53 protein-coding genes (1 of these 53 only partly in view) are annotated in these 57671 nt (G+C 50.7%); 22 read left to right on the forward strand and 31 right to left on the reverse strand.

Features of this window, described 5'->3' with window-relative positions; translation table 11 throughout:
• Positions 1–42: 42 nt before the first annotated feature.
• From M4D81_RS11465 to M4D81_RS11495, 7 genes are all read right to left on the reverse strand, one after another.
• Positions 43–705 (reverse strand): class II aldolase/adducin family protein, encoded by a 663-nt coding sequence (locus tag M4D81_RS11465; protein WP_260066333.1) that lies wholly within the window; start codon positions 703–705, stop codon positions 43–45.
• A 77-nt stretch (positions 706–782) separates the two neighbouring features.
• Positions 783–2063, reverse strand: coding sequence for a TRAP transporter large permease (locus M4D81_RS11470; RefSeq protein ID WP_194543969.1), 1281 nt, complete (start codon positions 2061–2063; stop codon positions 783–785).
• Positions 2063–2563 (reverse strand): TRAP transporter small permease, encoded by a 501-nt coding sequence (locus M4D81_RS11475; RefSeq protein ID WP_260066334.1) that lies wholly within the window; start codon positions 2561–2563, stop codon positions 2063–2065. The genes M4D81_RS11470 and M4D81_RS11475 overlap by 1 nt, the downstream gene beginning before the upstream one ends.
• A gap of 30 nt (positions 2564–2593) precedes the next feature.
• A complete protein-coding gene (locus M4D81_RS11480) occupies positions 2594–3580 on the reverse strand; it encodes a TRAP transporter substrate-binding protein (RefSeq protein WP_260066335.1) in 987 nt (328 codons plus the stop codon).
• 78 nt (positions 3581–3658) lie between these two features.
• Positions 3659–4681, reverse strand: coding sequence for a zinc-dependent alcohol dehydrogenase (locus tag M4D81_RS11485; protein WP_071223210.1), 1023 nt, complete (start codon positions 4679–4681; stop codon positions 3659–3661).
• A 54-nt stretch (positions 4682–4735) separates the two neighbouring features.
• A complete protein-coding gene (locus tag M4D81_RS11490; protein ID WP_071223211.1) occupies positions 4736–5392 on the reverse strand; it encodes a GntR family transcriptional regulator in 657 nt (218 codons plus the stop codon).
• A 21-nt stretch (positions 5393–5413) separates the two neighbouring features.
• A complete protein-coding gene (locus tag M4D81_RS11495; RefSeq protein WP_260066337.1) occupies positions 5414–6802 on the reverse strand; it encodes a four-carbon acid sugar kinase family protein in 1389 nt (462 codons plus the stop codon).
• 242 nt (positions 6803–7044) lie between these two features.
• Here M4D81_RS11495 and M4D81_RS11500 point away from each other — a divergent pair, with 242 nt between their 5' ends.
• The 4 genes from M4D81_RS11500 (at position 7045) to M4D81_RS11515 (ending at position 15451) form a co-directional block, all read left to right on the forward strand.
• On the forward strand, positions 7045–8238 hold the full coding sequence (locus M4D81_RS11500; RefSeq protein WP_260066338.1) for an oxalate decarboxylase family bicupin: 1194 nt from the start codon (positions 7045–7047) through the stop codon (positions 8236–8238).
• 188 nt (positions 8239–8426) lie between these two features.
• A complete protein-coding gene (locus M4D81_RS11505) occupies positions 8427–8879 on the forward strand; it encodes a MarR family winged helix-turn-helix transcriptional regulator (protein WP_071223214.1) in 453 nt (150 codons plus the stop codon).
• Positions 8876–12043 carry an MMPL family transporter gene (locus M4D81_RS11510; protein WP_260066340.1) on the forward strand — a complete coding sequence of 1056 codons (3168 nt, stop codon included), beginning with the start codon at positions 8876–8878 and terminating at the stop codon, positions 12041–12043. The genes M4D81_RS11505 and M4D81_RS11510 overlap by 4 nt, the downstream gene beginning before the upstream one ends.
• 267 nt (positions 12044–12310) lie before the next feature.
• Entirely contained in the window at positions 12311–15451 is a 3141-nt protein-coding gene (locus M4D81_RS11515; RefSeq protein ID WP_260066341.1) for a hybrid sensor histidine kinase/response regulator, read from the forward strand.
• Positions 15452–15614: 163 nt separating this feature from the next.
• On the opposite strand, the gene M4D81_RS11520 is transcribed toward M4D81_RS11515, so the two are convergent.
• Positions 15615–16295 (reverse strand): O-methyltransferase, encoded by a 681-nt coding sequence (locus M4D81_RS11520; protein WP_260066343.1) that lies wholly within the window; start codon positions 16293–16295, stop codon positions 15615–15617.
• 130 nt (positions 16296–16425) lie between these two features.
• Here M4D81_RS11520 and M4D81_RS11525 point away from each other — a divergent pair, with 130 nt between their 5' ends.
• Positions 16426–17313, forward strand: a complete 888-nt coding sequence (locus M4D81_RS11525; RefSeq protein WP_260066345.1) for a LysR family transcriptional regulator — start codon at positions 16426–16428, stop codon at positions 17311–17313.
• A 55-nt stretch (positions 17314–17368) separates the two neighbouring features.
• Here M4D81_RS11525 and M4D81_RS11530 read toward each other — a convergent pair whose 3' ends face one another.
• Entirely contained in the window at positions 17369–17884 is a 516-nt protein-coding gene (locus M4D81_RS11530; RefSeq protein WP_260066347.1) for a TetR/AcrR family transcriptional regulator, read from the reverse strand.
• A gap of 192 nt (positions 17885–18076) precedes the next feature.
• Between M4D81_RS11530 and M4D81_RS11535 the strand changes: the two genes are divergently transcribed.
• Positions 18077–18433, forward strand: coding sequence for a VOC family protein (locus tag M4D81_RS11535; protein ID WP_260066349.1), 357 nt, complete (start codon positions 18077–18079; stop codon positions 18431–18433).
• Between the two features lie 194 nt (positions 18434–18627).
• Here M4D81_RS11535 and M4D81_RS11540 read toward each other — a convergent pair whose 3' ends face one another.
• The 5 genes from M4D81_RS11540 to M4D81_RS11560 all read right to left on the reverse strand — a co-directional run bounded on the left by M4D81_RS11540 (position 18628) and on the right by M4D81_RS11560 (position 25191).
• Positions 18628–19557, reverse strand: coding sequence for a carbohydrate ABC transporter permease (locus tag M4D81_RS11540; protein ID WP_071223221.1), 930 nt, complete (start codon positions 19555–19557; stop codon positions 18628–18630).
• The gene (locus M4D81_RS11545; protein ID WP_260066352.1) at positions 19557–20468 is read right to left on the reverse strand and encodes an ABC transporter permease; all 912 of its coding nucleotides are present in this window, start codon (positions 20466–20468) and stop codon (positions 19557–19559) included. The genes M4D81_RS11540 and M4D81_RS11545 overlap by 1 nt, the downstream gene beginning before the upstream one ends.
• A 10-nt stretch (positions 20469–20478) precedes the next feature.
• Complete coding sequence (locus M4D81_RS11550; RefSeq protein ID WP_260066354.1) at positions 20479–22095, reverse strand: ABC transporter substrate-binding protein; 1617 nt, start codon at positions 22093–22095, stop codon at positions 20479–20481.
• A gap of 331 nt (positions 22096–22426) precedes the next feature.
• Complete coding sequence (locus M4D81_RS11555; RefSeq protein ID WP_260066355.1) at positions 22427–24700, reverse strand: helix-turn-helix domain-containing protein; 2274 nt, start codon at positions 24698–24700, stop codon at positions 22427–22429.
• Positions 24701–24846: 146 nt separating this feature from the next.
• Positions 24847–25191, reverse strand: a complete 345-nt coding sequence (locus tag M4D81_RS11560; protein WP_071223225.1) for a winged helix-turn-helix transcriptional regulator — start codon at positions 25189–25191, stop codon at positions 24847–24849.
• 200 nt (positions 25192–25391) lie between these two features.
• On the opposite strand from M4D81_RS11560, the gene M4D81_RS11565 reads away from it, so the two are divergent.
• Both M4D81_RS11565 and M4D81_RS11570 read left to right on the forward strand, forming a co-directional pair.
• Positions 25392–26561, forward strand: coding sequence for an MFS transporter (locus M4D81_RS11565; RefSeq protein WP_071223379.1), 1170 nt, complete (start codon positions 25392–25394; stop codon positions 26559–26561).
• 157 nt (positions 26562–26718) lie between these two features.
• On the forward strand, positions 26719–27606 hold the full coding sequence (locus tag M4D81_RS11570; RefSeq protein WP_260066356.1) for a cupin domain-containing protein: 888 nt from the start codon (positions 26719–26721) through the stop codon (positions 27604–27606).
• A gap of 94 nt (positions 27607–27700) precedes the next feature.
• On the opposite strand, the gene M4D81_RS11575 is transcribed toward M4D81_RS11570, so the two are convergent.
• From M4D81_RS11575 to M4D81_RS11590, 4 genes are read right to left on the reverse strand one after another with little or no spacing between them, the layout of a single operon-like run.
• The gene (locus M4D81_RS11575; protein ID WP_071223227.1) at positions 27701–28354 is read right to left on the reverse strand and encodes a metallophosphoesterase; all 654 of its coding nucleotides are present in this window, start codon (positions 28352–28354) and stop codon (positions 27701–27703) included.
• Positions 28351–29433 carry an ABC transporter ATP-binding protein gene (locus M4D81_RS11580; RefSeq protein WP_071223228.1) on the reverse strand — a complete coding sequence of 361 codons (1083 nt, stop codon included), beginning with the start codon at positions 29431–29433 and terminating at the stop codon, positions 28351–28353. The genes M4D81_RS11575 and M4D81_RS11580 overlap by 4 nt, the downstream gene beginning before the upstream one ends.
• 27 nt (positions 29434–29460) lie before the next feature.
• Positions 29461–31170, reverse strand: coding sequence for an ABC transporter permease (locus M4D81_RS11585; RefSeq protein WP_071223229.1), 1710 nt, complete (start codon positions 31168–31170; stop codon positions 29461–29463).
• Positions 31171–31180: 10 nt separating this feature from the next.
• On the reverse strand, positions 31181–32305 hold the full coding sequence (locus M4D81_RS11590; protein WP_260066359.1) for an extracellular solute-binding protein: 1125 nt from the start codon (positions 32303–32305) through the stop codon (positions 31181–31183).
• A 162-nt stretch (positions 32306–32467) separates the two neighbouring features.
• On the opposite strand from M4D81_RS11590, the gene M4D81_RS11595 reads away from it, so the two are divergent.
• The 3 genes from M4D81_RS11595 to M4D81_RS11605 all read left to right on the forward strand — a co-directional run bounded on the left by M4D81_RS11595 (position 32468) and on the right by M4D81_RS11605 (position 37084).
• Positions 32468–33397: a LysR family transcriptional regulator gene (locus M4D81_RS11595; protein ID WP_260066360.1), complete on the forward strand. Its 930-nt coding sequence runs from the start codon at positions 32468–32470 to the stop codon at positions 33395–33397.
• A 95-nt stretch (positions 33398–33492) separates the two neighbouring features.
• The gene (locus M4D81_RS11600) at positions 33493–34854 is read left to right on the forward strand and encodes a dipeptidase (protein WP_260066361.1); all 1362 of its coding nucleotides are present in this window, start codon (positions 33493–33495) and stop codon (positions 34852–34854) included.
• 1090 nt (positions 34855–35944) lie between these two features.
• On the forward strand, positions 35945–37084 hold the full coding sequence (locus M4D81_RS11605) for a zinc-dependent alcohol dehydrogenase (RefSeq protein ID WP_194543994.1): 1140 nt from the start codon (positions 35945–35947) through the stop codon (positions 37082–37084).
• 206 nt (positions 37085–37290) lie between these two features.
• Here M4D81_RS11605 and M4D81_RS11610 read toward each other — a convergent pair whose 3' ends face one another.
• Together M4D81_RS11610 and M4D81_RS11615 are read right to left on the reverse strand one after the other, a co-directional pair.
• Positions 37291–37662: a hypothetical protein gene (locus M4D81_RS11610; protein WP_071223233.1), complete on the reverse strand. Its 372-nt coding sequence runs from the start codon at positions 37660–37662 to the stop codon at positions 37291–37293.
• A gap of 87 nt (positions 37663–37749) precedes the next feature.
• Positions 37750–38670, reverse strand: coding sequence for an aminoglycoside phosphotransferase family protein (locus M4D81_RS11615; RefSeq protein ID WP_260066363.1), 921 nt, complete (start codon positions 38668–38670; stop codon positions 37750–37752).
• Between the two features lie 209 nt (positions 38671–38879).
• Between M4D81_RS11615 and M4D81_RS11620 the strand changes: the two genes are divergently transcribed.
• From M4D81_RS11620 to M4D81_RS11630, 3 genes are all read left to right on the forward strand, one after another.
• On the forward strand, positions 38880–39377 hold the full coding sequence (locus M4D81_RS11620) for a DinB family protein (protein WP_260066364.1): 498 nt from the start codon (positions 38880–38882) through the stop codon (positions 39375–39377).
• A gap of 65 nt (positions 39378–39442) precedes the next feature.
• A complete protein-coding gene (locus tag M4D81_RS11625) occupies positions 39443–40435 on the forward strand; it encodes a helix-turn-helix transcriptional regulator (protein ID WP_260066365.1) in 993 nt (330 codons plus the stop codon).
• 5 nt (positions 40436–40440) lie between these two features.
• Positions 40441–40743: a putative quinol monooxygenase gene (locus M4D81_RS11630; RefSeq protein WP_071223237.1), complete on the forward strand. Its 303-nt coding sequence runs from the start codon at positions 40441–40443 to the stop codon at positions 40741–40743.
• Between the two features lie 63 nt (positions 40744–40806).
• Here M4D81_RS11630 and M4D81_RS11635 read toward each other — a convergent pair whose 3' ends face one another.
• Positions 40807–41634 carry an AraC family transcriptional regulator gene (locus M4D81_RS11635; RefSeq protein WP_216530313.1) on the reverse strand — a complete coding sequence of 276 codons (828 nt, stop codon included), beginning with the start codon at positions 41632–41634 and terminating at the stop codon, positions 40807–40809.
• 119 nt (positions 41635–41753) lie between these two features.
• Here M4D81_RS11635 and M4D81_RS11640 point away from each other — a divergent pair, with 119 nt between their 5' ends.
• From M4D81_RS11640 to M4D81_RS11650, 3 genes are all read left to right on the forward strand, one after another.
• Positions 41754–43103, forward strand: a complete 1350-nt coding sequence (locus M4D81_RS11640) for an alpha-L-fucosidase (RefSeq protein WP_260066366.1) — start codon at positions 41754–41756, stop codon at positions 43101–43103.
• Positions 43104–43333: 230 nt separating this feature from the next.
• Positions 43334–44218, forward strand: coding sequence for an ATP-binding cassette domain-containing protein (locus M4D81_RS11645; RefSeq protein ID WP_260066367.1), 885 nt, complete (start codon positions 43334–43336; stop codon positions 44216–44218).
• Entirely contained in the window at positions 44218–45006 is a 789-nt protein-coding gene (locus M4D81_RS11650) for an ABC transporter permease (protein ID WP_260066368.1), read from the forward strand. Before M4D81_RS11645 ends, M4D81_RS11650 begins: the two co-directional genes overlap by 1 nt.
• 385 nt (positions 45007–45391) lie before the next feature.
• Here the strand turns inward: M4D81_RS11650 and M4D81_RS11655 are convergent, their stop codons facing one another.
• The 4 genes from M4D81_RS11655 to M4D81_RS11670 all read right to left on the reverse strand — a co-directional run bounded on the left by M4D81_RS11655 (position 45392) and on the right by M4D81_RS11670 (position 48019).
• Positions 45392–46189, reverse strand: a complete 798-nt coding sequence (locus M4D81_RS11655) for a TetR/AcrR family transcriptional regulator (RefSeq protein WP_260066369.1) — start codon at positions 46187–46189, stop codon at positions 45392–45394.
• 145 nt (positions 46190–46334) lie between these two features.
• Positions 46335–46685, reverse strand: a complete 351-nt coding sequence (locus M4D81_RS11660) for a VOC family protein (RefSeq protein WP_071223243.1) — start codon at positions 46683–46685, stop codon at positions 46335–46337.
• A gap of 267 nt (positions 46686–46952) precedes the next feature.
• Positions 46953–47690, reverse strand: coding sequence for an SDR family oxidoreductase (locus M4D81_RS11665; protein ID WP_260066370.1), 738 nt, complete (start codon positions 47688–47690; stop codon positions 46953–46955).
• Positions 47691–47755: 65 nt separating this feature from the next.
• Positions 47756–48019: an Atu4866 domain-containing protein gene (locus M4D81_RS11670; protein ID WP_260066371.1), complete on the reverse strand. Its 264-nt coding sequence runs from the start codon at positions 48017–48019 to the stop codon at positions 47756–47758.
• Between the two features lie 199 nt (positions 48020–48218).
• On the opposite strand from M4D81_RS11670, the gene M4D81_RS11675 reads away from it, so the two are divergent.
• Positions 48219–49148, forward strand: a complete 930-nt coding sequence (locus M4D81_RS11675; RefSeq protein ID WP_260066372.1) for an AraC family transcriptional regulator — start codon at positions 48219–48221, stop codon at positions 49146–49148.
• Positions 49149–49253: 105 nt separating this feature from the next.
• Here M4D81_RS11675 and M4D81_RS11680 read toward each other — a convergent pair whose 3' ends face one another.
• The 3 genes from M4D81_RS11680 to M4D81_RS11690 form a co-directional block, all read right to left on the reverse strand.
• Complete coding sequence (locus M4D81_RS11680) at positions 49254–50087, reverse strand: carbohydrate ABC transporter permease (protein ID WP_071223247.1); 834 nt, start codon at positions 50085–50087, stop codon at positions 49254–49256.
• Positions 50088–50103: 16 nt separating this feature from the next.
• Positions 50104–50994 carry a carbohydrate ABC transporter permease gene (locus tag M4D81_RS11685; RefSeq protein ID WP_009591023.1) on the reverse strand — a complete coding sequence of 297 codons (891 nt, stop codon included), beginning with the start codon at positions 50992–50994 and terminating at the stop codon, positions 50104–50106.
• A 101-nt stretch (positions 50995–51095) separates the two neighbouring features.
• Entirely contained in the window at positions 51096–52496 is a 1401-nt protein-coding gene (locus M4D81_RS11690) for an ABC transporter substrate-binding protein (RefSeq protein WP_071223248.1), read from the reverse strand.
• A gap of 318 nt (positions 52497–52814) precedes the next feature.
• Here M4D81_RS11690 and M4D81_RS11695 point away from each other — a divergent pair, with 318 nt between their 5' ends.
• The gene (locus M4D81_RS11695) at positions 52815–53300 is read left to right on the forward strand and encodes an anthrone oxygenase family protein (protein ID WP_071223249.1); all 486 of its coding nucleotides are present in this window, start codon (positions 52815–52817) and stop codon (positions 53298–53300) included.
• 23 nt (positions 53301–53323) lie between these two features.
• Here M4D81_RS11695 and M4D81_RS11700 read toward each other — a convergent pair whose 3' ends face one another.
• Positions 53324–53473, reverse strand: a complete 150-nt coding sequence (locus M4D81_RS11700) for a hypothetical protein (protein ID WP_260066373.1) — start codon at positions 53471–53473, stop codon at positions 53324–53326.
• A 27-nt stretch (positions 53474–53500) separates the two neighbouring features.
• The gene (locus M4D81_RS11705; protein WP_260066374.1) at positions 53501–54256 is read right to left on the reverse strand and encodes a MerR family transcriptional regulator; all 756 of its coding nucleotides are present in this window, start codon (positions 54254–54256) and stop codon (positions 53501–53503) included.
• A gap of 146 nt (positions 54257–54402) precedes the next feature.
• On the opposite strand from M4D81_RS11705, the gene M4D81_RS11710 reads away from it, so the two are divergent.
• The 3 genes from M4D81_RS11710 (at position 54403) to M4D81_RS11720 (ending at position 57035) form a co-directional block, all read left to right on the forward strand.
• Positions 54403–55263, forward strand: a complete 861-nt coding sequence (locus tag M4D81_RS11710; protein ID WP_260066375.1) for an Hsp33 family molecular chaperone HslO — start codon at positions 54403–54405, stop codon at positions 55261–55263.
• Between the two features lie 111 nt (positions 55264–55374).
• Positions 55375–56061 (forward strand): G1 family glutamic endopeptidase, encoded by a 687-nt coding sequence (locus tag M4D81_RS11715; RefSeq protein WP_260066376.1) that lies wholly within the window; start codon positions 55375–55377, stop codon positions 56059–56061.
• Between the two features lie 86 nt (positions 56062–56147).
• Positions 56148–57035 carry a DUF2268 domain-containing putative Zn-dependent protease gene (locus tag M4D81_RS11720; RefSeq protein WP_260066377.1) on the forward strand — a complete coding sequence of 296 codons (888 nt, stop codon included), beginning with the start codon at positions 56148–56150 and terminating at the stop codon, positions 57033–57035.
• A 73-nt stretch (positions 57036–57108) separates the two neighbouring features.
• Here M4D81_RS11720 and M4D81_RS11725 read toward each other — a convergent pair whose 3' ends face one another.
• A protein-coding gene (locus M4D81_RS11725; RefSeq protein WP_260066378.1) for an amidohydrolase crosses the window boundary here: on the reverse strand, positions 57109–57671 show its end. It continues 664 nt past the right edge of the window; the window shows 563 of its 1227 coding nt (coding positions 665–1227); its start codon lies beyond the right edge, outside the window — the gene reads right to left on this strand; the stop codon is at positions 57109–57111.

Genomic DNA, 57671 nt, shown 5'->3' on the forward strand with positions numbered 1-57671 from the left:
CCGGATCATCCGGAAGCATTCTTCTCAACTCTTTTGCTAATCCTACAAACTCCAATTGCGTCTAGGCTTATAACCCGCCTTCTCCAGAAAATCCCGCTCCGTCTCCGGTCCAAGACCCTGAATCCCCACCTTGGCGCTCATCGAAGTAATCAGCATGCGGCTGGCCATCTCCAGCGTTTGCAAGGCCATCCGCGCTTCGCGAATGGATGTGTCATAAATAACCACACCGTGGTTCTCGAGGAGCAGCACATTGGCGAGTTTTGCCTTTTCCCGGACGCCCTGGCCCAGCGCGTCACTGCCCGGGTGATAGTAAGGCACACGTTCGATTCGCTCAAGATAATACATCGTCTCGACGAACATATTGGACGGAAGCTCCAGGTCGGAGCAGGCAATCAGCGTAGTATAGAACGGAGAAGCATGGAGCACCGCACCGATCTCCGGACGGCTTTCGTAAATCGCCCGATGCATGGGCGTTTCTTTGGACGGTTTGCGCCCTTCTGCCCCATACACGTTCCCGGACAGATCACATTCGATCAAGTCTGCTTCCTCCAGTTCGCCAAGAAAAGTCCCGCTGGCCGTCACCACATAACGGTCCCCTTCCGTTCTGGCGGAGATATTCCCCGCATTGCCCCACGCGAGGTCGTATTGCATCATATATTTACCGGTGTGCTGCAGTTCTTTTCTAATCGTTTCTACACTAGCCATGACATCTACCTCCTGTAATAAAGTTTAGATACTTCTCCATAAATCGCTTGCTAGATGAACATCAACTGACGTACTTCTTATTTACCGCCTAACAGATTCGGCAGGAACATCGACAATTGCGGAAGATACGTGATCAGCATCAGGTCAATGATCAACACAATATAGAACGGCACCATGCCTTTTGCGATCTGATCCAGCCGGATCTTTGCGATCTGGGCCGATATGAACAGATTAATGCCGAGCGGCGGCGTGCACATCCCGATCGCCAGGTTGACGATCATAATAATCCCGAAATGCGTCGGGTCGATCCCGAATTCGGCCGCTACCGGCGCCAGCAGCGGTGCCAGAATAATGATCGACGCATTGGATTCCATAAACATGCCCACGATCAGCAGGAATACGTTGACCAGTAACAGGAACACGATCGGGTTATCGGATATGTTCACGAAGAAACCTGCAACCGCCTGGGGAATTCCTTCACGCGTCATGATCCAGCTAAACAACCCCGCGCTTGCAATGATAAACATAATCACGGATGTCGTAATCGTGGATTGCGTTAGAATATTTATCAGCTTGGAGAATTTAATCTCCTTATACACAAATACGCCGACAATGAATGCATACGCAACGGCAACGCCCGCGGCTTCGGTCGGCGTAAAGATTCCGCCGTAAATTCCGCCGAGAATGATGATCGGCATAAGGACGGCCCAGAAGGACTCCTTGAAGGCCTGCCATACTTCTGCCGGCGTCTTTCTCTTCTCGCGCGCATAACCTTTTCTTTTCGCAATAATATAAACGGCAATCATCAGCGATAAACCAATCATGATTCCCGGAATGAGACCCGCCATAAACAGATCGCCGATGGAAGTTTCGGCAGCTACTCCGTATAGAATCAACGGAATGCTTGGCGGAATGATAACCCCCAACTCACCGGACGTCGCTTGAAGAGCCCCCGTAAAGTTCTTATGATAACCCCGGGAGATCATGGCCGGAATCAGGATGCTGCCCAGCGCCGCGGTTGCCGCGGCGGAGGAACCGGATATGGCGGCAAAGAACATCGAGGTTACAATTGTGACGAGTCCAAGTCCGCCCGGCAAATGGCCTGTAAGTGCATTCGCCAGATTCACCAATCGTCTGGAAATCCCGCCAAATTCCATCAAGGTACCCGCAAACACAAAGAAGGGAATCGCCATCAGCGGGAATGAATCCGTAGACGTGAACGAACGCTGGACCAGTACAAGCAGCGGCGTACCGCCTTCCCACCAGATTGCTACAGCCGATGCCATCCCCATCGAAACGGCAATCGGAACACTGATGGCGAAGAACAGGATCAGACATCCAAACAGTACGATAGGCATTATAATCCTTCCTCCTTCGCTTGCGGTACGGTATCGCACGTGATCGTTTCCAGAATGACCGCTACCGCATTCATGATGAGCAGCACCGCTCCAATCGGAATGGCTGCATAAGGAACCGACATGCTAAGCCCCATCGCTGCCGACGATTGCACGGAGACCCGGCCCAGAATGTCGATGCCCTGGACCAGCAATAGAATGAAAAACACGATGCATATCGCCATGACGGTGATACGAATCACCTTTCGGTTGACTTCACTCACCAGCTCCGGCAGCAGCTCGATCGCTACCAGCCGATGATGGCGCAGCGCCAGCGAGGAACCCAGGAATACAAGGTATACCATCAAGTATCTGGCCAGCTCCTCGGACCAGTGAAGCGGATACCCGACAATCCGGTATATAATCTGCATGATAATCAGGATGGACATGACACCCAGGATCATGGCCACTGCGATGCCCACGAGTTTGTTCAGCGTATCGATCGCTTTTAATGTCTGCCGCATGGCTTATCCCCCCTCTAGAAGAAAAAATGGTTATGGCGTGTTGATGATTTTGTCGTACAGCTCTCTTCCGTACATGTTGGCAAAGCGTTCATGTACCGATTTAGCTGCAGCCTCGAACGGCCCCTTATCCACTTCCACGAACTCCGTACCGAATTCTTTAAGCTCATTGATAATCTGCTCTTCTTGTTCAAAGACCAGCTGATTCTCGTATTCCGTCGCTTCTTCGGCCGCTTCTTCAATAGCTTGACGCTGAGACTCATTCAAGCGTTGATACGTCACTTCACTCATCGCGAGCATCACGTAACCGTATACATGATCGGTCATCATCATATACTTCTGGACTTCCTGAATCTTGGAGCTGGCTGTAAAAGCAACCGGATTCTCCTGTGCGTCAATAACCCCGGTTTGCAGCGATGAATAAACTTCGCCAAAGGCCATTGGCGTCGGTGTCGCCCCCATTGCTTCCCAAGCCGCAATGGAAGCCGGAATCTCCGGCACGCGGATTTTCAAGCCGCGCAGATCGTTTGGCGTTTCAATCTTTTTGTTGGCAGTCAACTCGCGCGGGGTTCTCATCCAGAACTCCAGACCGCGGACCTCGGCATTATCCAGCAAGCTCTGCTTCAGTTCATTACCGACATCCCCATAGAGCACGTTCTCCAAATGCTGCTTGTCCCGGAACAAATACGGCAGCTCCAAAATGGCATAAGGGCTGTAGAAATTCGATAATACGCCCGCCGGCAGGGCAAAATCCACCGATCCGATCTGCATCCCTTCGATCAGGTCTCGGTCATTCCCGAGCATCGAGCTGGCATACACCTCTACCTCGATCTCACCGCCCGTTTTCTCCTTCACCAATTCCGCAAATTTAAGCGCGCCCAGATGCCACGGATCGGATTCGCCCGTTATGTGACCGAGCCTCAGCTTGATCGGGCCCTCATCCGTATTCGGCTTCGTTATAAATAAAGCGCTTACAATGAGTAGTGCACCCACCATGACAACTGCGAGTCTTTTCCACATTTGTCGTTCCCCCAATCTGATATGAAGTTCCTGCAGCCTCCGCTACCAGAAGCAGAAGCTGCGGGGAAATGTTGATAATTAAAAGGTGACGATGACCTTCAAGGAAGCGTCTTCCTTCTTGTCTACCAGGCGGAATCCTTCCGCGGCATCTTCATAAGACAGTCGATGGGATATGACGGCTTTGACGTCCACCGCTCCGCTTGCTAACAAATCGATGGCGGAAATGGTATCCTCACGCGTGTACGTCATGCAGCCGACAATTTCCTTCTCGGTCTGCTGCAGATTCACGATATCGAAGGTTTGCGTGCCATGGAACATGGCTATCGTTACGCAGCGGCCGCCTTTGCGAAGCAAGGCAAGGGCATCATCCACGATCCCGGGAACCCCGGCTGCAATCAGTACCTTATCGAATTCGCCGGCAATTTCCACCTTCGCTTCCTCAGTCCAGCGTCCCTTGCCGCGAATGTTCAAAGTGTGGGTAGCCCCCATCTCTTTGGCGGATTCAAGCGCATAATCCATGACGTCCGTCACCATGAGCGTTGTAGCGCCGGCAGCCTTCGCAGCCGTCATGGCGAGCAGACCGATCGGTCCGGCACCGAGAATAGCGACCTTGTCTCCGACTTCGATCCCGGCCTTGCGTACCGCATGGACCCCTACCGCGAAGGGCTCTACCAGCACACCCAGCTCATGATCCAGCTGATCCGGCAGTTTGAATACGCATGCTTCCGGCGCAGCAAAGTACTCGGCCATCGAGCCATACCAGCCCTTCAAGCCCGGCGCTCCCCGCTCGGCGCAATAATTCGTTCTGCCCGTCAAGCAGTAATCGCATTTGCCGCAGCCGACCTGAGGCTCCACGGTTACCCGATCACCAATCTGAAAGGATGTGACGTCCTTACCCACCTTCACGATTTCGCCAGACACTTCGTGGCCGATAATGACGGGCGGCTTCCGGAACAAGTGCAGTCCCTTGTAGGTATGAATATCCGATCCGCAAATGCCGGCGGCTTTGACCCGGATCAGAACCTCCCCTGCCCCGATCTCCGGTACGTCCACGTCTTTAACGACAACTTTGTACGCATCCTCCACATATACAGCCTTCATTGTCTCTCCCCCTTGTAGTCATTCAAGATGGCGGTCTGATCCCGTATCTCTCTGTTATATAAAAAGCGCTTGCTTCGATTCCTGCAAATGCTTGCGCATCACCTCGGCGCTGCTCTCCTTGCCGGTCTTGAGCGCCTCATAGATCTTCCAGTGATCCTCCAGGAACTTCTCCATCCGGTGCGGATCCTTCCGCAAATGCCGGCGGGTGATTCGCTGCAGATGATCATGGTAGTTCAGCAGCACCCGGTGTATTTCCTGGTTGCCCGTACATTCGCAAATGATCAAGTGAAAATCATGGTCGGCTTGAGCGAAATTTTTGACATCAAGCCGGCTGACGATGTCGGCAGTTTCGGCAAGATTGCCCTCCAGCTCCTTCTCCTGCTCAGGCGTGAGTCTGGATTCGATCTGCTGGCAGTTGAACGTCTCCAGCGCAATCCGCAGATCGTATATGTCTACAATCCGGTTCACGGATAGATCATTGATGATGATGCCCTGCTTCGAAGAAACGGTGACAAAGCCCTCTGTCTCCAGCCGTGTCAACGCCGCTTTGATCGGCGTCTTGCTCATTCCCAGCAGCTCAATCAATTCTCGCTCGGACAAGAATCGACCCGGCTCGAATTTCTCGTTCAGAATGCTTTCCTTAATCTCGTTATAGGCCACATCTTTTAACAGAAGAGAAGAAGCTGCCCCTTTGCTTTTATCCATCGTCATTCGTGTATTCTCCTATCTTGGCTATTGATCCGGTTCAGGAAAACCGGCATCCCGCACTTTGATAAAATAATCCGGCGATCCCAGCTGTCCGCCCTTAAGAGCCAATTCCAGGCCGTCCAGGCTTGCGTCGTCCGAATATACCTTGCACAGCGGTGCTCCCGGGGATACGTCCCATATCATCTCCAACCCGTAAGCACCCATCTCGCTGGTGACAAAACCGGAGGTGTCTCCCCCAGCAATGACAATTCGGCGCAGCCCGGCTTGATCCATGACATGCTTGGTTAATTTCCCGAGGCTTCTGCCGATGTACTCGCCCGCTTCCGCTCCGGATAGTCCCATAGTCTTCAACCGTGTTCGTGTCTCACCGATCGCTTCATCCTCTGGGCCCAGCGCCGTGTAGAGCACCACGCTTTGTCCTTCTTGGAGCTTATCCACCGCTTGCTGGACAAGCCCCAGCCGGGCAGCATCATCTGTACCCCCGATCATGGCCGGCGTAATACGCATGCCGTGATACCCTTCGGCTATCGCACGCTCAATCTGAAGCTGACTGACCGGTGAAGCACTCCCGGACACTACCAGAATGGCATCGGTTGGCCGAATGGTCGCACCAGGTTTGTTATTCTCCGACGAAGGAGAAGCAAGTCCGAGCTCATCCCAATGGGCAGCCAAAGCGTATTCGACGCCGGACGACCCGACAACAAATGCCCCCGCCCCTTCGGGTTTGTCCTGAATCAGCTGGCCGCACCGCTTGAGCCTGTCCTCATCCAAGGCATCAAACAGCAGAATTCCCGGCTTCTCCCCCAGTTTATCACGATATCGGTGAAGAACCGTATCCTTGTCTCCATCCAGTTCTACAATATCCATTAAAGTTATGGAATCCTCCGTCTGCTGCGCAAGATGAAGACGCAGATCCGCCTCATGCATCGGCGTGGAAGGGTGCTTTGACATGACGGGATGCCGATCCAGACGGTACACCGTATCATGCATTTTCGCAAAATGCTGGCCGAACAGCGTATAACGTCCAAGGCGGGGGGCGCCGACCAGCAGCGGAACCGTCACCTGATCTGGAAAATAGTCTCTTGCCACCCCAATCGCGTGGCCGACACTGCCAACCTCAGGCGAAGAGTCGAAGGTGGAACATGTCTTATAGTGGACGAGCGGCGCGCCGCTCATGGACAGCTTCTCAAATACCGGCCGGAGCTCGGCCTCCATATCCTCCGGAGATTTGGCTCGGCTTGTACCTGCCACCCCGATGCAACGGATGCCTTCAAACTTCTTCAGCCGATCAAGCGAAGGAGCTTCCAGAAACAATACCGTGCGGTAACCACTTCGGGCCAGCGCCTCCATCGCATCCGTTGAACCTGTAAAGTCATCGCCATAGAAAGCAAGCAGCAGCTCATTGTGGTTCATGGTTGTCCCTCCCGAATCTATGATAGATCTATCATAGATCTATTTGAAACCTATTGTATTTGCAGCGCTTTCAAATGTCAACCACCTTTTCGTTTTGACGTGAGAAACATCATTGCGAAAACCGTCTTTGACTGACCTCGCATTCCTCAACATATTAGCCAAGCGATGGCTCATAACCATTATGGATAGCCGTTTAACCGGATATGTTACGCAAAAAAACCTAGTGAGGGAGATATCGATTCATGGAGGATCAGAACCGGAACAGAGGAAATCATGGGCGCGTACCCCAGCCGATACGCAGCGACGGAGCAGGCGGGCCGGACTATGGCCCGCGGGATGTGATGAGGGATATCGAGAATCCCGACATGCTTGTGCCCCCGGCCACAGATTCAGGCTTGATGCCCAATCTGAAAATGTCGTTCTCCGACACGCATATGCAGCTAAATCATGGCGGCTGGTCGCGGGAAATTACGGTACGGGACCTCCCGATTGCAACCACGCTGGCTGGCGTGAATATGAGCCTTACGCCCGGCGGCGTCCGGGAGCTTCATTGGCATCAGCAGGCGGAGTGGGCCTATATGATCTGGGGCAGCGCCAGAATTACGGCCATGGATGCAAGCGGCAGAAATTTCATCGCAGATGTGGGGCCTGGCGATCTGTGGTATTTTCCGGCCGGTCTCCCCCACTCGATCCAGGGACTCGAGGAAGGCTGTGAATTCCTGCTGGTTTTCGATGACGGCCACTTCTCAGACCTGAATACCCTATCGATCTCTGACTGGTTTGCCCACACGCCAAAGGATGTGCTGTCCGCCAACTTCGGCGTTCCGGAGAACGCGTTTAGCCATATCCCGAAGGAACAGGTTTATATTTTTCAGGATCAGGTGCCAGGTTCGCTCAAAAGCCAAGAGGTCCAGTCTCCTTACGGGAAGGTGCCTCTGAGTTTCAAGCATCGGCTGCTGGCGCAAGAACCGTTCATAACCCCCGGCGGGAGCGTAAGAATCGTGGATTCCAGCAATTTTCCGATCTCCAAAACGGTAGCGGCCGCGCTTGTCGAGATCAGACCGGGCGCCATGCGGGAGCTTCACTGGCATCCGAATCAGGACGAGTGGCAGTATTACATGACCGGACAAGGACGAATGACCGTATTCGCCGGCAATGGAGCGGCGCGGACCTTCGATTACAGAGCCGGCGATGTCGGTTATGTACCATTTGCCTTCGGCCACTACATACAGAACACGGGTACGGAAACCTTGTGGTTTCTGGAGATGTTCAGAAGCGACCGGTTCGAGGATATCTCCTTGAATCAGTGGATGGCCTTGACCCCTCGGAATCTGACCCAGGATAACCTGAAAATCGGAAACGAAGTCACCGATGCTTTGCGCAAAGAAAAGTGGCCCGTCGTGAAATACCCGGGATATTCGTATTACTCGAGGTAAGTTCCCGCCTCCCCGCTTGGTCGAGGACATTGATCTGTAGAATTAACTCCATACAACCACCTGCCCGAGGATTTTATTCCAAGGCTTGTTATGTGCCGTCATGCGGATATTGACTTTTCTTTCCTCCTGCCATATAGTTCATTAATGAAACTATTTCATACGTGAACTATTTGAGAGGAGAACTATCATTGAACGACAAGGCAAAGCAGTGGATCGACCGGTATGTCGATGTCTATCTGCTTGTATCGAGGCGGATCAACGCCCAGATTCGAGAGCAGCTCGGCGAGGATCTGACCAGTGACCAGTTTCAAGTGGTACGCTTGATCAACGGCACGGATCACTGTACTTCATCCTATCTGGCAGAAGCTCTCGCGGTTGGCAAAAGCTCGGTTACGGCTATCGTCAACCGTCTCGTGGATGCCGGCATTATCGACAGGACCCGGGACGAAGCAGATCGCAGGCTGGTGTATCTGACATTGACGGAATACGGACATACGATTTTTGAATCTGCCCAGGAACAGATGAGGGAGATCGTCTCCCCTTACCTGCAGCATTTTGAAGAAAAAGATATCGAAATGTTTATCTCGATGTTCGAGAAACTGGGGCAATTGATGTTTGAATCAGGGGGGAGAAAGAATTGAAAGCTATACTGAAAGCAAGATGGGCCATTATCGTGCTGTGGCTGGCTGCCGCAGTTGTGCTGTTTCTGTTCGCGCCGTCCATGTCGGATCTGGTGCGGGAGAAAGGGCAATTATCCGTACCGGACGGTTATACCTCTTCGCGCGCGGCGGAAATACTCAAGGAAGCCTCCGGCGGCGAGGGCGGGGAAACCCTGCACCAGGTTGCACTCGTCTTCAATAAACCCGATGGGTTAAGCGAATCGGATAAGGAGAGCATCCGGGAGGGCGTTCAAGCTTTAAACGATAACAAAGAAAGTCTCCATATCGATTCTATCAATGAACCGTTCACACAAACGGAGCTGGAAGACACGCTCATCGCCAAAGACGGCAAGACCATCATGGTCGCGCTTCAGGTCAGCGGCGGCCAGGAAGCCGTCAAAGAGCTGCCACAGAAGGTCGATCAGGTGCTGGAAGGCGTTCAAGCCGATCATTACCTGACAAGCGAAGGCCTCATTAATGAAGATACCATCGTCAGCTCCGAGGAAGGCCTGAAGAAAACGGAATATATTACAGTTGTCTTTATTCTGCTCATTCTGTTCGTTGTATTCCGTTCCTTCGTGGCACCGTTCGTCCCGCTGTTGACCGTGGGGCTCAGTTATATCGTGTCACAGTCGGTCGTTTCTTTTCTCGTGGACCAGTTCAACTTCCCGATATCGACCTTCACTCAGATCTTTATGGTGGCCGTCATGTTCGGGATCGGGACCGACTACTGCATCCTGCTGATCAGCCGGTTTAAGGAAGAACTTACCACGTCGGAGGATACCAAGACGGCGATCATCGAGACTTACCGAAAAGCCGGCGGCACCGTGATTTATTCCGGGCTTGCCGTATTTGTCGGCTTTGCAGCCATCGGGTTATCCAAATTCATTCTGTACAAATCCGCGGTTGCGGTTGCCATCGGCATCGCCGTTATGCTTCTGGCATTGGTTACCGTCGTTCCGTTCTTCATGGCGGTGCTGGGCAAGAAGCTCTTCTGGCCGTCACGCGGCAAGCTGGAGCATAGCGAAAACAAGCTTTGGGGAGCGGCAGGTTCCTTCTCCCTTAAGCGTCCTTGGGCTGCATTGCTTGTCGTAGCCGTCATCGTGGCCCCTTTCCTGGCTACGTACAGCGGCAAGCTGTCGTTTAACAGCCTGGAGGAGATCGGGCCAAGTTACGCTTCGGTCAAGGGCTTTAACATTATTTCGGACAGCTTCGGCCCCGGACAATCGCTGCCATCCACCATCGTGATCAAGAACGATGACCGCATGGATACGGCGGAATACATGGGACTCGCGGAAAAAATCAGCCGGGAAGTGGAAAAGGTTGATGGCGTGTCCAGCGTACGCGGGCTCTCCCGGCCAACCGGCGAGCAAATCAACGATTTCCTCATTCCGACTCAAGTGAAAACGTTAAATGAAGGATTGGGAGAGTCCAAAGACGGACTGACCCAGATTCAGAATGGACTATCCGAAGCAGGCAAGCAGCTCAGCGAGAATACGCCGAAGCTGAATGAAGCCGCAGCGGGAGCCAAGGAGCTGACCAAGGGAACCGCCGACCTCAAGGACGGCATCACGGAGCTTGGCCAAGGCCTCAGCGCTATCCAAAAAGGAATCCAGAGCGGCAGCGCAGGCGCAGGCGAACTCAAAGCAGGGCTTGCCCAGGCTGCGAAAAGCGCGAAAGAGTTAGCTGCAGCTCATGCCCAGCTGCTCCAAGGTTATAAACAGCTTGATACCGGATTAGCAGCTCTTGAAGGCGGCGTTGCCGGACTTAAAGAACAGCTGGACGGCGTTGCGGCTGCCCTGAGTGGACTTGAAGGCTCCTTCACGGGACTGGAGAGCAACCACCCGGAACTCATTCAGGATGCCGACTATCAAACCATCAAAGGTACCGTTACACAAACAGCCGCAGGCACAGCCGAGCTGGCAGCAGGGTTAGGACAAATCGCCGAGCAGCTTAAAGGCGCGTCAGCCGGCTTATCGGAAGCCAATGCCGGCTACGCTAAGGCAGCCGCCGGGCAAACGGCGCTTGCCAACGGTCTTCAGCAGCTTGTTTCCGGTATCGCCGAGCTTCAATCCGGCCTTTCGCAGGCAGCTAACGGGCAAGGACAGATCGTGAGCCAAATCCCTTCCATTACAGGCGGTCTGGACCAGCTGCAGGGCGGCCAGAAGCAGCTTGCCGACGGCTTTGGCGATCTAACCGGCCAGATCGGCGAACTAACGGAAGGACTGAACGCCAGCGCGGACGGGTTGAAGCAAATTTCGGACGGACTGCATTCCGCACAGGATTATCTGCAGCAGATCCAGGACGTTCAGGATGAAGAGCTCAGCGGGTTCTTCATTCCGCAGGAAGCCCTTGAGAATGAAGAGTTCCAGACGGTATTCGATACCTATCTCAGCGATGACCGCAAAGTAATGACGCTGGATGTGGTTCTGGCAACCAATCCGTACAGCGAAGAGGCGCTGGGCAGCGTCGAACAGATTCAATCCGCTGTAGATCGCGCAGTAAAAGATACGAAATTGGAGAATGCCGAGGTTGCCATCAGCGGCATTACAAGCACGAACAACGATTTGCAGAACATATCGAATGAAGACTACACGCGAACCGTGATTCTCATGCTGAGCGGAATCTTCATTATCCTGGTCGTGCTGCTGCGCTCCATCGTGATGCCGATCTATCTGATTGTTTCACTAGTTATCACTTACTTTACGGCTGTCGGCGTTACAGAGATGATTTTCGTTCACGGCTTCGGGTATTCCGGCATTACTTGGGCCACGCCGTTCTTCAGCTTTGTCATGCTGATCGCGCTTGGGGTGGATTACAGCATCTTCCTAATGGCGCGTTTCAACGAGAACAAGTCCTGGAATGTTCAGGATGCCATTCTGCATGCCATGCGCAACATGGGTACAGTGATTCTGTCCGCGGTAGTCATTCTTGGCGGTACATTTGCGGCAATGTATCCGTCCGGCGTACTGTCCATGATGCAGATCGCAACGGTTGTCCTGGTTGGACTTGTGCTCTACGCACTCCTGTTCCTGCCATTCTTCGTACCGGTGATGGTCCGTATCTTCGGCCGGGCTAATTGGTGGCCGTTTACCCCGAAGGAGCAAGATGCAAAGAGCCCTTCCGGACATGACGTAGGAATGTAGCCCCTTACAAGGATGACCCCAATCTAACAATGATCAACATAACCGTCTTTTTCCTGATTCATGACAGGTAAAAAGGCGGTTATTTTCTATGCCATTTCAATAAAAGTGAGTGGAAACCTTATCCGTGAGTACTTAGGACGATTACCAAAGAACCGAGCGAATGCTTTTTGATGGGGAATAGCTATACGATCGTCACATTTTCTCGTATATTAAGAAGAAGAATTCTCGGATTTTAAACCATACCAAACCTAAAAGGGAACGTGAACCGTGCCAACACGACCTGCAAACCATACCTATCGCATTCAAACCAAAAAGATTCTTCAGTATATATTGGCAGTTGCTGTTTTTCTGTCCGTGCTCCTCAGCCTTCGGTGGTATTGGATCGAGGCCTTCGTTCCTCCCCACCATCCGAAAGCTTCCCAAGGGGTGCTCGATTTACGCGACTGGGACCTCATTCATTCCAAATCCATAACATTGGATGGAGAATGGGAGTTCTATCCTGACATGCTTGCCACAAAACAAGAGCTGGAGCAAACCAATCCGCAGCATCGCTATGTGCAGGTTCCGGGAAATTGGCGGGGGAGCCAAACGAAGGAAACCGGATCTGGATCTGCCTATGGTACCGGAACTTATCGGCTTCGTATTCTGGTCGATCCATCCTTAACCGCTCCCCTTTCGTTCTGGATCCAGCAGATTCAGGCTTCGGCGAGTGTCGAGATAAACGGCCTTAAGATGGGAGAGATGGGCAACACCGGAGAGGACGGCAAAGACAACTATTCACCGGCTCGAAGTCCCTTCGTTGTCGATTACGCTCCCGCTAAACACACACAAGACATCGATTTGATTATACGCGTGGCCAACCATGAGCATCCACACCAAGGCGGAATTGTAAATTCCATCAAGCTGGGATCCAGCCAAGCCATCCATGATGAACGCGGACTTTCCATCGATCTTCAGCTCATTACATTCGTTGTGCTCATCCTTCACAGTCTGTATTCCTGCATCCTGTTCTTATTCAATCCGCGGGAATGGACGCTTCTTGATTTTTTTCTGCTGCTTCTCACCGCATCTGTGACGATTGTAGTGTCAGATGACGATTTACTGCTGAAATGGCTGTCCATCAATTACGATTGGGATCTTAAAATCTCCATATTGTCTTATTCCTGGCTATCTTTTTTCATATTGAAGATGACCAGAAGTTTCACCATAAAGACCCGCAGCCGAGGGTTTACCGCATATGGCGTTTCCCTGCTTCTATATTCCGGATTTATTGCAATCGCGCCTGCTTCTCTTATTTTCTGGACGGTGGAATACAAAGTTTTTGCCATTCATTATTTATTGCCAATTATCTTCTCTATATATATGTTCGGGAGAATGGTGGCTGCAAGCCGGGATGACGCGATCTTTCTGCTCTTGGCAGCCAGCGGCGTTTTCTCCAGTGTTATTTGGGGAGCACTCCATAAATATCAGGAACTTCCAAAAGTGTATTACCCCGTTGATGTCATCGCGGCCATCATCGGTTTCTCTGCCTATTGGTTTAAGCGTTATTTCCGCAACGTCGATAAAATCAGCAAGCTCAACCGCGAATTGCAGAAAGCGGACAAAATGAAAGACCGGTTTTTGGCCCAGACGTCACATGAGCTGCGAACGCCGCTGCACGGGATCATGAATATCGCCCAGAGCGTCTCAGACAGGGAGCAGCATAATATGGACAATCGAAGTGCGGAGGATATGAAGCTCCTTGTTAAGGTTGGACGCCAGATGTCGCATTTGCTGAATGATCTACTGGACGCCGTAAGGCTGAGGGAAAAGCGAATCGTACTGCATGCCGAGCCGCTATCCCTTCCCTCTATCGTAAATGGCGTTATCGATATCCTGAAGTATTTGCTCGAAGGAAAAACTGTGCAGTTAAAAATGAATATAGACACATCCGAAGCCCTCCCTCTCGTTATGGCGGATGAAAAGAGGCTTGTGCAAATCCTCATGAATTTATTGCATAATGCCATCAAACATACCGAGGAAGGAATCATTGCCGTAACGGCCAACGCCAAGAAAGGGCATATGTTCATCAAGGTAATGGATACGGGAACGGGAATGGATCAGGAAACACAGCAGCGGGTATTTCTGCCATACGAACAAGGCAATCCCGGATACGGCGACACCAACGGCATAGGGTTGGGCCTTAGCATCAGCAGAGAATTGGTAGAGCTTCATGGCGGCTGGATGACGGTTCACTCCGAAATCGGAAAGGGTTCGACGTTTACATTCACGCTTCCTTTGGCTGATTTGACTGACGTAGAGATGTCCCCCGATATATCGGCCGTTCGGTTCGAGGCCTATGAAGAAATGGCGGCAAGCCGGAACGACCTGAATGACCAGCCGCTCCAAACCGCAGAAATCCCGTCAGCGGAAGAGCAGATGAACATCCTAGCCGTTGACGATAACCTTGTAAATTTGCGAGTGCTTGCGAGTATATTGATGTCTGAACCTTACCACCTGCAATTAACAACTTCGGCCGGAGAAGCGCTGGAATTGCTCGGAACGAGGCCATGGGATTTGGTAATCGCTGATGTCATGATGCCGCAGATTTCCGGTTACGAGCTGACACGGAAGATAAGAGAACGGTATTCCCCTTCCGAGCTCCCTGTGCTTCTGCTGACGGCGCGTAGCGAGCCCTCCGACATGTATGCGGGGTTTCGGGCGGGTGCCAACGATTATGTCACGAAACCAGTGGATCCGATGGAGCTTAAATACCGTATTCAGTCATTGATTACATTAAAGCAGTCCGTGAACGAGCGTCTGCGTATGGAAGCCGCCTATCTGCAAGCTCAAATCCACCCGCATTTTTTGTTCAACACTTTGAATTCAATCCACGCATTGAGTGAAATTGATGTGGAAAGAATGCGGAAACTTAACGAGGCCTTTAGTTCATACCTGCAAATCAGTTTTCAATATCAAAACTCCGGCAAATTTGTCTCACTATCGGAAGAACTCGAACTTGTACGCGCATATTTGTACGTTGAGCAGGAGCGACATGGCAACAGGCTCCATGTCATATGGAACGTGGATCAGGACATTCACCTCCTGCTTCCTCCATTAACAATTCAGCCTCTGGTTGAGAATGCCGTACAGCACGGTATTATGCAAATCGCTAAGGGCGGAACCGTACACATTCGTATTGAACGTCAGGAGCTTTCCACGCTGATTCAGGTCAAGGATAACGGCATGGGAATGAGCAGAGAAAAGGTACAGGGTTTGCTGGATGCTCCGCGAGAGGACAAAAGAGGAATTGGCCTGTACAATACGAATCGCAGATTGATTCAGACGTATGGAGGCGGTCTTTCCATTCAAAGCGAGGTCCATGAAGGGACAAGCGTATCTTTTGTCATTCCCGATTCGGAGCAATAGCGTCTCTTAACAGCAATAGGAGGGTATCCCGCCAGATCTAAGATCTTGGGACACCCTCCTTTTTTTCAAATACAGACGGATCCGATTGCTGCGTGTTCTCTTTCCTTCTGCCATTAACCCGATACAGATCACCGCAAATGGAACGATGCTCCAGTCTAGCAGCTTACGATACAACTCCGATATAAAACCCGTCATACCCCTTACTCCCCACCGTTTGAATCGCCGTGCCGGAAATCGCGGAGTGGGCGGACAGCATATCCATGAATTTGCGGATACCGTGCACCCGAGGGTCTGTGCTGTGATGATCGATCACTTCTCCATTCCGGATCACATTATCGCTAATCATGACGGTGCCCGGACGTGAGAACTGTAACGCCCACTTCAAATAATTCGGATTGTTGGGTTTATCGGCATCAATGAAGATCAGATCGAACGGCTCCACCTTCTCCTTGGCCAGCTGCTCCAGCTGCAGCACAGCATCGCCTACCCGGATTTCCACCCGATCCTCCAGTCCGGCCAACGCAATATTGGATGTGGCAATGTCGGCATGATGCGGATCGAGCTCCAGTGAAATCAGCCGACCCCCATCCCCAATCGCTCTGGCCATCCAGATCGTACTGTAACCTCCCAGCGTACCAATCTCCAAAATTCGTTTCGCACCCTTGATCTGGACGATGAGGTTCAGCAGCTTCCCTTGAGCCCTGGATACATCAATCTCCGGCAATCCGGCCTCCCGATTTGCAGCTAAGACCCTCTCCAGAACCTCATCATAAGGAATCAAATGTTCTGTGACGTAATCGTCTACTTTATCCCAAGTCGCAGCTGCATCATCCTTCTTTTGCATGCCCGCTTCCTCCCTTATTCTCCATATGGATCTTACAAAATCATTGTATGTGATTTATTGTTATAGATATAATATATATTTAAAGGACTTATATAACTTAAATATATGAATGGATAGGAGTGCGGCACTCATGAATTTACACGCATTACGGCTCTTTCACGTTATCGCCACAACGGGCAGTGTTACCCGTGCTGCTGAATTGTTGAATATAAGCCAACCCGCCATAACAGCCCAGATTAAAAAATTCGAGAAGGAGCTCTCCCTTACTTTGTTCAAGCCGCAGGGCAGGGGCATCGGATTGACGGCGGCCGGAGCCGAGCTCGTTCCGCTTGCCAAAAGACTCTTCTCCGTCGAGCAGCAGATTGAACAATTCTGCCTGGATTACCGCAGCGGCTCAAGGGGACAGATCCGCATGGCGGCTACCTATCTTCCTTCCCATTTTCTTCTGCCTGCCTGGCTTGCGAAATACAAGCAGCGATACGAAGAAGTAGAAATGAGCATAACCACCACGAATTCAAGCGATGCACTTAAGCAGCTGTTACATATGAATGTCGACCTTGCGATCTACGGCGGTCTGCCAGAGGAATCTCCGAATACGATACAGATTGAGGAGCTGTTCCGGGATGAGTTATGGTTCGTCGTATCCCCCGATCACCGATATGCCAATCAGCGTATCTCCCTGGAAGAGATGATGAGAGAGCCTTTTGTTATGCGGGAGGAAGGCAGTTCAACGCGAGAACGTTTATTTGCCTTATGCCGTACCCATAGCGCGCCTTCCCCGCGGATCACGCTGCAATTCAATGGTCTGCACGAAGCGATTATGGCCGTCATTGCCGGATACGGTGCAAACTTTGTGTCCTCACTCGTCGTACGAGAGTATGTGGAGCGCGGCGAACTGAGCCGGGTCTTTGTTGATGGAATCGAGCTTCAAAATATCATAGCGGTCTGCACCCGCAAGCATGAAACGTTATCCGCTGCCGCCATGAACTTCGTCGATATGATCCGGGATCAGTCATAAGTTACCGTTACATTTCATTACCATATTAATGTGAAGGATAACCAAAACATCCCATTCATGACGTTAACAATCTGTTTAGTACCGACCTCATGGCAGCCTCACTGCCGTCATGTTCCACGACTTGCGCAAACGCGGCACGCAGTGCCTCCGCCAGAATGATGCCCAATTCTTCGCCAGCCTCTTCTCCTGATGCTGCGGCCAGTTGACCGAGATAACAGGCAACGGGATTGTCTCCTTTACGGGGATCTGGCTCAGACAGCAATCGCCCCGTTTTAAGGCGAATCATGCTGTCGTAAGCGGTCAATAGAGCCGATTTCAGGCGCTGATCGGGAGGGGCTGCATCGGCAACAGCCTCCATTCGATCCAATATTCGAAGTGTTACGTCATCCCGAAGCAAGCCGTAAAATTTCTTTTTGGATTTGTAATGGTGATAAAGAGCTCCCACGGTCACTCCGGCATCGGCAGCAATGTCGTCAACTTCCGCTTTGTGGTATCCCATCTCGGCAAAACGCTTCAATCCTGCCTGTATGAGTTTGTGCTGCGTGGTACCCGGTATAGGTATATGACTCATGTAACTCCCTCCGAAACGTTCATGTAAAGATATCTAAATTCTAACATAGCAGCACTTTAAGAGATATAATCTTGATAGCTGTGAATAAGCCATTTCTAAAAAACAGCTTGATTACACAACATAACTCGGTTATGGTTAATATAACCCAATTATCTTACATCACGAAACTATACTTTATTTCGAGGTGAGAACATGGAAGGAAACGTTATTTTTTATTTTGTTCCGGTCAAAGATATCAAGACAGGCAAGGCCCTCTATCGCGACACGCTCGGTTTGGAAGAATCATGGCGCGAAGGAGACTACACGGTCGCCTTCAAGCTTCCCGGTACCGACGTTGAATTGATGGTTGAACAAGTCTCGGAAGGAGGCCCGGATGCCGCCGGACCTGTTTTTCTCGTGCCATCTGTTCGGGAAATATACGAGAACAATCCCGGCAAGCTGCAATTTATCGGCGAACCGGGTGAAACTCCGGACGGCCTCTGGTTGAGTGCCAAGGATGATTCCGGCAACGGAATCTACTTTACGGATGAAAGCCTCCATGAATCCTGATCCCATTTGCGCCGCTGGCACCCCTGCCCTCTTGCGTGTGACGGCGGCAAACGCCAATATCCATCGGCTTCATATCCTGCAGTAACAACAAGAACATACAAATAGGGACGTCCCGCCAGATCCTGGATCTTTCGGGACTGTCCCTATTCTTTGTCTACTCCTCTGAAGCTTGATGAGTAAATTTACCGAACGTGTTAACCTTTAATGGAGCCGATCATGACGCCTTTCTCGAAATATTTTTGCATAAACGGATAAATGAGCAGAATCGGAAGCGTCGATACAATAATGACCCCGTACTTGATCTGGTCGGCATATCGCTGCGCATACCCCCCTGCATCCCCTCCTGTTCCGGCACCACTCGAGAACACCTGGTTTGACAGCAGAATATCCCGCAGAACAATTTGCAGCGGCTGGAGCTTCGTGTCCCGGATATAGATCAGCGCGGTGAAGAAATCATTCCAGTGCCCCACCAAATAATAGAGTCCGATGACGGATACCAACGCTTTGGACAGCGGCAAGGCCACTTTAAAGAAAAAGGTAAAATGGGAGCAGCCGTCCATGACAGCCGCCTCATGCAGCTCCTGCGGCAGCGAGTTCTCAAAAAAGGTCCGAGCAATGATCAAATAAAACACATTCACGGAGAAGGGGAGAATAAACACCCAGATGGTGTTCGTCAGACTAAGTCCCTTCATCAGCAAATAGGTGGGAATCAGCCCGCCGTTGAAAAACATCGTGATCACGAAAACAAACATAATGAGCCGTCTGGCGCGGAATTCCTTTCTGGATAGCACATAAGCTGCCGGAAGCGTGAACAGCATGTTAACCAAGGTCCCGAACACCGTATAAAACAGCGTATTCCGATATCCGGTCCAAATCCGCATATCTTTGAAAATCTCCTGGTAACCGAAAAAACTGATATTTTTGGGGATAAACAGGACCTTCCCCGTCGATACGAGCGTTGAGTCGCTGAACGATGCAATGATGATAAAGTACAGCGGATAGGCGATCAGCAGAAAAATGATACTGCACAGAAAACCCAATGTGATCTTAAACGCTAACTCCTTGCCGTTTAAACGCGTTCTCGTATGTTCATGTTCCACAACCGTTTCTCCTTCCCCGATCATTAGAATAGGCTCGTTTCCGACATTCTCTTCGAGATCGTGTTCATCGCATACAAGAATACGAAATTGATGAGCGTGTTAAACAAACCGATGGCCGAAGCCAAGCTGAATTGATTGGAGATGATCCCGATTTTATAGACGTAGGTGGCAATGACCTCCGAGACGGGAAGGTTCAGCGAATTCTGCATCAGAAATATTTTCTCGAAGCCGGTCCCGAGGATATTCCCCATGCTGAGGATAAACAGGATGATGATGGTCGGAATGAGGGCAGGAATGTCGACATACCGGATCGTCTGCCATCGGCTGGCCCCATCGATTTTGGCGGCATCATACAGCTGGGGATCCACGGTGGACAAGGCTGCAAGATAGATAATGCTGTTCCAGCCGCAGTGCTGCCAGATGTCGGAGAGCACATAAACCGGAATAAAGGTCGAGGTGGAGGCCAATAGATTGATATGTCCCAGCCCCACCGACTTCATGAAGTGACCGACAACTCCGGTTTCGGAAGATAGCAGAACATTCAGCATGCCGACCAGCACGATAATGGATATGAAATGGGGCAGGTATACGGTAGTCTGCATCAGCTGCTTCATTCTTTTTCTGCGGATCTGGTTAAGGATGAGGGCCAATATGATCGGAGCCGGAAAGCCAAGCACAATCGTGGCCAGACTGATCAGAAACGTGTTTCGCATCAAATCCGTGAACAGGTAACTGTCGATGAATTGCTGAAAGTAAGCAAGCCCTCGCCACTCGCCGCCGGTCAAGCCTTTGCTGAAATCGTAGTCCCGAAAAGCAAGCTGGATGCCGTACATCGGGATATAGTTAAACAACAGGATGACGATAATAGCCGGAAAAATCATAATCCACAGCTGATAATCTCGTCTGAAGGTGTTCTGTCTTTTACGGGATTCCATATCCTCCCTCCTAGTTTTGATTCATGTACTCGTCGTAATATTTTTGCATAATCTCTAGATTCTGCTTCAGGCCTGCCTTCTCGCTTTCCTTGATGTACGTGTCCCATTCAGCTTCCACGCCGCCCTTGGTCACCCATTTGGCAAAGCTGGATTCCGCCAGATTCATCACATTCGTGTTGTTCAGGCTCATGGCGTTATTGTCCATGGTGGAATACTTGATGAACATGCCGGGGAACACGTCCTTATCGGGATCCACGTCCAAGGCCGCCTCCAGCGGCTCCGATTGACCCAGCACCTCCTGCATATCGGTGCCAAGCGTCAGCTCTAAGGTATCGGGGATATAAAATGCGCCGTGGTCCGCCATCGTCGAGGTCCATTTCCATGTGCCCGGATCCATCTTGGCATCGGCCGGAGGCAGAACGGCATATGTACCGTCTCCGTTATCTTTAATATTCGGTCCGAGGGATCCGAACAGCACCTGCATGCCCACCTCGGGCGCATAAAGTTCGTTGATGAATTTCATGGCCGCTTCCTTGTTCTTGGTCTTGGCGGACATGACGATATGGTTGGTGCCATAATTCAGGGAGTAATGATCGTAGCTCCAGGACAGCTTCCCTGCATAATCTGCCGACACCTTCATCGGCGGCATAGAAGCATACTGCGGTGCCAGCTGCTCGCCGAACCGGTCGGACGCCACCCATCCCCAGGTAAAGCCGACCTTGGCCGTATCCCCTTCCCCGCGGGCGATGGATTGAAATTTCGTATAATCATGCGTGAACACTTCCGGGTTAATCAACCCCGCCTTGTACAATTTGTTCAGAAACACAACCATCGTTTTGTACCGTTCATCCGTCAGGAAGTTCTTCACTTGACCGTCTTCCACAAAATAGCCCTGTCCGCTGCCGTCCGTCAGCGTAATGCCCATGCTGCCCAGGAGCACCGCCGGGTTAAAATATCCGCCGATGCCTCCCGGCCAATCCATCGGAATCTCGTCATTCGGATCGCCGTTCCCGTTGGCGTCCTTCTCTTTGAAGGCCACCAGGACTTCATACAGCTCATCCCATGTGGTCGGCATGCTCAGGCCCAGTTGATCCAGCCACTGCTGGTTAATGAACTGCCTGCTGGCGGTAGCGGGCCAGAACCGCTGATATTTCGGAAGACCGTAGATTTTGCCGTCCGACTGCGTTGCAATCACTTTCGTATCCGGCTTTTCATTAAACATGTTCTGTACGTTGGGTGCCTGTTCCAGCATGCCGGACAGATCCTGGAATAAGCCCTGGAATTGCGCAAAGTCCGCATCCGTAATGACGTTCGGCCCGATGAACAGATCCGGAATATCGCCGCTGGCCAGCATCGTCCCTTTCTTCTGTCCCCAATCCGCGGTAATCTCCTGCCATTCGATGTCTACGCCCGCCGTCTCCTCGACCTTTTGCAGCCATTCCATTTCAGCCAGCGGCTTCGTGAGCGGATGCTTGGTAATGATGGCGGTGAGCTTTACTTTTTTGCCTGTTTGATCCCCGGGTGTTTCGGCTGACTCGTTCGTGTCACCTCCGGCCCCGCTGCATCCTGTTAACAACATGGCTGTGATGGCGACGAGCGAGATGAAAACGTTTACCCTTTTCTTCATTCCACTACCTCCTGGTTTCGTTTGTTGGTCTGGTCCATGGGGGTATGCGGCCATGTATTGGCCTTGCCTTGGGACACATTTCACTCTAAACGGAGGGGAAGAGCCCCGTAAACGGACAGTTTTTAAAGCATCTTCATTTTTTGAAAGCGCTTATAACAAAGCAGTTAAAAGCGCAACCAGTCCGGATCGCTACAGGGAATTCAAATATTGTATATGTTCAAAAAATGAAGCTGCTCAGCCTCACGAATGCGCCTGCACAAGAAGCTTACAACGAAAAAGTTTGACAAAAGACCGCTGTAAGCTGCCTTGTCCAGCATCAGCGGTCTTCGTTTTATGCTTTATGCGTATTTCGATATTGTCCGGGGGTCGTACCCACCATCTTTTTGAAGGAACGGATAAAACTCGAGGTGTTGGTGTATCCGACCTGTTGGGAAATGGATTCGAGGGTCTCCTCGCTGTCCCGTAGAAGCTGAATGGATTTTTGGATGCGAAGCTGATCGATATACTCTTTGAAATTTTGCCCCATCGTTTTCTTAAAGTGATGGCTGAAGTTGGAGACCGACATATCAAAATAATCGGCCATCATCTGCAGCGAGCAGTTTGGATCCATTCCTTTCTCCGCTATAAGGGACAGAATCTCTTCCTGCGTTGCCGTACGGGACACGGGGAGCGTTTCGCTGATCATCTCGCACAGCTTGGCATAACTCTCCCTGATAATCCCGATCATCTGCTCCAGCGTATAACGGTGGTTAAATGCCGCCTCGGTGAGCCGAAGCAGGCTCTGGTCGTCATGACGGAACCGCTGGAGGCCGTTGAAGATGACGGTAACCGTATTGAGATACACGCTCCGTATCATATGCGGCGGCAGGCTGTCACTGCTTAAGTAACCGATCATTCGCTCCGCCAAAGAGGCCAGCATGGCCGCGTCATTCTTAAGGATCGCAAGCTCGAGGGATTGCAGGATTTCGGCAAAATAGGAGACGGCTCCGGTTTGGGGGATCTCGAGGTTATCAAAGATCAGCACGGTCCCGTTCTTCCGGATGCGAAGAAACTCCGCTGTGCGGAGCGCCTGCAGGTAGGAGAGATGGAGGTCCACCGGCGATTGGGCTGCGCTAGACTTGCCGATGCCAATCGCAGTCTGTTGGTCAGTACACTCCAATATTTCATCCTGAAGCCGCTCTACGCAGGATTTGATAGGGAAATCGGCTGTATGGGAGCACACCAGGATCAATTCCTGCTGATAGATGCTCTTGAAGAAGTAGCCTTGGGCATCATCAGGCAGCAGCCCCTCATAATTCCGGCAGCAAGCCAATATCTTGTCCAGCCCTGCTCCATCCGCTTCGCAGCACAACACGGCAACCGTGTAGTTATCGTGATGAAACCGGATGCCGACTCTGCGGGCTTCCTGTTCAAAGTTCTCCCAGTCAGGAATATGCCCACTCACCAGCTCAAACAGCAGGTTGTCCCGGATAATCGGCAAAGATCCCCTCACATGCTCGTCCAGCTTGCTGTTAACCTGCGAAAGCTCCTCCAACGTATACTTAATCGTATCAATCTCGTTCATCGGTTTTCGCTCCAGTGGTTCAAACACATGTACGGCGAGATCAACCAGACGGCGGATCGGCTGGTAGTTCTTCCGGATGGATACATAGATGATGAACACTTCAAGCAGCAGAATCAGCCCGACCAGGATAGCCGTATTCAGCTGAATCGTCCGAATGCCCTGCAGGGACTTAGATACCGGCAGCAAACTTACGTATTTCCAGCCATTCTTATCCGATACCGAGGACGATACCAGATAGTCCGATCCGCTGATGGTATGAATACCCGAAGAGGAAACTGACTCTTCCCCTAAGCGATGCACAAGCTTCTTGAAATCATCGGAAGATTGGTATGACGTATCATTGGAGGATACCAATCGCCTTCCCTGGCCGTCTAACACAAAAAAATCGCCGCTGTAGGTTTCCGAAACGGATTTCATCATCCGGACAATCGTATCCTCCCTGACCATGATCATGACGGCCCCGGGGGAATTCGAGCCCCCTACCGGCAGCGGCTGCACGAAGGTCAGCATTCGGACCCGGTTATTGCCGGGCACGACCACATTCTCCACAGGCCTCACGACAGGAGATTGAAGATCATTCAGAGTCTGGATCATATCTTCGTGGGCCCAATTTTCATAATAGTAACCCACACCCGGAATGGAGAGGTCGTCCAGACTGTATGCGCTTCCAGTTTTGGAAAACAAATAACCGATGTTCTTCACATACAGCAAGGTGTTGTAAATAAACGCATCGGTTGCATTGTATTTTTTCATCTCATTGGCAATAAGCACCCGCTGGTAGTCGCTTTCCTCCGCCTTATACATCTTGAACTCCCGGTTCTGCACCAGCTCAAACGGTAAATTGTACACATATCTTGTAAACGTATCCATCGATGTCATGAACTGCTCCGTAATATGCGCATTCCAGTCCATTTCCTTCTCTTTCACCACTTCTGCCGAATAAGGATAGTAATAGAACAGGATGACGATCACGGGAAACATCAGCACAAGCAAATAGGAAATCAACAATTTTGTCAGCAGGTTAATCTTATGGATTCGCAAGCGGTGACCACCTCCCTATCCTTCGAACCAAATCTGAAAATGTTATCTATAAGAATACGTAATTTTCAAAAAAAAGAAAACTCATTTCCTGTTATACATCATCGGAAATGAGTTTTTTGATATGTGTACTATAGTTGTTGCAGCAGTCATGAGGATTGTTCCACTCCCCATTTTTCGGCCCACTTCTCCATCTCCTTCAAAGAATCCAGGAAGTCCAATCCCTTGTCGGTCAATGAATATTCCACGGAGACCGGAACGGTAGGAAATACCTCGCGTCTTACGATCCCGCTGCCTTCCAAATGCCGCAGCACATCCGTTAAGGATTGCGTCTTGATGATGGCTGCATCCCGGTGAAGCTGATTAAACCGTTTCGGTCCTTGGGCTAATTGCGCAATGACTAGAAACGCCCATTTGGCTCCGAGAATTTGCAGCACTGAACAGATATGATTGAACGCCGGCGTTTCCTGCAGCTCTTCTCTAACAGGTTCCACGATCTCACCCCATCGCTAACTAATCGTAAGTTAGTCAAAATGATTGGATAATATCCAAATACTTTGCCTTCTTACATAATATATGCGTCTTACTTATAATACAAACACAAAGAGATTTCAAGTTATACCAACCCGATTGCGGCATGTGCTAGCCATGATCGCAGAGGGTATTGATCTTCTAACGAAGGGATGAAATGGATATGAATCGATTTACGATATATTTATTGGCGCTTGGGGTTTTTCTTACTGCCACCTCGGAACTGGTCGTCTCGGGTATTCTGTATGCGATCGCAGACGATCTTCATATTTCTTTGGCCTTTGCCGGCCAGCTGATTACCGCGTATTCGCTTGCTTTTGCGATCGGAACCCCGTTTCTGGTCTCGCTCACCGCTCGATTCAACCGTAAAAGAGTGCTGCTCGGCTCTCTTCTGCTGTTCATTGCCGGCAGTCTCGTTTCCTATTTCAGCACCGAAGTCTGGATGCTCATGGGCTCCCGGGTCATCCTGGGGGTAAGCTCAGGGGTGTATCTCGTAGCCGCAATGGGCACAGCAGCCAAGCTGGTACCCCCGGATAAGTTAGGCCGTGCCATCGGTACCATCGTGCTTGGTTTTAGCAGCGCTATGGTGCTGGGCGTTCCGATCGGAATATGGATCACGAATCTGCTGAACTGGCAATCGATCTTTCTGCTGTTGGCTCTGCTCAGTCTGTTGGTCACTTTTGTCCTTACTAGACTCCTGCCGGACGTTGAAGGAGACGCTCCTGTTCCCTTTTACCAGCAATTCAAAGTGCTGGGAAGTGTCTTAATCGTGAGCGCGCTGCTGCTTACGTTCTTCCGGGAATCCGGCAACTCGGTACTGTTTACGTATGTTACGCCATTTATCCAGGATATTTTCCATATCGCGCCATCAGGAATCAGTATCATAATGCTTGGCTTTGGACTTTTTGGAGCGATCGGCTCGAGGCTCGGCGGATATGGGGTCGACCGGTTTGGCCCTGCGAAAGTGATTACGCTCAGCACGCTCATTCATATCGCGGTATTCGCGCTTCTTCCACTGCTCGCCGGTCAATCGTTCATAGGACTCGTGCTGATGGGAATCATGGTGCTGTCCATGTTTGCGGCGGGTCCGGCCGTTCAGAGTTATTTTATCCAGCAAGCACCGGGCTCTTCCAATCTGATCCTCAGCTTAAACACCTCCATTGTCCATCTCGGGTTAGCCGCAGGCGCGGGTGCAGGAGGCTTCATGGTCAATACGACATCCACGCTTCAGTATCACCCATGGCTCGGTGGATTCGTGCTCGCGCTTGGCCTGGCCGCAGGACTGGTCAGCTTCTCAGCAGGGCGGAAGACGCTGGTTCTGAAGTCGGTCTGACCTCACCTGCTCCACCATATGAAATTTGCCCAAGCCACCCTGCCAAGGGTGGCTTGCATGCTGCTGGTTCCAAAAATGGGCTCACGTATGCTTACCTACGGGAATACCGTATTTTATGGGTCAAACGCCTATTACATTATGAAGGGCAGGAATCACAGTGGCAGTCTCTTATATGGATTTCACCTCTCCATCTGTTCGCTATACTTATGATCTGAGAAACAATCAAACATTCAAGAAAGACAATCAGATTTTCATCTATTCACTCTCCGTAAAAGAATTGAACACGCTTGGGAACGCCTCCCTGCTGGATATTCACCTCAGCACAGGCAATGTGGTGGAGCCGCATATCCACCAGAATGCATCCGAGCTGGTGTATGTCATCTCAGGCGCAGCCATCGTCTCCATGGTCAATCCGTTCACGAAGGAGCTGCTGAACTTCAAGGTAACGCCCGGTCAAGTAGCCTTAGTCCCGCAAGGCTGGTGGCATTATGAAATGGCGACGGTTGACAACACGCACCTGATCGCGGTCTTTGACGCACCGGTGCCTGAATTCATTGCAGGCTCCGATCTCTTGCGATTGACGCCAGCCAGCGTGCTCGCGCACACGTACTGCCTGGATGAAGACAAAGTCAAAGACACCCTGGCACCGATTACCGATACGGTTGTCATCGGTCCGCCCAAAAACTGCCCGCAGCAGGGGCAAGTGCAAGGGCAGATGAAGCATCAACAGCCTGCGTCACATCATAATCAGCACTATTACCATCAAGAAAACTCTGGTAATCGGGACTATGAGCTTCTTCAACAGCAGCAACAGCAATTCCAGCAACAGCAGCTGCAAATTCAGCGGCAACAACAGCAACAGTTGTTCCAGCAGCAATTTGAGGCTCAGGATCAACCCCAGCATGGAGCATATGCTGCTGAACCGCCGTTGTCACCACCTCATTTACAAGAGCAATTCCGTTCGCAAAAGCAATTACAAGAACAGCAGCGTCAGCTGCCATTTTTGCAGCGCCAGTTAATTGGAAATGGCTGGGACCAATTCTAATCAATCCTCTGGTGATAATAGGTCTTTCGAGTGAAATAGGCAGCATCACTATTGGCCAGTGATGCTGCCTATTTCTTTTTTATATGGAAATATATTATTTAGGAAGAACCGGTCCTCCCGTTATTTTCAGCTTCCGGTACGTAATCTTCTCTGGTCTTGTAACCGACATGTACCATTGAATGCCCGCTGTCAAATTTACCAGGCTTAAATAATATCCGTGCCCGGCGCCTGTATCGATCCCCAGCTTGCCATCGCCATACCAGAGCTGGTCTGGCGGTACACCTAGACGAAAAGTGGACGTATGCCCGAAAACAATCGTTTTATCCATATAACGAGGCGATTGATGAAACGGTTCACGAATCTCGGTCAATTCTTCCGGTTTCTGCGCATGAAGCGGAATATCAGGCCGAATGCCTGCATGCACAAACAAGTATTCGTTGTATTCGGTCCATAACGGCATGGCTGCTATGAATTGTTGATATTGTAACCATTGGGGAGCTGCGAAACCTGCGTGTGCCGGCAATTGATGCAACCATTTGCGTTCGTTATTTCCCTGAAGCGCAACGGCACCCGAATCACACAGCTCCTTCACATAGTCAAGAGTCCCGGCTGAATCGGGTCCCTTATTCACATAATCCCCCAGCAAAAATAGACGATCCACCTCTGGCTGATAATGGACGTGCTTCAATAGAGTTTCCAGCAGGGAACCGTAACCGTGAATGTCCGATATCGCATACACTTGACTCATGTAGCCAGCATGCTGCTTTCTGCATAAATCATCGTTTGTTCCGGTAACAACCGTATCCTCCATTCGCTTCCCGCATCTACGCTGCAATGATGAAATAGATGAATCGGCTGCTGATCTGCCGTTTCTGCGATGACTCTCCATCTGTTCCCTTCATAGATTGTCTGCATCACGGTCACCTTCAGCAAGTTCCCTTCTTGCAGAGCTTCGTCACTGCTGCAAATCTCGATCGATTCCGGATGAATCATGATGATAGCCCGACCGTCTCCATGATCCGCACCCATCAGATTTCCCGCAATCGGACTCCCGGAAATGATAGCAGCAGGACGTCCATTCTCGCTCAGTCTGGCATCCAATCGGTTATGGTATCCCATAAGCTGTGCAACCCAAGGGCTTGCAGGCCGCTCAAACAACTCCCTCGGTGCTCCCAATTGATCTATCGTTCCGTCCCTTAAAATCAAAATCCGATCCGCCACCGTAAATGCCTCCATGCGATCATGCGTCACATACAGAGTAGCAATGGATAATTCGCCGAGCAATCTGGCCAACTCACCGCGCATATCCGTTCTAAGCTTAACATCCAGATTAGACAACGGTTCATCCATTAATAACAGCTTCGGTTCTGTTGCCAACGCTCTCGCTATGCCTACTCGCTGCTGCTGACCGCCAGACAGCTGGGCCGGCAGACGGTCCAGTAAGCCCCCCAGCTTCAGAAGCGATTGGAGTCGATCCAATGTATTCGATCTGTCATGCCCATTTACCTTCCGGCGTCTCATCCCGTACTCCATGTTCTGTTTAACGGTCATATGCGGCCAGAGGGCATAATCTTGAAACACCATATTAACAGGCCGGTTTTCCGGTGGAACATAATGTTTCCCCCGTTCAACGACGGCTCCAGCCATCTCCACCTCGCCGGTATCAATACGCTGAAGTCCGGCAATCATCTGCAGCAGCGTAGATTTCCCACAGCCCGATGGGCCGAGTATGCATATGCGTTCTCCCTCCCCGACCTCAAACGTGATCGGCTTCAAGACTTGCTGCGAGCCGAATGATTTCGATACACCCTTTACCTTTAAGATCATTCCACGCTCAATCCCTTCCAAATTTGATCACGATTTATTGCGATCCAGCCATCTGAAACCCAGACGCCCTGCTGCTTGCAGCAAAATGATCATCAGTACAACTGCTCCGCAGCTAACGACAGTAGCTGCCGTTGCATAACCATAGCGCGAGAATTCAAAGGCCCGGTCGATGACCAGCGGCATCAACGAATAATTAGCCGGTTTCAGCATGGAAGCCAGGGCCAAATCGAACACGCTGGTTCCAAACGAGGCCAAGGTTGCAATCAAAAGTGACTGGCGTGCCAAGGGCAATACGATATCCCGCATCCGTTCGAACACGCTTGCCCCTTGAATGGCTGCCGCCTTCAGCATCGTGCCGGACAAATTGCCGAATGCCCCCAGCTGGACCCTGACTGCGTAGGGGATGGCACCGGCTATCCCTGCAATCACAAGCAACGAGGGGGTTCCGTATAAATGGAGTCCTAAAGGCTCCAGCCATTTCTGGTTCCATATGAAAATATAGCCAATCCCGAGCACAACGCCGGGGACCGCCAGGGATATGATGGAGAACAACTGAAGCAAGGGTTTTAGCCGAGACTCCGTAAATGTCAGCATATAAGCAACAACAAACCCGATCAGCATGCTGAATAAAGCGGCTGCGGCAGCAATGATAAGAGAATGATACATTCCTTCAAGATAACCGAGCAGCCTGTGATCCCCGGCTTGTCCCGAGAATAATTCACGGTAATGGTCGAGGGTGAAATTACCCGAAGATAGGCCTCCGCCCGCTTGTTTCAGGAGAGATACCGCCGCGCTGGTTCCAATCGGAATCCCGAGGCTCAAGAAAAGAAAGATCGTAATCAGCAAATTGTACAACCAGGCTTTGCGCGGTCTAACCTTTTCGATCTGGACGGCTCTTGCATTCAGAAAGTCGAATCTGGATCTGCCCAGGGTCACCATGAGCAAGGTCATCGCAAGGACCAGAATCAAGACGAGGTAGAATGCCAGCACCCCGGCCATATCAAAGCGTACCGGAGACTGATAGATCGCCGAGTATATCGAGTATGTCAACGTCGGAAATTTATATACGGTCGCCAAGGCGGCGGGCAGTCCGAAATCTCCGATAGTATCCATAAACACCAGGGTCCAGCCAGCCACATAGGAAGGCAGAGCCAATGGCATTTCGACGGTTCTCCACACGGTGAATGGCCTCGCGCCGTTCAGCCTGGCTGCATAACCGAACTGCCTTATATTCCACTCCGATGCTGCCGTAATAGCCAAATAAGCTAACGGGAATTTGCTTAGGGACATGACAAACACAAGTCCGGCAGGTTGAAAAATAAACGAGGTAACCCACGTCAGCCCCAGCCACTGATGAGCCAGTCCATCCGAGCCGGCAAACAAAACCCAGCCCTGCGCTATCATGAAGGATGGGGCTATTAACAATACCCAAGCCGTCATATCCAGCAATTTAGCCGCTGTAAAGTCCCACCTTGCCCGAATGGTAGCAAGCACGCCGCCAATGATCGTACCGATCGTTGCCGTACCCAGCGCCAATGTGACCGAATTCAAGAGAGACTGTTTCCACAACGGCCGATTCCATATTTCTCCGATCAAGCCCAAGCTGCTGGACTTGACCTGTCCGAAGAATAACCCGGGAAAGATGACGTTGATGAGGACGGCGAGCAGCGGCAAAAAAATCAAAATGAACAGGAGGAGGGTTACCCCGCCTCCATAGCGAGCTTCAGAAGTATTCATGTGGCCCTACCTACCTTACATTTTGGTCCGCAAACCAGGTTTTGATCTCAACTTCATGTTCCGACGCCCACTTAGCAGAAGGCAGCATAAAGGCCCCATTCGGTTCACGCTCACTTCGTGCCATCACACCTTCAGCAAGTGGCGTAAAGAAACTGTCGGTTGAATTCAGATTCGTTAACATCTGCTGTGTCTCGGGTTTTAGCATATATTCCACAAATGCCTTGGCTGCTGCCGGGTTCTTGGTATGTTTGCTGATCGCTACAACCCGCAAGCTGCCTGGCGCACCCTCGCTCGGCCAAATCACCTCAATTGGCTCACCGGCAAGCTTCAGTTCATAAGCATTGTGTTCTTGAAGGGCCGCAACCTCGATTTCTCCGCTTAACAACGCCTTCCCGACAGGACCATTCTTGGGGTACACATGAAGTCCCGCTTTGAAGCGCTGCTCGTATTTCTGCTCTGCTGTCTCGACACCCCATTGCTCAAAAAATGCGGATACGAGCGGATAGGCAGGCGCTGCGACAGCCGGATCTGCATGACCCACAGGGCCGTCATAAGCAAAAAATTGCTCCCATGTCGTCGGTGCCTTCTCCGGCGTTACCAGCGTTGTGTTATAAGCGATGACGCCAGCCGCATGTATGCCGACTGGGAAGTATGATAAATCTTCGGGCACATAACTCCTTCCGCTTTCGGACAGATTCCCCAGATTCTCAGGCTCCCAGTCTGTCAGCAGGAAATCGCGATCTGCCAAGTTGCGGACCGAACCGTGCCCATCCATCATTAGAACGTCCCATTGCGGATTTCCTTGTTCAGCCTCTATTTTGGCTAATGCCTCCCCTCCTCCGTAATGCACGGCTTCCAATTTGAAACCCGTCTCTTCTGTAAACTTCGGAGCGATGTAATCCACAAAATCATTTCCGTATAAGTAGATGGTTTCCCCGGTATCCTCTGCGTCGTCTCTGGTCAAGGACAAGTCCGACTGACCGGCAGCACTTCCACTTCCGCCAGTAATCGGTCCGGTCGTTTCCTTGGATCTTACCGTTTGCTGTCCATCCGATTGCGCGCAAGCCGACAATAAGCACATGAGCACAGTTAAAGCAATGAATATCCTATGTTGAAAGCCTATTTTTTTGTTCATGTCACCCTCCTGTTTCTGATTTTCTTCTTGGTTCCATTTCAGCATAACGCCATTGATTCATATAAAAATTATCCCTGCGTTAACAAAGAGTTAAATAATATCTATCAAATATTAGATAAGATTAATATGATCTATGATGATATGGAAAGAGAGGAGAGCAACATGAACTTACAGCAATTAAAAGTATTTGTGCTTACCGTGGAGCTGAGGAAGCTGTACCTTGTGGCTCAGAAGCTGGGCATCACCCAGCCAACCGTGACCTTCCATTTAAACAAGCTGCAGGAAGAGCTTGGCCTTGCCCTGTTTCACACCAAGTCCTATCATGTCATCAAGCTTACGGAAGCCGGTCAAGCCTTTTATCATTACGCATCGCAGATTCATTCCCTGTCTGAGGAAGCCTCATCGACCATGGATATCTTCCGCGGAACCGCTGCAGGAGTACTCGCCATCGGCAGTACCCATACTCCCGCTACCTACCTGTTGCCGCCGCTGCTGCAACAGTTGAAACTCAATTATCCGGGGTTGTCCATCCTGTTGGATGTCCGACCGGCTGCCTATATTCTCGAGAAAGTCAAAAAATACGAACTCGATGTAGGCATCATATCGAACACGCAAGTGGATGAGCCGGAATTCATCGTACAGCCGCTGATCCATGATGATCTGGTGCTTATATTCGCTCCGGATCATCCCTTTGCAAGCGTAAGAGATTTAATCCCGGGCGATCTGGTCGAACATCCCTTCGTTTCACATGAACCTGGCTCCATCAGCAGACAGCTTATTGACCGCTGGGCAGACAAACAGTGTATCCAACTTCAAATTTCCTTGGAAATTTCGGGGACCGAAGCACTGAAAGCAGCCGTTCGGCACCGTCTGGGGTATGGCATGATCGCAGAAGCTGCCATACAAGAAGAACTGGCAGAGGGGAAACTCCTATCACGACCTATTCCGTCCTGGCCGCCCGAACGTCAGATTTATGCCGTTCGCCACCGCAATAAGCTGATCAGTCCGGCGCTGCGGATGTTCTGGAGAAACCTTTTGGACAATTTTGCATTTCAACGACCGGATGAGAGTCATGACAAATTTCAAGATTAATCCCGTTATATTTCGTATTCTTCAAAAAACGGTTAGAATAGTAAGGTACGGCATGTATCGAATGCCAATGTATATTGAAGGAGGATCCCTATAACATGAGCGTTGATTATAAAGCGTATTTTGCCGAACACCGCGAAACCCATCTGAATGAGTTGAAGGAATGGTTGTCCATTCCGAGTATTTCGGCTTTGTCCGAGCACAAAGGCGATGTGGCAAAGGCTGCCGAGTGGCTCGCAGGCAAGCTGACCGAGGCAGGCCTTGAGCATGTGGAAGTTCATCAAACGGCTGGACATCCTATTATTACGGCAGACTATCTGCATGCCGAAGGCAAACCGACCGTGCTCGTTTACGGTCACTATGACGTACAGCCCGTAGACCCGCTTCATCTGTGGGAAACCCCGCCCTTTGAGCCGGCTATCCGCAACGGCAAATTGTATGCACGCGGAGCAACGGACGACAAAGGCCAACTCTTCCTGCATGTCAAAGCCGTCGAAGCTATTTTGAAGCAAGAGAAGGAGCTTCCGGTCAACATCAAGTTCTGCATTGAAGGCGAAGAAGAGGTGTCCAGCCCGAACCTCCCGCTCTATCTTGACAACAACAAGGACAAGCTGGCTGCGGACGCCATCGTGATCTCGGATACATCACTGCTCGCACCTGGCAAACCGGCCATCTCCACGGGCCTTCGCGGATTGTGCTCCCTGGAGTTGTCGCTGGAAACGGCCAATACCGACCTTCATTCCGGTACATATGGCGGCGGCGTACCTAACGCCCTGCATGCGATGGTGTCCTTGCTCTCTTCGCTTCATGACGAGCAAGGCCGCGTCGCCGTAAAAGGCTTCTATGACGGGGTGCTGGAGTTATCCCCGGAAATGCGCGAAGAATTTGCCAAGCAGGAATTCGACGAGGAGAAGCTGAAGCAGGATCTCGGCCTCGATTCCCTGTATGGTGAGGAAGGGTTCTCCTTCGTTGAACGCGTAGGAGCGCGTCCGACCCTTGAGCTGAACGGCGTATACGGCGGATTCCAGGGTGAAGGCAGCAAGACGGTCATTCCGAAGGAAGCCCATGCCAAAATTACATGCCGCCTGGTGGCAGACCAGGATCCGCAAGCGGTCCTCGACGCGATTGAAGCACACTTGCATGCCCACGCTCCGGTCGGTTCGAAGATTACGTTTAAACCGAAGGAAAAAGCATTCGCTTTCAACATCGATCCGTCCCATCCGATGCTGCAAAAAGCCGCGGACGCGTTCGAGCATGTCTACGGCACGCGTGCCCTCTTTACGAAGGATGGCGGGTCCATCCCGATCGTGGAGAAGCTGTCCAGCACACTGAACGCTCCTGCCGTCATGATGGGCTTTGGCTTGCCGGACGAGAATCTGCATGCCCCGAACGAGCATTTTAATTTGGAGAATTTCGATAAAGGCTTGCTGACGATCGTTGAGTATTTGAAGTTCGTGTAAACTTTTGACGCCAACAGTTCGAAGAGTAAAATAACAATCTAAAAAAAGAACGCGTATGGCGGGATCATCGAACCCCTGCCAATACGCGTTCTTTTGTTTTTTGAAAAGCTTTTACGCCATCTATATACCCGATCATTGACCTGCGGCTTCGTTTTATCGAAGAAATCGACCATGGGATGTCTCACAATACTGTTGGGATGCCGGACCAAGTGGCTGCTATCACCAACAGACGGTTGCTATCACCAAAACGGATTTCATCCCTAACAGCCGGCTTCTATCACTAACAGCGGCTACGATCACGTAAACATGCAGATCCAATTACTAATTTACTGCTTCTATCACCAATGTGAGCTGCTATCCCAAACAAGTGAATTCCATCACACAACTTGCTGCTGCCATCTCCAAACAAGCTAATCCATCCCTAACATTCAGCTGATATCACCAAACAAACAGGTTTCATCAGCTACATACGGCTGCTCTCCCCAAAACATGCGGATCCATCACTAACAGTCGGCGGCTATCACCAAACAAGCAGATATTATCACCATGACGGCGGCTATCACCAAACAGGTGAACCCATCACCAACAGACGGCTTCCAACGGACTACAGATCCGTTATTGGCCATATTTCAGGCGATTCTCTTATCCTAACGGACACCAAGTCCGTTATTTAACCTTTTTGCTGCGGAAAAGCGGACTTTTTATGCAAATAACGGATCTCATGTCCGCAAGTATCTTAGTTTAGCTCTTTTCAGAGCAAATAACGTATCCTGTGTCCGGTGAATCCCATTTGTCATGTTATCACGTTTATCACGTTTATCCCCTTTATCACGTTTGCTACATTTGTCATCGAGGTTTGTGCAGCCGGTTCACTTTTTCACGTTTGTCATCGAGGTTCGCGCAGCCGGTTCGCTCATACGCGTGCCCCTACCGACCATCAGGAGTAATTATACGCATTGGTCTTTCTTCCACAAACTATGTTTTTGCGCGTATCAGCGCATATGCATGAATAGCGGTGGGGATGTTAATACAATTGGATATCGGGTATTAAAAAAAGAGAACTTCTGTACACCGCATAAGGAGGGAACATATGAGAGCAGTCACATTTCAAGGCGCAAAAGACATTCAGGTCAAACACGTAGAGGATCCATCCATTCGGACCCAGGATGATATTATCGTCCGCATCACCTCTACAGCCATTTGCGGTTCCGATCTTCATATATACCTAGGAGCTATGCCCGCGGCTAAAGATTTCGTGATCGGCCATGAGCCCATGGGGATCGTAGAAGAGGTCGGTGCCAACGTAACCCGCGTGAAAAAAGGCGACCGCGTCGTTCTTCCGTTCAATGTTTCTTGTGGTCACTGCTACTATTGCAATCATGATATGGAGAGTCAATGCGACAATTCCAATCGCAACCCGGATGTCCATGCCGGAGGGTTCTTGGGTTACACCGAACGCTACGGCAACTACCCTGGCGGACAAGCTGAATATTTGCGCGTGCCGTACGGGAACTTTATGCCGTTTGTCATCCCTGAGTCATGCGAGCTGGAGGATGAAGCGCTTCTGTTCTTGTCCGACGTTCTTCCTACTGCCTATTGGAGCGTGGAGAATGCCGGCGTGAAGCCGGGCGATACCGTGACGGTGCTCGGCTGTGGACCGATCGGTCTGATGACCCAGAAATTCGCCTGGATGAAGGGGGCCAAACGGGTAATCGCTGTGGATCGTCTCCCTTACCGGCTGCAAAAAGCAAAGCGGATGAACAACGTGGAGATCTTCAATTTTGAAGACTATGATGATATGGGCGCATACATCCGCGAGATCACCAAGGGCGGCACGGATGTTGTGATCGACTGTGTTGGCATGGACGGCAAGAAGTCAACCATGGAAGCCATCGGTCAAAAGCTGAAGCTCCAGGGCGGAACGTTAAGCGCCATCGATATTGCCATCGATGCCGTTCGCAAATACGGCACGATTCAGCTGACCGGCGTATACGGTTCATTGTACAATATGTTCCCGCTCGGCCATATTTTTGAACGGAACATTACCCTTACCATGGGACAAGCCCCCGTCATCCATTATATGCCGGAGCTGTTTAAGAAGATCACCGCCGGGGAATTCGACCCAACCGAGATTGTATCCCACCGTCTTCCACTGGAGCAAGCAAGCGATGCCTATCGGATATTTAACGATCATGAAGAAGACTGCACCAAGGTGGTTCTCAAGCCGTAGCGGAATCTCAGCAAAAAGATAAACCAAGCACCCCCTGTCACAACCTTTATCTTGGATAGGAGATGCTTGGTTTTTTGTGTCCCGGTTCACGGAATTCTTGAGTGAGCATTAAATTTTACCGAATACGTGGTAGGACGCTTCGACATAACCTCACGTCTCAAGGGATGCGCGTCGTCAACGGCTAACCATGCGCCGGTTAGGCTTGTCTATTCACTCGCTTTTCTGGGATTCACCCGAATGATCGTCCCACATGGATCGGATATCCAGTAGCCCTGCGAGTTCTCGTAAACCTCCACCTCATCCCTGCGATCCACCTGATGCTCTCTCAAATATGAAGCGGCCGCCTCGGGATGATCTGTAGTGACCTCTAACCAGACATCCTGCTGAGCATAGTGAGTCATGCAATCCAGCCATAAATTGTTCGGGCCGTGCTGAAAGAGGTGTGAACCATCTTTGAAGCCCAAATAAGGCAGCTGCAAAACCTCTTTGTAAAAATGCACGGTTTCCTCATACTTGTACTTCGGAATTTTAAGGGCAATATTGTTTCCGCCGACAAACCGAATATCCGCTGATGACATGAGTACAAACCTCCATCTGTTTTTTTATATCGTATCATGCTGCGGCTTCAATAAATTCTTCTAGATTGCTAAACTGTCAATGATAGGCTAAGATGACCCCGGCATCGGTTTATACCAATTGGGTATATGCGTCTCGAACCCCTCATACCAGTTCAGTACCTTTTGAGCCTGATTCAGCATAACCCCCACTTCCTGCTCACCGAATGGAATCGCCCAGTGTATCGAGGAAATCTGATTACTCGCGATATAAAGCGCCATTAATCTGAAGAATGAATCCGGTACCTCTCCACCCTGGAAATATCCGTGAATACGACCGGAAGCAAACCACGGGCTAATCTCAGCATCCCACGTAATCCGGTTAAACTCCTCCCAAGGATCACCGGAATCCGCCCGGTTCAAATCGATGATGCCCAGCTCGCCTTCAGGCGTAACCACCATATTGCCGACATGATAATCTCCATGCTGAAAAGAACGGGGCCGCTCATCAAGCAAATATCGGTGCTCCTCCATATAACGAATGATGTTCTCCGCACCTGCGAGCCGGATGCCACAGCTCTCATAATTTTTGATGTACCTATCCATCTTGGAATTATAATAAACCGCCCACGTATCAAAGCCGCTCTCAGCCGGAATGCGATGCATCTCACTCAAATATTGGCCTGCCTGAACGCCCAGCCGGTACTGCTCCTCAGAATCCAGCAATGGAATGGCGTCCCTGGCATCTTCTCCCGGAACCCATGTGAACAGGGAAAACACTTGGCTGCCATCATGGCATACACCAAAATCAATCGGGCGGGACATACGCATTTCGATAGGATCCAGCTTTTTTACCGTTTCAAACTCCCATCGCTTCCTCTCGTATTGAGAGATGTCGGATAGCCGGAGGAGCCACTCCTTGCCTAGCGTATCCTGAACATAATATTTACGATCAGCCGACCAGCCCTTGTCAATTGCTTGAATGACAATCCATTCTTGAGCTCCCGGGATTTCACGAAGCGTTTCCTGCATGCTGTACCTCCTATATTCGATACCTTGCACGAGCTTTAAATCTCATACATTATAAATGAAGAAGGTTCTGTAGACCATGCATATCAATATTCGGCTAATCACTGGAATAATTAAATTCGTATCGCCCATAATCACTGACCGTAACTGTCAGGAATGGTGTAATATACTCGACTTGCAGCACACATCCTAAACCAAAGCGAGGATTACACATGAACATGAGCTTAGAGGATTTTAAGACTGAATGGTTAAAAGAGGCGCATATCACCGAACAAGTCATGAACGCTTTAACCGACGAATCGCTCAAAACCGCTATGACGGAGCACCATCGCACGCTTGGACAGCTGGCCTGGCATTTGGTGATGTCGATTCAGTACATGACCATGCTCGGTTTGCAGTTTGAGGGCCCGTCCCGCGAGCAGGAAATCCCCCATTCGGCCGCCGAGATTCAGGACAGCTACCGCCGGATCCGGCATGCCTTTCTGGATGCGGTGCAGTCGCAGTGGAGCGAGGCGGAACTTCGCGCTACCCGCGAATTCGACGGAGAGCCTTGGACAAATGCGGCATTCCTGCATTTTACCCTGGTTCATCAAGCGCATCACCGCGGACAGATGACGGTGCTGATGAGACAAGCCGGGCTGCGGATTCCCGAGCTCTACGGTCCGACCTACGATTCCTGGATCGACAAGGGCATGGACCCGCTCGTGTAGAAAAGATACAATCTACTTAAAAGTAAACATTTCGAGATCATCCCATCTGGAAGGAGCGCATCTAGATGTCCAAAGCGGATAATATGCTATCGATCCTGTGGATGCTCCGCTCGGGCAAGAAGATGACCGCTCAGCAAATCGCCGATGAGCTGGAAATCCATGTCCGAACGGTGTACCGCTGCATCGATTCGTTATGCGCCAGTGGCGCGCCCATCATTGCCGATTCCGGGCCGAACGGCGGCTTTCGGATCCTCGGGCAGTTTGCTGAATCCCCGCTGATGTTTGACGCCGAAGAGCAGAAGGCATTAGTGCACGCTTCGATCTTTGCCAAAGAAACCGGCTATCCGTATACGGACGCGCTGGAGCGGGCAATCGGCAAGCTGAAGCTTTATACAAATGAGGAGCAGCTTCATCAGATCGAACGGCACAGCAGCGGCATCTCGGTTCTGCAGCCTCCTGTCCATACCGGGCTTCAGCCGTTGCTGCAGACGCTGGAGAATGCCGCAGCGCAAGGACAAACCTTGAAGATGTCGTATTCGAAGGGCAGGGAGGGCGAGCGCGTTGCCCGAAACTTCGACCCCTACGGCATCATCCATTGGAAGGGTCAATGGTATGCTGCCGGCTTCTGCCATCTGCGCCAAGAGATTCGCAATTTTCGCGTGGATCGGATCATCGGGCTGGAGCTGACAGAACATGTATTTGAACGGCCCGCTGACTTTTCGGCCAAGGATGTACTGCTTGGCAGTCTTCTGCCCGATTCAGGCAGCCGTGAACCGCTGATCCATGTCGTCATCCAAGGCCATGAGCATGTTCTGAATGAATTAAGCCAGCATTGGTTATTTGGACATACTCTTGTGAAGCGCCGTGATGGAGAAGCTCATTTCCAGCTGGATACATCTTCGCTGATGTCCTATGTTCCCTATTTTCTTCTCCCTTACGGCAAGGCTTTAACCATTCTGGAGCCCGCTTCTCTCGTGCTGAAACTGTCAGAGATCACGACAAGCATGGCGCTCCATTACGAACGCATGTTAAGCGACATGACCAAAAAGGAAGGGTGAACCCGATGGAGAAGTTTGCGATGTACGGAAAACTGATTGCCCATCCCGGCAAACGGGATGAACTTGCGGAGATCCTGCTCGAAGCAGCAGCGATGCTTAGCGATAACGAAGACTGTGAACTCTATATCGTCAACGTTTCGGACAGCGATCCGAATGCCGTATGGGTCACGGAATTGTGGAGCAGCCAAGACGCGCATGCCGCTTCGTTGCAGGGAGCCGATACGTCCGAGCTGCTGCAGCGCGGGCGCCCGCTGATCGCCGGCGCAGAGCCGCTCAAGCTTAAGCCGCTTGGAGGAAAAGGTTTTTAGGCAAACCTGATCAGAAGAAAAGAGGCTATCCCCGAATCGATTTCAGGGACAGCCTCTTTTTTGCTATATATTGTTCCGATATTCCGAGGGGCTGTAACCAACCTCTTTACGAAACGTTTTCGAGAAATAGTTCGCTGATTCAAAGCCGGTGGCGTCCGCAATTTCTTTGATGCTTAGAGGGGTCGTTCTTAGCATGAGTTTGGCCTGCTCCATCCGCTTGAGGCTTAGATATTTCTGCGGCGTGATCCCAAAATGCCGTTTGAAGTACTTAATAAAATAATTCGGATGCAAATGCAGCGTCCCCGCCATCTGCTCCAGCGTAATCTCTTCATGCAGGTGATTCTTAATGTACTGCTGTACTTTGTGGAGCCTGCCCATATCTTCCATTTTGTCCGTATGAATCTGCGGCTGCTGGTGCTCGAACACGCGGGACAGGATGTCCAGCATAACCGACTTTTCCTTTAACCGCGCTGCTATGGTACCGGTACGGTGCGCTTCCACCAGCTGCTGGAATAATGACGGAATCTCCGCATTGCCCGATAAATCATAACAGTATGGAACGTTCAACCAGGAAAACACGTCAGAATCGCCTACGGTCGCCGAGAAGTGCGACCAGTATTTAAGGTAGGGACGGCCGCTGATGACGGAGTAGGATTGCCTGGTCCGTGCCGGCATCAGAACCAATTGACCCGGAACGGGGTACAGCTCCTCATCGCCGATCTTCACCCATCCTTCCCCGTCCAGTATAAAATAGAGCTTGTTGTAAGACACGGTGTAGTCGAATTCCTTCCACTCCGGCCAGCACTGCGTTCTTTCGGCCTCCCAGATCTGAACCTGCATGTTCAGGAGCATCTGCTGAATGGCTTCATGTTCATTACGTTCATTCTTCATCTTCGATTATCCTCTAAAGTTATTATAATACCCGTCAGAGTTAAGTAATTATCTATTCATACTAACACATTCTTGTTAAAATCAAACTCGACAATTCCAAGAATCGGAGGTTTGAATCCATGACAACGACTACCACTCCAACCAATCAAGTCATCCACGATCGAAACCAGCGCGTGCAATGGTTCCAGAACGACCGTTTCGGCTTGTTCATCCACTGGGGGCTCTACTCCATTCCGGCCAGAGGCGAATGGCTCCGAAGCACGGAACAGATGAGCATCGAAGACTACCAGACCTATTTCGATGAATTTGATCCCGTTGACTATAATCCTCGGGAGTGGGCCAAAGCGGCCAAGAAAGCAGGCATGAAGTATGCGGTGCTGACGGCCAAGCACCATGACGGATTCTGTTTGTTCGACAGCAAGCTGACCGAATATAAATCAACGAATACCAAAGCCGGTCGGGACCTCGTGCAGGAGTTTCTGGAAGCTTTCCGTGAAGAAGGCCTTAAAGTTGGCCTCTACTTCTCACTGATTGACTGGTACCATGAGGACTATCCGGCCTATGGGGACCGCATTCACCCGATGCGGGCGAACGAAGCCTTCAAGCGCGATCCGAAAAACTTCGACAGATACCTGGATTACATGCATGGGCAGGTGCGGGAGCTGCTGACAGGCTACGGCAAACTCGATATCATGTGGTTTGACTTCTCTTATGATAACATGCGCGGCGAGGTGTGGCGCGCTACCGAGCTGATGAAGATGATCCGCGAACTCCAGCCGCATATTCTTATCGATAACCGGCTTGAAGGCAGCGGCGAGAGCGGGGGCAGCATCTACACTACCGATCCTTCCGTTTACAGCGGAGATTTCGCTTCGCCTGAACAGATCATTCCGCCGCACGGCGTCGTGGATCAGACTGGTGCCCCGATCCCATGGGAAGCCTGCATCACGCTGAATAACAACTGGGGCTATGCAGCCGCTGACCGCAATTACAAATCGGCAACCACGATCATCCGCAAGCTGGTGGAATGTGTCAGCAAGAACGGCAACATGCTGCTGAATGTCGGACCCGACGCGAGAGGCGTCATTCCTAAGGAGAGCCTCGACGTGCTGGAGGAAATCGGTGACTGGATGAGCAAGAACGGCGACAGTATCTATGGCTGCGCTGCCGCCGATTATCCGAAGCCGGATTGGGGGCGGTACACCCAAAAAGGCAATAAGCTGTATGCCCACGTCTTTGAGGAGTCCATCGGACCGATTAATCTCATCGGTATGGCCGACAAGGTAAAGAAGGCCCGTCTGCTCGCTGACGGATACGAATTGTTCCTCAGCCGCCCATGGAGCGCAGCGGAATTCACCGAGGACGCATTTGTGAATTTCGCGCGGCCTGAACACTTCACGTATCCGCTACCCGACAAACGCAATACCGTCATTGAACTGGAGCTTCATGACGAATCGGATCGTTCATAGCGCCAAGCTGGCCTATACCCTGGCTTACATTCTGAATAGAGCCTGACACGATGTTTTGTTACATCGCGCCAGGCTCTTTTTTTATACCCAGAAGCTCCATCATCCCTGTAGCCTCACGCAGCGTCCAAACTTAAAAAAACATATTGCAAGATAACTGTTTATACAATATACTAATTATCAATTAAACTGTTTATTATATATACAATTAAATTCAAGGAGTTGAACCTAATATGAGTAACCATGCTGTTGAGATTCATCAATTGCGTAAAAGCTTTGGACATCAAACCGTCCTGGACGGGATCAACCTGAACGTGCAGGCAGGAAGCGTATTTGCCCTTCTCGGTCCCAACGGTTCCGGCAAAACAACCTTAATCAATATCCTATCGACCTTGGTGACACCCGATGCAGGCAGTGTGCGGATCAACGGATATGATCTCGGACAGGGCAAGCAGGATGTCCAGAAGTCCATCAGTCTGACCGGCCAGTTTGCTGCCGTCGACGAATTATTGACTGCGGAAGAGAACCTGCGGATGATATGCAGGCTGTCGGGTTTATCCGCAGCGGAAGCACGCCTGCGAACCGCCGAACTGCTCGAACAATTCGACCTCGTTGCTGCTGCAGCCAAGCGCGTGAAGACATATTCGGGCGGAATGAAAAGACGGCTTGATCTTGCGATCAGCCTTACCGTGCCGCGTCCCGTTCTGTTTCTGGATGAACCGACCACGGGACTGGACACACGCAGCCGCCGTACCCTGTGGGATATCATCCTGCAATTGAAGAGTCAGGGCATCACCATACTGCTGACCACGCAGTATTTGGAAGAAGCCGATCAGCTTGCGGACCGGATTGCGGTCCTGGATAGCGGACGAATCGTTGCTGAAGGGAGCCCGGCTGAACTGAAGACCCGGGTCGGAGGTGAGATGCTGGAGCTCCGCAACGTACACGACGAGGTGATTCACAGGATTCCGACAAATGGCAGCATTAGGGATGTCGCGCAGACGCTTCAAGAATTCACTCGCCTGCTTCCGAGCGAGACGCGTGTAAGTCTTCACAGACCAAATATGGATGATGTATTCCTGTCGCTAACCGACAAGAAATTGGAGGAAATCGTATAATGAGAGGAACAGCTTCGAACTCAAAAACAACGACCTTAGCGGTCACCCAAACCGTCTTTATCGGTCGCAGCTTACGTCACAGCATCCGAAACGCGGAGGCAATGATTACGGCCATGATGCTGCCGATTATGTTGATGCTGCTGTTCACCTATGTGTTTGGCGGAGCACTCGATCCCAGCGGACAGTATGTTGACTACGTGGTGCCGGGAATTATACTGCTATGCGCCGGCTTCGGATCGTCCAGCACGGCCGTCGATGTCTCCCAGGATATGACCAATGGCATCATTGACCGCTTCCGCACCATGCCCATTCAAAGCATCAGTGTCATTACAGGACATGTGGTAGCCAGCCTTGCCCGAAACATGCTGGCGACATTCGTCGTTATCGCTGTGGCCCTGCTCGTCGGATTCAGGCCTTCGGCGGGACTTCTGGAGTGGATTCTTGCTATCGGATTGATCGCGCTCTTCATCTTTGCCTTCACTTGGCTCTATGCCGCCATCGGCCTCGTTGCAGGCAGCCCCGCAGCGGCCGGCAGCTATGGATTCGCCCTGCTCTTCCTCCCCTACCTCTCCAGTGCCTTCGTTCCTACCGAAACGATGCCGACATGGCTGCAAGGGGTCGCAAGCAACCAGCCGATTACGCCGGTCATCGAGTCCATTCGCGGGTTGCTGACGGGTGGGTCTATTCAGGATCACATCGGCTGGGCAATAGGATGGTGTCTGTTTATCCTTGTCGCCTCTATGTTATGGGGCATGTGGACCTTTAAGAGAAAAGCTGGTCGACGTTAAATATGCTTTAAGCGCGGCAACCATTCAGGCATGCCCCGGATCACACACCGCATACAGGGAGCAGTGCACACAATATAGTATTGCGTTTTTAAGAGCCACATAAGGAACTTCATCCCCTTCCAGCGGCGGTCATGTCCGTCCGGAAACGTTATTTACCAACCAGACCATGGCCCCCCGCATCAGGCTTAATCAACCAGCAAAAAACCGATCCTCATGCGAGGATCGGTTTTTTTACTCAGCTGCGGCACACTTTTTCTGCATGCTCTTACAGCGTACTCTTATTGTGTATACTCTTACTGTGTACTTTCTTAATGCACTTTCTTTCTGTCTGTACTCTCTTACTCCACGCTCTTACAACCACGACCTGTAACTTTGACGAATATCATTACTTGTCCGACTGTCCGTGCTGTGTCTTGGCCTGAAGATAATGATCAATGCCGTCCAAAATGCGTTCTAACCCGAAATCAATGTCGTTGCCAATCGGATTCTCTTCCCGGTTCTCCTCCGTATAGACCCCCGACATCACAACCGGATGCAGGAATGGAAACCGATCCGGCGTTACAAGCTGTTTCAGTGCGGCCGTATAATCGAGTCCGCTAAATTGTTCCGGGGTGGATCCTGCCTGCACGGCACGGTCCAGATCCCGCTGCATCATGCCGCTTGATCTTGAATAATTGCTTAACAGGAGAATCAAAGACATCCGCTCATAATCATTTAATGGCATGTCCTTCATGAAACGCAGACCCCAGTCGATAAATCGAAGGTTATTCGGCGTAATGGGAATACCCATAATCGGAATGTCACCGTACCAAGGGTGGTCCCGAAATACCTGCATCGTCGATTTGACGTAGATTCGCATATTCTCGCGCCAATCTGCGAAATCTTCCGGTGGAATGGGGATATCGCATACGGCGTCCTGCATCAGAAGCAGCAGGTCGTCCTTGCTGGAAATATACCGGTACAGGGACATGGCAGTAAAACCCAAAGCGGATGCGATCCGATTCATGGAGACCGCCTGAAGCCCTTCCTTATCAGCGATGTCGATGGCCGTCTGCACAATCTGCGTCAGGCTCATCTCCCGTTTCGGTCCCCGCTTCGGCGGCTTTACCAACCCCCAGCTCAGAGCCGCCCCTCCGGGCAGCCTGGATCCAATATCCGGATCCATACTCTCATCTTTTGACATGATTTGTGTATCCTTTCTGCATTCTAGCTTCTGATGTTCATTGCTAATTGTTTATATTATAAACAGTATATCATATGCGTTCATTCTTATGTACAGAGTAGAATATGAGCTACTTGCGAGGATACCAAATTTGACCACCGTACACTCAATCATGTGACAAAATGTTGACCAGCTTCCCGAACGGATCGCGGACAAAAAAGCGTCTTACTCCCCAAGGCTCATCAACGGGGCCATATTCAATGGAAAAGCCAGCCCGCCTCATCTCCTCCAGCACGGCCTCTATCTCATCCACTTCGATCGACAGATCCGGGACGGGCGTGCCGCCGCCTCCCTCGGAAGCAAAGCTGATCTGTATGCTCATCCTCTCCTTCGAGCCATAAGTGGCAATCCAGCCATGATCCATTAACATATCCAGACCCAGCACATCTTGATAAAACGTCTTGGCTGCGGCGACATCCTCCGTATCGATATTCGCAACGATTCGTTTAACTCTCAACTTGTCCTCCTCCATTCATCATGCTAAAGATATCATTGCATCTATGCTATACGCGCCCTCATGTAAAATACATAACTAAAGTATAACAAATCCTTCCAACAAAAAAAGCTGTTGAGGTTTACTCAACAGCTGATTCTTTAGCCCTTTGATGCAGTGGTCGTCCCTCCTTGCAGAAGCCCGAGGCCTGCGCTCAAACATAAACTTTTTCGATAATATGAACCAAGCGCTCCCAAAAAGGGTTGTTATCGTCATGGACATATCCTTGAGTTAGGCGGAACTTGCGGTCGGCCTGATGATGATTTCATTCACATCGACTTCCGGCGGCTGCTCGATAGCATATAAAATCGCTTGCGCAATCGAAGTCGCCGGAATGGATATTCTTCGATATTCCTTCATGACCTGTCTGGCCGTATCATCGGAGATACTGTCGGCCAGCTCCGACTCCGTTACCCCCGGCGATATTTGCGTGACCCGTATACCGCTGCCAACCTCCTGGCGCAGGCCCTCCGAGATTGCCCGAACCGCATGCTTGGTGGCACAATAAACGGCTGCGGTTGGCGATACTTCGTATGCCCCGATGGAAGCTATATTGATAAATTGACCAAAGCCCTGCTTCTGCATCACCGGCAGCCCTGCCGCAATGCCATGGAGGACGCCGCGGATGTTCACATCGATCATCCGGTTCCATTCGTCCACCTTCAAGGCCTCCAAGGGTGACAGAGGCATAACCCCAGCATTGTTGAGCATGACATCCAACCGCCCGAATCGGCTCACCGCCAAGTCGATGAAAGATTCCATTTGATCGAGATGAGCCACATTCAGCGATTGGCAAACAGCTGAGCCGCCTTCCCGATTCAATGCGGAAGCAAGCTTCTCCAGCCTGTCCGTCCTTCTCGCCCCAAGAACCACATGGGCACCGTGATGAGCCAGCAGCCGGGCTGCCGCTTCACCGATCCCGCTGCTTGCGCCTGTAATGGCCACGACTTTTCCTTTAACGTTAGACATACAGCTCTCCTCCTGATACCTGTTCTGTACTTCTAAGCCAAACCGTTCTCTTCTATCTCGCACGTTTAGTTTTCCCGAACCAATACCATCCCTGCATGATAGAGAACGCCGTCCCGAAAATCGCCGTCAGCCGTGAATCCGATATCATCCACATATTCGATGTGATCGCCTTGAATGAAATAGCGGCCTTGATAAGCGCTTTTCCGCCGACCCCGTGCTTCATCATAACGACCGTTTGGCAGCAGTTCGTGGCGAATGTATCCGTCCTTGGTCACCCACATGCCTATGTAGGGATGCTGAACCTCATTCGCTTTAAGAGCTGGATCCATTCCAATACCTCCTCATTACTCTTATCTGATCCTCTTGAGTTTCATGCATAATCGTCCTGCCTTCAACCATCGAGGATACTCTAATTATGCCTGCATGGAGTATTTATCCGGTAGCCGAATCCACCACGATTCTTGCCTATTCCTGCAAACCTTATTAAGATTAAATTAAATACCATCGGAGGAGGCTCGCCGAACCAAGATGTTAGATCATGGAGGAAGCAATCTGCAGAACGAACTTGCAGGTTACATCGAAAAATACACGAGTACGGACGGTACCCATACTACGCCTATACCCAATCTATCTTTAATACGGGCAACCGACGGGACGGAATTGATCCACACCATTCACGAGCCCGCACTGTGCATCGTAGCTCAAGGGAGAAAATTAATCATGCTGGCACAAGAAAGCTATTTTTATGACTCGTACAGTTATCTTGTCGTCTCGCTGCAATTGCCCATATCCGGCCAAGTGATTCAGGCATCACCGGAGCTGCCCTACCTGTGCCTTAGACTGGATTTGGATCGACATCTGATCTTCGACCTCATTCCATCCTGCCAAGAGACCCTTCCTAAGAAAACCGACTCCACAAAAGCCCTCTTTGTCAGCTCGATGAATCAGGCTCTCCTGGATGCCGTCGTCCGCCTCGTGCGCCTTCTGGATACGCCGGAGGATATTTCCGTCCTTGCTCCCCTGGTCACGAAGGAAATTGTTTATCGAATCCTTCAAGAGGAACAAGGCCAATCCATGAAACAATTTGCCGTCAGCGGCAGTCATGCGCAGCGAATCGCGGCAGCTGCCCAGTTGATAGAGCGGGATTATAATCAGCCCCTTCACATCGCTGATCTGTCCGCTGCCGTCAATATGAGTCCTTCTTCGCTTCATCATCACTTTAAGGAAATCACCGCCATGAGCCCGCTGCAATATCAAAAACAAATCCGATTGCAAGAGGCGCGCCGACTTCTGCTCTTGGAAACATCCGAAGCTGCAGATGTAGGCTTTCAGGTCGGCTATGAAAGTCCCACTCAGTTCAACAGGGAATATGCCCGCATGTTCGGTTTGCCTCCGATCCGGGATATCAAGCGTCTGCGCGAGTCATTGGACCTCGGCCCTAGGCAGGTCCAGGCCTGATTGGAACAGACAGCTCACGGGAACGATTTCGCCAAACACAAAAAAACGGCATGGCTGCCGTTTTTCTATTTTGGGCATCCCATGCCCTGCATTCTGTTATTTTCCCTATCCCTTCGTTCCGCCCTGCAGCCCGAAACCCTTGGACATGAACTGCTGGGAGAGAATATACATGATGATTGCCGGAATGGCGTACAGCACGGAGAAGGCGGCCAGGCTGCCGTAATCGACCATACCATACTGCCCGAAGAACTGATAGAGCTTCAAGGAAGCCGGGAACTTCTCCGGCGACTGCAGCAGGATATACGGAACGAAGAAATTGCCCCAGCTGCCCGAGAAGGTAAATATCGCGACCGTACAAATACCCGGAACCATCAGCGGCGCCACTACCTTGCGCATTCCCGTAAACACCGAAGCTCCATCCACCCAGGCGGCTTCCTCCAGATCGCTCGGCACGGAATCCATGAAGTTCTTCATCATCCAGATCCCGTACGGCATGGACGACGCGACATAAAACAAGATGACGCCAAAAATATTGTCATACAGCTTGAGCCCCAGGAACAGCTGGTACACAGGCACCATTACAGCCGTAATCGGGAGCGATGTCATAAACAAAATGGTCAGCATAAAGGGCTTTTTATATTTCATCTGATACCGGGATAGCGGATAAGCTGCGAGCAGCGCCAGAAGAACAACCAATACGGCTTGGCCAAGCGACATCACCAGACCAATCAGATATGCACGCTGGTTCTCGCTGCTGGTCATCACCTCTACATAGTTTGCACCGGTAACCTTGCTAGGCATCTTGAGCGATTGCATCGCATTCGGATCGACGGAAGCCACGAGCACCCAGAGCAGCGGCAGCACAAAGCAAATACCGATCCCCGTTAGGATCGCGTACGGCAGAATTCGATAGATTAATTTACGTTGTTTGGCATTCATATGATCTCACCTCTGGTTACTCTTTCATCGACCTGATATACAGCAGGCTTAACACAATCCCGATCAGCAGCAGCAGCAGCGAAATGGCGGTTCCATAGCCTAATTGATAGTTCACAAATGCCTGATTGTACATGAAGATCGGCAGGGTCGTCGTCGAATTGCCCGGACCGCCCCCGGTCATCGCATAGATGAGTCCGAACACCCCAAGCGTCTGCAGCGTAACCAGCATCATGTTGGTTGTGATGGTGCTTTTAATGTAAGGGATAATGATACGCGTGAAGATTTTCCACTTGGAGGCTCCATCCACCACCGCCGCTTCCTCTATTTCGTTAGGCACATCATCCAGCGCTGCTTGAAATACCAGCATCGAGAAGGCGGTGCCGTGCCAAATGTTCGCAAGAATGATGGTCAGCATCGGGACGGTAAACAGCCAGGTCACTTCCGAAAATCCAAAAAAAGTGATGATCGCATTCAGCGTGCCTTCATCCCCGAAGAAACTGTACAGGCAAAGAGCACATACAATCTCGGGCGTCACCCATCCTGCCAGCACAATCGTTCCAATCACTCGCCGAAACGTTTTGTTTCTCTGCTTCATCAGCAGCGCGATCAGAAATCCCAGCACCTGCTGCCCGATCACAGCCGAGCCGATGAGGAAAACCAGCGTGTTCCATATACTGATCCGAACCGTGGGGTCCTGGAACATCCGGGTATAGTTGTCAAGGCCGATAAACTTAAGCTCCCTCGCCGCTTCGCCGGTTAACGCCAGGTTGGTAAAGGAATAGAAGAACGTTAACAGAATGGGATATATAAAAAACACGAGCATAATCGCGATTGAAGGAAGCAAAAAAAAGAGCCAGGTATACGTTTTTCTTCGTTTCGGGTAAACGTCTACGGACAGACTGCTCATGGTTCGTTCTCCTTTTCGTGCAGATGATCTGAAACACCGCTTGCCCAAGCCTCCGCGATACATGGAGCGCTTGAGCAAGCCGGTTCTGTACGTATAGCCGATTATTTCTCCAAGATATGATCCGCTCCGACAATGCGGGTGACGTCCTGCGCATATTTATTCATGGCATCTGCAGGCGATGTTCCGGTTGCTACGGATTCCACCATGGTCTGAATCTGCGTCGACACTTCCGGATACTTCTCCTGGGCCGGTCTGAACTCTGCGTTCTGCAGGTATTCGGTCGCGATTTCGTTAAACGGCATTTTCGTATATTCCGGATCCTTGGCAACATCGGCACGGACCGTGATATTCCCTGAGGACATGACAAGCTTCTGCGTATTTTCCTTGTTTAGCGCATACTTGATAAATTCCCAAGCCTCGTCTTTGTTCTTGGAGTTGCTTGGAATCGACAGCGCCCACCCACCGGCTAGCGTAATCGATCCCGGGTCCTGCCCTTGGCTGGTCGGCATTGGCGCGAAGCCGAGCACATCTTTGTATTCAGGCCATGGTGCTGCGCCTGATTCCATATAGTTGCCCGTGATCCAGGATCCATCCAGTGAAATCGCCAGCTTGCCTTGCGGCAGGTATTCGCGGGAAGCCGTGTTGCCTGCCTGACCGTTCAATACTTTGGAGAGCGGTGGTCCGAGCTTCTCTTTATTGACCGTCTCCACAAAAGTCAGCGCATCCAGAATACCCTGGCTTTTTGTAATCCATTTGCCGCTGGCATCGTCATACAGCCTTTCTCCAGTTCCGTAGAGCAGCATTTCATAGGTTTGCATGGAGGTAGCTTCGCCTGTAGCCTTGCCCATGTTCATCCAGATCGGCACAACGTCAGGCGCCTTCTCCTTGATCGTACGCGCAGCGCTTAAGACCTCCTCCCAGTTCTTAGGCTGCCAATCCTCCGGAAGACCTGCCTGTTTGAATATGTCCTTGTTGTACCAGAGGCCCCTGGAATCCGTATTGTACGGTACGCCATAAACCTTGCCATCGCTGGCAGTAACCCCCTTCTTCATCGCTTCGATGAAGGAACCGTTGCCCCAGTCTTCCCATCCGGCCAATTTATCGTCAAGCGGTTCGAGATAACCTGCGCTTGCATCAGAATTCAGGATAAAGGTATCCTCTGTCACGATATCCGGCGCCGTATCTTTTGACTTGAGCGCCAAGGCCACCTTGGCAAAATAATCGCCTTCCGAGGCCTGAATCGGTGTCGGCTTAATCTCTACGCTTTTGTCAGGGTAGCTGGCCGAAACTTCCTTGAGCCATTTATAGAACGCTCCGTTCTCACCGATCCCGTCATCCCGAAACGTTACAGTAATGATTTTCTTGGCCGTCTCTCCATCCTTTCCCGGCTCCGGATCGCCGGTATCGGCCGGCGCTCCCTTACCCCCGGTACAACCGAATAACAAAGAAACGCTTAATAAAGCCGTCGTTACTAGCCAAAAACCCCTCTTGCCTGACTTCATACTACTCCCTCCTTTTGGCTGCAGCACATTTGATATATTATCCAAATTCTGTATACGCTTACGAGAGCGTATATATAACTCTATTTTGAAAATTGTGGGGATATTCTGAACTTTTTTCTCATAACGCGCGGCGTAATGAACTAATTACCAGAAATAGAAAATATTAATAGATCATTCAGAGTCTATTGATTGATTATAATGTTCTGCATATTTAGGTCTTTACTTTTGCTGGAAATCCAATTATATTTGTATGTACAAACAATTAAATGAATATACTGGAACCATACCAGAAACTATGACATTGGAGGTTTACTATCCATGAGTGACCGCTTAATTTTTTTGCTGGCTGTATTCTCGGTAACCGGATCGGGACTCATAGCCGGGCTGTTCTTCGCTTTCTCGTCTTTTATAATGACAGCGCTAGCCCGAATTCCCAATGAACAGGGGATCCATGCCATGCAGTCCATCAATGCAACCATTCTCAATCCTTTGTTCGGCACATTGTTTACAGGCACTGCGTTAACCAGTATCGTGCTTGCGGTATTATCCATCATGCGCTGGGGGGAACCCGGCTCGTTGTATTTGCTTGCCGCCAGCCTGCTCTATTTAGCGGGATTCATCATAACGATGGCGTTCAACGTCCCGCTCAATGACGCACTGGCCGCTGTTGACCCAGGAAGCAGTGCCGGAGGTGAGGTATGGAATAACTACCTGAGACGCTGGGTGCCCTGGAATCATGTGCGAACCATCACTTCCTTAGGGGCGATGATCCTGTTTGTTTTTGCCTTACGGCATCTCCCTTAAGAGGGATCACGGGAATGGGGCGGCTATAATCCATAAACCTTGAATGCCTCCCCATCGTTCCACATGTTATTAAATGCCGATTCAAAACTTGCGCCTGTCGCTTCATCATGAATGTTCACGGCAACATCATCGTTCTCTTCCACGGCCGATTGGAGGTAACTGAATGAACCCACTTCCACCTTCGTTCCGTCAAGCGAAACTCATGCATCCGTTGTTATAATGTCCACCGCTTGTTTGATAAAACTGTACAATTCCCCGTCCATCCCATAGGATAGTGCATCATCCGGATACTCCGCATAGTACTGCTCTGCTGAATGAATAAACTCTTCATTTATATGAACCCATGACGACATCATTTCTATCCATATCTTCGCCAATGCCCTCACCTCGTCCTCATGAGGTGCCATGCCCTTCTCATATAACCTTCGAAATTCGGAAAGAAGCCGAGCCCCTTCAGCCTGCAATTCCTCCAGTTCGTTTTCTTTCATCAAGCTGAACCATTTCTTCATCTCTTCGGATTGCGGTGCTTTAAAATGCCTACTCTCCGTCATCCTCATCAACAGAATCGCCATCATTAAACGCTCACTAGACACGTGTTCTCCAGATAGGAACAACTTATCGATTCCCTCGATTCGACTACGCAGCTCCGTCAAAATTTCGATTTGATCGTTCAATTGAGCGAGCTGAATATCCATCATATCTCTAAGAGAATGCCCCGATTCACTCAGGGTTAATTTGATATCCTCCAATGAGAATCCTAACTGCTTCAAGGTCATGATTTGATGCAGTTTAGCTACGTCGGCTTCGGTATAGAGACGGTGACCCGCTTCCGTATTTTCCGAGGGGGAAAATAGCCCGATTTGATCATAATGGTGCAGCGTTCGAACGGTTATCCCTGTACGCTTCGCAAGTTCACCGACTTTCCAATTTCGCTTACGGATAAGATCCCCTCCCAAGAATAGTTGTACGACTCGACTCAATCATAATATAAGAAGCTTTGTTCCCCCTTGCACCTGACGCTACGTCAGGAATTATACTGCAAATAATACGATCCAAGTACATTTTCAACAGTAAATACCATCAGAAAGGACTATAGGATAAAATGCAGAATGGAAACTTCGTACTACAATCTTTAGCTTACAATCATCAAGTGCGCATTTTGTTTGTGGAGAATACAGAACTTCTTAACGATATGTGCCATCCCCCGTCAATGCACAAACTACTCAAAACAGCATGGGGACAAACCATAACCTCCGCTTGTCTGATTATAGGAACATTAAAAGACAATCAAAGATTAAGCTTAAAAATCAAGTTTAGTAATGCGTGTCATAAAATCTTTGCTGATGTAGACAGCATGGGGAATGTGCGGGGATACCTCAGTGATGAACTGGTACACATAACCCTGGATCAGCTGAATCATGGACATCTTAAAAAAATAGTCGGTGATAAGGGCAGCATTCATATTACGAAGGACTTAGGCATGAACAGCTTGTTCACCGGAATTACGGATATGCCTTATCGTAACATCATAGATGACTTGTCACATTACTATCAACAAAGCGAACAAACATCCACCGATTTCTACAGTTATATCCAATTTAATGAAAACGATGAAATTGATTTAAGTAGAGGTATCATGGTTCAACTTCTTCCCGGCTGCCCCCCGCATCGGATTCAGCAGATAAAAAAGGAGGTCAGAATGCATCAGTACATTTTGGCGGATAAATCCAACAGTCTCATGGAGATACCCGGCAAGATTTTCAAAGACATAGAGATTGTCGGGAGCATCCCGATTCAACATTTCTGTGGCTGTTCAAAAGAAGTGTTATACCCCATACTTCATTCACTAGAAAAGAAAGATTTGAAGTACGCTGTTATGAAAGCAGAACCGATTGAACTTGTCTGCCATATTTGCGGCAACAAATACGATTTCGAGCCCCATGAAATTGCCGGACTCCTCTAGCTCTCTTCATCGGTACACCAAGATCTAAACAAACTTTCTAACAGAAAACCCATGCCAACTCTACCAATTCTTCATTAGATATACTATCAATCTAGTAAAGGCGGTGGAGATATGGGGATTCTCACGATAGATAAGTGGAATCACACTTGCCAACTTGACACTTCAGCCAAGCCGCGTCGTAACATCGGATGGATTTCAAGCAATTGGAGCGGATACAGCCTCAAAGGAAAAAAAGGTGCTTACAAACAGATCTCCGCCAAATGGAATGTGCCGTTTGTTCGTCCAAGCCGTGCGGCGACCTATTCGTCAGCATGGATTGGAATTGACGGCTTCGGCAACAGCAATCTGATACAGACCGGAACAGGTCATGAATTCATAGACGGCAAGGCTTACTATTATGCATGGTGGGAGATCCTCCCGGCCTCGGTTACGATCATTCCGCTGCCGATTCAGCCGGGTGACCGGATGCATGCCAGCATCAGCAAGCGCAGCGGTTCGAACTGGTTAATCTGCCTTCGAAACGAAACCCGGAACTGGACATTTCGAACATTACAACGATACGATGGTCCGCAGACCTCGGCGGAATGGATCGTTGAAGCGCCACAGGTCAATGGGGCTCTTGCAACAATGGCACGATTATCTCCTGTCGTCTTCTCCTGCTGCCGGGTCAATGGGAAAAGTCCAAAGCTGACTGCTGATAACGGGGGCATCATGCTCCAGAATTTAAAAGTTACCTCCATTCCCTCCGATCCGAACAGGGCAGGAGACCGGTTCGTTGTCAAAAGTATTTATTCATAATAGAGACTTGACCTTCACGCAGCGTAAAGGATTATCCTCAACATTATACGAAGCAGCTATTGCTTCGATAAGAGGAGGATATCAGTATGCAATTGATCGCCATCGATACACTAACCCATCAACAGCAAGCGCTGGAATCTGAGCCTGAGCTGCGGATCGCCGCATATGAGCAGCTTGTGAATCAGCCGCTTCAGCCGTTTATGGACACGATACGCAAGCGTATGCCTCAAGGACAGGACGATTACGATATGACGCAGCTGCTGGGATTATTTCGCTCGGCCGATCATCCGGAGGAGGCGCTCCAGGCTTTGTCTCGTTTGGAACAAGCGAGTTCCTGGAGCCGATGCAAGGAAGCCGTGATGAAGGCATATGCCGCATTAAAGCCGCAAGCTCACGGCATTGAGCTGGGAGATTTGCTCTTCACTCTGGCGCTGGGTGATCCTGAGCGGTTCGGCCCGCATCCCGGATATACAGGTTCAGGGGGAACACCGGGACAAATCATGGTGGTTGTGTGGCCGAACGATTATAATCTGCCGAGGCTCGCAGCCATTACGGCACATGAATTCCATCATAACGTGAGGCTCTCTTATGAGCCATGGAGTGCCGAGACAACGGTCGCTCAATACCTAGTGCTGGAAGGACTCGCTGAAGCTTTTGCCGCCGAAATGTACGGAGAGGATCTCTTGGGACCCTGGGTTCATGCCCTGAATGAAGATCAGCACAGCGAGCTTCTGCCGCGTTATCGGGAAGCGCTGCAGGTAACCGGGTTCAATGAGATACGAGGTTACATGTTCGGGGATTTGGAAGGGGATCTTTACGGCTTTACGAAAATGGGCATTCCACCCTATGCGGGGTATTCCATCGGCTACCGGATCGTAACCGATTATTTAAGACAGAGCGGTAAATCCGCGGTCGAGGCGACTTATATTCCCTGGAGGGAAATCATTGCGGATTCCCCCTACTTCAGGGAATAACAACCCAAAGCCCATGAACGAACAACAGCCGCTGCACGCCGGAAAACTCCGGCAAGCAGCGGCTGCTTTTTTATCATGATTCGTAAACCGGTTTTCCCTTGAACAGGACGGCCCGGCGGCGTGACCGCCTGGCAACGGCTTCGGCCGAGCAGCTGGCTTTTACGATCACCGCGTCCGCCGCATCCCCGACGTTGGGCCAGGCATAGCGGCCGTCCTGATCCAACGGCGTCACCCCTCCCGTAATAAACCCGAGAGCCTGTCCGAGCGAACGCTCATCGTACATATGGAAGCGTTCGGCCAGCGTGCCCGTTTTGTCCAGATTATCCCCTTTGCCGAACGGGGACCAATGGTCCATAATGCTGTCTTGCCCAAGCGAGATGTCTACGCCGCGGCGGTGCAGCTGCGGAATCGGAATGGTTCGGCCAAGCGGTACGGAAGAGGTGACCGAAATGCCCAGATCCGCCAACCGAATCGCCACCTCATCCACTTCGCTTGGTGAGACGTCCGCGAAAGCCAGCGCATGGCTGAGCGTAACCCTCCCGTTCCAACCCGCCTCTTCCGTAAGGTCAGCTACGCGCTTAAAGGTATTCAGCCCTACATGCGACGACTCATGCAGGTGCAGGTCAATGCCGGCGT

The sequence above is a fragment of the Paenibacillus sp. p3-SID867 genome (assembly GCF_025142895.1).
GTDB lineage: Bacteria > Bacillota > Bacilli > Paenibacillales > Paenibacillaceae > Paenibacillus_AQ.

Excerpts from the sequence above, each read along its gene's own strand:
- M4D81_RS11665 (WP_260066370.1), bottom strand. The coding sequence starts at position 47,690 with ATGTCTAACGTTAAAGGAAAAGTCGTGGCCATTACAGGCGCAAGCAGC.
- M4D81_RS11495 (WP_260066337.1), bottom strand. The coding sequence starts at position 6,802 with ATGAACCACAATGAGCTGCTGCTTGCTTTCTATGGCGATGACTTTACA.
- M4D81_RS11530 (WP_260066347.1), bottom strand. The coding sequence starts at position 17,884 with ATGAGTCATATACCTATACCGGGTACCACGCAGCACAAACTCATACAG.
- M4D81_RS11640 (WP_260066366.1), top strand. The coding sequence starts at position 41,754 with ATGACAACGACTACCACTCCAACCAATCAAGTCATCCACGATCGAAAC.
- M4D81_RS11470 (WP_194543969.1), bottom strand. The coding sequence starts at position 2,063 with ATGCCTATCGTACTGTTTGGATGTCTGATCCTGTTCTTCGCCATCAGT.
- M4D81_RS11615 (WP_260066363.1), bottom strand. The coding sequence starts at position 38,670 with ATGCAGGAAACGCTTCGTGAAATCCCGGGAGCTCAAGAATGGATTGTC.
- M4D81_RS11630 (WP_071223237.1), top strand. The coding sequence starts at position 40,441 with ATGGAGAAGTTTGCGATGTACGGAAAACTGATTGCCCATCCCGGCAAA.
- M4D81_RS11535 (WP_260066349.1), top strand. The coding sequence starts at position 18,077 with ATGGAAGGAAACGTTATTTTTTATTTTGTTCCGGTCAAAGATATCAAG.
- M4D81_RS11620 (WP_260066364.1), top strand. The coding sequence starts at position 38,880 with ATGAACATGAGCTTAGAGGATTTTAAGACTGAATGGTTAAAAGAGGCG.
- M4D81_RS11475 (WP_260066334.1), bottom strand. The coding sequence starts at position 2,563 with ATGCGGCAGACATTAAAAGCGATCGATACGCTGAACAAACTCGTGGGC.
- M4D81_RS11605 (WP_194543994.1), top strand. The coding sequence starts at position 35,945 with ATGAGAGCAGTCACATTTCAAGGCGCAAAAGACATTCAGGTCAAACAC.
- M4D81_RS11575 (WP_071223227.1), bottom strand. The coding sequence starts at position 28,354 with ATGAGTCAAGTGTATGCGATATCGGACATTCACGGTTACGGTTCCCTG.
- M4D81_RS11480 (WP_260066335.1), bottom strand. The coding sequence starts at position 3,580 with ATGTGGAAAAGACTCGCAGTTGTCATGGTGGGTGCACTACTCATTGTA.
- M4D81_RS11590 (WP_260066359.1), bottom strand. The coding sequence starts at position 32,305 with ATGAACAAAAAAATAGGCTTTCAACATAGGATATTCATTGCTTTAACT.
- M4D81_RS11650 (WP_260066368.1), top strand. The coding sequence starts at position 44,218 with ATGAGAGGAACAGCTTCGAACTCAAAAACAACGACCTTAGCGGTCACC.
- M4D81_RS11485 (WP_071223210.1), bottom strand. The coding sequence starts at position 4,681 with ATGAAGGCTGTATATGTGGAGGATGCGTACAAAGTTGTCGTTAAAGAC.
- M4D81_RS11525 (WP_260066345.1), top strand. The coding sequence starts at position 16,426 with ATGAATTTACACGCATTACGGCTCTTTCACGTTATCGCCACAACGGGC.
- M4D81_RS11600 (WP_260066361.1), top strand. The coding sequence starts at position 33,493 with ATGAGCGTTGATTATAAAGCGTATTTTGCCGAACACCGCGAAACCCAT.
- M4D81_RS11645 (WP_260066367.1), top strand. The coding sequence starts at position 43,334 with ATGAGTAACCATGCTGTTGAGATTCATCAATTGCGTAAAAGCTTTGGA.
- M4D81_RS11520 (WP_260066343.1), bottom strand. The coding sequence starts at position 16,295 with ATGCAAAAGAAGGATGATGCAGCTGCGACTTGGGATAAAGTAGACGAT.
- M4D81_RS11625 (WP_260066365.1), top strand. The coding sequence starts at position 39,443 with ATGTCCAAAGCGGATAATATGCTATCGATCCTGTGGATGCTCCGCTCG.
- M4D81_RS11465 (WP_260066333.1), bottom strand. The coding sequence starts at position 705 with ATGGCTAGTGTAGAAACGATTAGAAAAGAACTGCAGCACACCGGTAAA.
- M4D81_RS11695 (WP_071223249.1), top strand. The coding sequence starts at position 52,815 with ATGAGTGACCGCTTAATTTTTTTGCTGGCTGTATTCTCGGTAACCGGA.
- M4D81_RS11545 (WP_260066352.1), bottom strand. The coding sequence starts at position 20,468 with ATGGAATCCCGTAAAAGACAGAACACCTTCAGACGAGATTATCAGCTG.
- M4D81_RS11655 (WP_260066369.1), bottom strand. The coding sequence starts at position 46,189 with ATGTCAAAAGATGAGAGTATGGATCCGGATATTGGATCCAGGCTGCCC.
- M4D81_RS11500 (WP_260066338.1), top strand. The coding sequence starts at position 7,045 with ATGGAGGATCAGAACCGGAACAGAGGAAATCATGGGCGCGTACCCCAG.
- M4D81_RS11595 (WP_260066360.1), top strand. The coding sequence starts at position 32,468 with ATGAACTTACAGCAATTAAAAGTATTTGTGCTTACCGTGGAGCTGAGG.
- M4D81_RS11565 (WP_071223379.1), top strand. The coding sequence starts at position 25,392 with ATGAATCGATTTACGATATATTTATTGGCGCTTGGGGTTTTTCTTACT.
- M4D81_RS11610 (WP_071223233.1), bottom strand. The coding sequence starts at position 37,662 with ATGTCATCAGCGGATATTCGGTTTGTCGGCGGAAACAATATTGCCCTT.
- M4D81_RS11490 (WP_071223211.1), bottom strand. The coding sequence starts at position 5,392 with ATGACGATGGATAAAAGCAAAGGGGCAGCTTCTTCTCTTCTGTTAAAA.
- M4D81_RS11585 (WP_071223229.1), bottom strand. The coding sequence starts at position 31,170 with ATGAATACTTCTGAAGCTCGCTATGGAGGCGGGGTAACCCTCCTCCTG.
- M4D81_RS11670 (WP_260066371.1), bottom strand. The coding sequence starts at position 48,019 with ATGGATCCAGCTCTTAAAGCGAATGAGGTTCAGCATCCCTACATAGGC.
- M4D81_RS11680 (WP_071223247.1), bottom strand. The coding sequence starts at position 50,087 with ATGAATGCCAAACAACGTAAATTAATCTATCGAATTCTGCCGTACGCG.
- M4D81_RS11540 (WP_071223221.1), bottom strand. The coding sequence starts at position 19,557 with ATGATCGGGGAAGGAGAAACGGTTGTGGAACATGAACATACGAGAACG.
- M4D81_RS11580 (WP_071223228.1), bottom strand. The coding sequence starts at position 29,433 with ATGATCTTAAAGGTAAAGGGTGTATCGAAATCATTCGGCTCGCAGCAA.
- M4D81_RS11550 (WP_260066354.1), bottom strand. The coding sequence starts at position 22,095 with ATGAAGAAAAGGGTAAACGTTTTCATCTCGCTCGTCGCCATCACAGCC.
- M4D81_RS11635 (WP_216530313.1), bottom strand. The coding sequence starts at position 41,634 with ATGAAGAATGAACGTAATGAACATGAAGCCATTCAGCAGATGCTCCTG.
- M4D81_RS11685 (WP_009591023.1), bottom strand. The coding sequence starts at position 50,994 with ATGAGCAGTCTGTCCGTAGACGTTTACCCGAAACGAAGAAAAACGTAT.
- M4D81_RS11675 (WP_260066372.1), top strand. The coding sequence starts at position 48,219 with ATGTTAGATCATGGAGGAAGCAATCTGCAGAACGAACTTGCAGGTTAC.
- M4D81_RS11710 (WP_260066375.1), top strand. The coding sequence starts at position 54,403 with ATGCAGAATGGAAACTTCGTACTACAATCTTTAGCTTACAATCATCAA.
- M4D81_RS11715 (WP_260066376.1), top strand. The coding sequence starts at position 55,375 with ATGGGGATTCTCACGATAGATAAGTGGAATCACACTTGCCAACTTGAC.
- M4D81_RS11720 (WP_260066377.1), top strand. The coding sequence starts at position 56,148 with ATGCAATTGATCGCCATCGATACACTAACCCATCAACAGCAAGCGCTG.
- M4D81_RS11690 (WP_071223248.1), bottom strand. The coding sequence starts at position 52,496 with ATGAAGTCAGGCAAGAGGGGTTTTTGGCTAGTAACGACGGCTTTATTA.